This is a genomic window from Streptomyces sp. NPDC020192 (genome assembly GCF_044388685.1).
In the GTDB taxonomy this organism is placed as follows: Bacteria; Actinomycetota; Actinomycetes; order Streptomycetales; family Streptomycetaceae; genus Streptomyces.
In genome coordinates, this window is sequence record NZ_JBIRXG010000015.1 from 56,480 (window position 1) to 113,212 (window position 56,733).

Annotated in this window: 52 protein-coding genes (2 of these 52 only partly in view); 28 read left to right on the plus strand and 24 right to left on the minus strand. The window is 71.0% G+C overall.

Translation table 11 applies throughout. The features are described 5' to 3' along the window. Positions 1–44 carry the 5' portion of a MerR family transcriptional regulator gene (locus ACH47Z_RS27195; RefSeq protein ID WP_399078368.1) on the minus strand. It extends 577 nt beyond the left edge of the window, so the window shows 44 of its 621 coding nt (coding positions 1–44); its start codon is at positions 42–44; its stop codon lies off the left edge, out of view. Positions 45–220: 176 nt separating this feature from the next. On the opposite strand from ACH47Z_RS27195, the gene ACH47Z_RS27200 reads away from it, so the two are divergent. From ACH47Z_RS27200 to ACH47Z_RS27215, 4 genes are all read left to right on the plus strand, one after another. Further along, positions 221–1,762 carry a flavin-containing monooxygenase gene (locus ACH47Z_RS27200; protein WP_399078051.1) on the plus strand — a complete coding sequence of 514 codons (1,542 nt, stop codon included), beginning with the start codon at positions 221–223 and terminating at the stop codon, positions 1,760–1,762. Next, positions 1,759–2,688: an alpha/beta fold hydrolase gene (locus ACH47Z_RS27205; protein ID WP_399078053.1), complete on the plus strand. Its 930-nt coding sequence runs from the start codon at positions 1,759–1,761 to the stop codon at positions 2,686–2,688. The genes ACH47Z_RS27200 and ACH47Z_RS27205 overlap by 4 nt, the downstream gene beginning before the upstream one ends. Further along, positions 2,685–3,569: an SDR family oxidoreductase gene (locus tag ACH47Z_RS27210; RefSeq protein WP_399078055.1), complete on the plus strand. Its 885-nt coding sequence runs from the start codon at positions 2,685–2,687 to the stop codon at positions 3,567–3,569. The genes ACH47Z_RS27205 and ACH47Z_RS27210 overlap by 4 nt, the downstream gene beginning before the upstream one ends. Positions 3,570–3,664: 95 nt before the next feature. Then, a complete protein-coding gene (locus ACH47Z_RS27215; protein ID WP_399078057.1) occupies positions 3,665–3,886 on the plus strand; it encodes a hypothetical protein in 222 nt (73 codons plus the stop codon). A gap of 104 nt (positions 3,887–3,990) precedes the next feature. On the opposite strand, the gene ACH47Z_RS27220 is transcribed toward ACH47Z_RS27215, so the two are convergent. Continuing rightward, positions 3,991–7,281, minus strand: a complete 3,291-nt coding sequence (locus ACH47Z_RS27220) for a S41 family peptidase (RefSeq protein WP_399078059.1) — start codon at positions 7,279–7,281, stop codon at positions 3,991–3,993. A gap of 179 nt (positions 7,282–7,460) precedes the next feature. Here ACH47Z_RS27220 and ACH47Z_RS27225 point away from each other — a divergent pair, with 179 nt between their 5' ends. The 3 genes from ACH47Z_RS27225 to ACH47Z_RS27235 all read left to right on the plus strand — a co-directional run bounded on the left by ACH47Z_RS27225 (position 7,461) and on the right by ACH47Z_RS27235 (position 11,091). Further along, a complete protein-coding gene (locus ACH47Z_RS27225; protein WP_399078061.1) occupies positions 7,461–8,111 on the plus strand; it encodes a TetR/AcrR family transcriptional regulator in 651 nt (216 codons plus the stop codon). A gap of 103 nt (positions 8,112–8,214) precedes the next feature. Beyond that, entirely contained in the window at positions 8,215–10,440 is a 2,226-nt protein-coding gene (locus tag ACH47Z_RS27230) for an MMPL family transporter (protein WP_399078063.1), read from the plus strand. A 138-nt stretch (positions 10,441–10,578) separates the two neighbouring features. Further along, entirely contained in the window at positions 10,579–11,091 is a 513-nt protein-coding gene (locus ACH47Z_RS27235) for a YbaK/EbsC family protein (protein WP_399078065.1), read from the plus strand. Between the two features lie 113 nt (positions 11,092–11,204). On the opposite strand, the gene ACH47Z_RS27240 is transcribed toward ACH47Z_RS27235, so the two are convergent. Next, positions 11,205–12,686, minus strand: a complete 1,482-nt coding sequence (locus ACH47Z_RS27240) for a hypothetical protein (RefSeq protein WP_399078067.1) — start codon at positions 12,684–12,686, stop codon at positions 11,205–11,207. 420 nt (positions 12,687–13,106) lie between these two features. Here ACH47Z_RS27240 and ACH47Z_RS27245 point away from each other — a divergent pair, with 420 nt between their 5' ends. Both ACH47Z_RS27245 and ACH47Z_RS27250 read left to right on the plus strand, forming a co-directional pair. Further along, a complete protein-coding gene (locus ACH47Z_RS27245; RefSeq protein WP_399078069.1) occupies positions 13,107–13,994 on the plus strand; it encodes an NAD(P)-dependent oxidoreductase in 888 nt (295 codons plus the stop codon). Between the two features lie 84 nt (positions 13,995–14,078). Then, positions 14,079–14,354, plus strand: coding sequence for a DUF1876 domain-containing protein (locus ACH47Z_RS27250; protein WP_399078071.1), 276 nt, complete (start codon positions 14,079–14,081; stop codon positions 14,352–14,354). Between the two features lie 48 nt (positions 14,355–14,402). Here ACH47Z_RS27250 and ACH47Z_RS27255 read toward each other — a convergent pair whose 3' ends face one another. The 6 genes from ACH47Z_RS27255 to ACH47Z_RS27280 form a co-directional block, all read right to left on the minus strand. Beyond that, a complete protein-coding gene (locus ACH47Z_RS27255; protein WP_399078370.1) occupies positions 14,403–15,581 on the minus strand; it encodes a serine hydrolase domain-containing protein in 1,179 nt (392 codons plus the stop codon). Between the two features lie 88 nt (positions 15,582–15,669). After that, positions 15,670–16,116, minus strand: coding sequence for an organic hydroperoxide resistance protein (locus ACH47Z_RS27260; protein WP_399078073.1), 447 nt, complete (start codon positions 16,114–16,116; stop codon positions 15,670–15,672). 106 nt (positions 16,117–16,222) lie between these two features. Next, positions 16,223–16,717, minus strand: a complete 495-nt coding sequence (locus ACH47Z_RS27265) for a MarR family winged helix-turn-helix transcriptional regulator (protein WP_399078372.1) — start codon at positions 16,715–16,717, stop codon at positions 16,223–16,225. 103 nt (positions 16,718–16,820) lie between these two features. Then, positions 16,821–17,600 (minus strand): energy-coupling factor ABC transporter ATP-binding protein, encoded by a 780-nt coding sequence (locus tag ACH47Z_RS27270; protein WP_399078076.1) that lies wholly within the window; start codon positions 17,598–17,600, stop codon positions 16,821–16,823. Beyond that, entirely contained in the window at positions 17,588–18,349 is a 762-nt protein-coding gene (gene cbiQ, locus ACH47Z_RS27275; protein WP_399078078.1) for a cobalt ECF transporter T component CbiQ, read from the minus strand. The genes ACH47Z_RS27270 and cbiQ overlap by 13 nt, the downstream gene beginning before the upstream one ends. Position 18,350: 1 nt before the next feature. Beyond that, a complete protein-coding gene (locus ACH47Z_RS27280) occupies positions 18,351–19,406 on the minus strand; it encodes an energy-coupling factor ABC transporter permease (RefSeq protein WP_399078080.1) in 1,056 nt (351 codons plus the stop codon). A 159-nt stretch (positions 19,407–19,565) separates the two neighbouring features. Between ACH47Z_RS27280 and ACH47Z_RS27285 the strand changes: the two genes are divergently transcribed. Then, positions 19,566–19,904, plus strand: a complete 339-nt coding sequence (locus ACH47Z_RS27285; protein ID WP_399078082.1) for an SsgA family sporulation/cell division regulator — start codon at positions 19,566–19,568, stop codon at positions 19,902–19,904. Here ACH47Z_RS27285 and ACH47Z_RS27290 read toward each other — a convergent pair whose 3' ends face one another. Then, positions 19,905–21,575: a penicillin-binding transpeptidase domain-containing protein gene (locus ACH47Z_RS27290; protein ID WP_399078084.1), complete on the minus strand. Its 1,671-nt coding sequence runs from the start codon at positions 21,573–21,575 to the stop codon at positions 19,905–19,907. It abuts the gene before it with no gap. A gap of 255 nt (positions 21,576–21,830) precedes the next feature. On the opposite strand from ACH47Z_RS27290, the gene ACH47Z_RS27295 reads away from it, so the two are divergent. Then, positions 21,831–22,385 (plus strand): hypothetical protein, encoded by a 555-nt coding sequence (locus ACH47Z_RS27295; protein WP_399078086.1) that lies wholly within the window; start codon positions 21,831–21,833, stop codon positions 22,383–22,385. 31 nt (positions 22,386–22,416) lie between these two features. On the opposite strand, the gene ACH47Z_RS27300 is transcribed toward ACH47Z_RS27295, so the two are convergent. Further along, positions 22,417–24,165 (minus strand): dolichyl-phosphate-mannose--protein mannosyltransferase, encoded by a 1,749-nt coding sequence (locus ACH47Z_RS27300; RefSeq protein WP_399078088.1) that lies wholly within the window; start codon positions 24,163–24,165, stop codon positions 22,417–22,419. Positions 24,166–24,291: 126 nt separating this feature from the next. Here ACH47Z_RS27300 and rsmI point away from each other — a divergent pair, with 126 nt between their 5' ends. From rsmI to ACH47Z_RS27330, 6 genes are all read left to right on the plus strand, one after another. Further along, positions 24,292–25,140 carry a 16S rRNA (cytidine(1402)-2'-O)-methyltransferase gene (gene rsmI / locus ACH47Z_RS27305; protein WP_399078090.1) on the plus strand — a complete coding sequence of 283 codons (849 nt, stop codon included), beginning with the start codon at positions 24,292–24,294 and terminating at the stop codon, positions 25,138–25,140. A 248-nt stretch (positions 25,141–25,388) separates the two neighbouring features. Beyond that, positions 25,389–25,808: a hypothetical protein gene (locus ACH47Z_RS27310; protein WP_399078093.1), complete on the plus strand. Its 420-nt coding sequence runs from the start codon at positions 25,389–25,391 to the stop codon at positions 25,806–25,808. Between the two features lie 47 nt (positions 25,809–25,855). Continuing rightward, entirely contained in the window at positions 25,856–26,752 is an 897-nt protein-coding gene (locus ACH47Z_RS27315) for a TatD family hydrolase (protein WP_399078095.1), read from the plus strand. Positions 26,753–26,871: 119 nt separating this feature from the next. Further along, positions 26,872–28,287 carry a ubiquitin-like domain-containing protein gene (locus ACH47Z_RS27320; RefSeq protein WP_399078097.1) on the plus strand — a complete coding sequence of 472 codons (1,416 nt, stop codon included), beginning with the start codon at positions 26,872–26,874 and terminating at the stop codon, positions 28,285–28,287. A 44-nt stretch (positions 28,288–28,331) separates the two neighbouring features. Then, entirely contained in the window at positions 28,332–29,201 is an 870-nt protein-coding gene (rsmA, locus tag ACH47Z_RS27325; RefSeq protein WP_399078098.1) for a 16S rRNA (adenine(1518)-N(6)/adenine(1519)-N(6))-dimethyltransferase RsmA, read from the plus strand. After that, the gene (locus tag ACH47Z_RS27330; RefSeq protein WP_399078100.1) at positions 29,198–30,091 is read left to right on the plus strand and encodes a 4-(cytidine 5'-diphospho)-2-C-methyl-D-erythritol kinase; all 894 of its coding nucleotides are present in this window, start codon (positions 29,198–29,200) and stop codon (positions 30,089–30,091) included. The genes rsmA and ACH47Z_RS27330 overlap by 4 nt, the downstream gene beginning before the upstream one ends. 11 nt (positions 30,092–30,102) lie before the next feature. Here the strand turns inward: ACH47Z_RS27330 and ACH47Z_RS27335 are convergent, their stop codons facing one another. Next, positions 30,103–30,699: a Uma2 family endonuclease gene (locus ACH47Z_RS27335; RefSeq protein WP_399078102.1), complete on the minus strand. Its 597-nt coding sequence runs from the start codon at positions 30,697–30,699 to the stop codon at positions 30,103–30,105. A gap of 156 nt (positions 30,700–30,855) precedes the next feature. On the opposite strand from ACH47Z_RS27335, the gene ACH47Z_RS27340 reads away from it, so the two are divergent. The 4 genes from ACH47Z_RS27340 to ACH47Z_RS27355 all read left to right on the plus strand — a co-directional run bounded on the left by ACH47Z_RS27340 (position 30,856) and on the right by ACH47Z_RS27355 (position 37,547). Further along, positions 30,856–32,664, plus strand: coding sequence for an ABC-F family ATP-binding cassette domain-containing protein (locus tag ACH47Z_RS27340; RefSeq protein ID WP_399078104.1), 1,809 nt, complete (start codon positions 30,856–30,858; stop codon positions 32,662–32,664). A gap of 266 nt (positions 32,665–32,930) precedes the next feature. Next, positions 32,931–34,730, plus strand: a complete 1,800-nt coding sequence (locus ACH47Z_RS27345; protein WP_399078106.1) for a PQQ-binding-like beta-propeller repeat protein — start codon at positions 32,931–32,933, stop codon at positions 34,728–34,730. Positions 34,731–34,830: 100 nt separating this feature from the next. Beyond that, positions 34,831–36,651 (plus strand): PQQ-binding-like beta-propeller repeat protein, encoded by a 1,821-nt coding sequence (locus ACH47Z_RS27350; RefSeq protein WP_399078108.1) that lies wholly within the window; start codon positions 34,831–34,833, stop codon positions 36,649–36,651. 212 nt (positions 36,652–36,863) lie between these two features. After that, the gene (locus tag ACH47Z_RS27355) at positions 36,864–37,547 is read left to right on the plus strand and encodes a LuxR C-terminal-related transcriptional regulator (protein ID WP_399078110.1); all 684 of its coding nucleotides are present in this window, start codon (positions 36,864–36,866) and stop codon (positions 37,545–37,547) included. A 502-nt stretch (positions 37,548–38,049) separates the two neighbouring features. Here ACH47Z_RS27355 and galK read toward each other — a convergent pair. From galK to galT, 3 genes are read right to left on the minus strand one after another with little or no spacing between them, the layout of a single operon-like run. After that, positions 38,050–39,204 carry a galactokinase gene (galK, locus tag ACH47Z_RS27360; protein WP_399078112.1) on the minus strand — a complete coding sequence of 385 codons (1,155 nt, stop codon included), beginning with the start codon at positions 39,202–39,204 and terminating at the stop codon, positions 38,050–38,052. Beyond that, positions 39,204–40,166 (minus strand): UDP-glucose 4-epimerase GalE, encoded by a 963-nt coding sequence (galE, locus tag ACH47Z_RS27365; protein WP_399078114.1) that lies wholly within the window; start codon positions 40,164–40,166, stop codon positions 39,204–39,206. Before galE ends, galK begins: the two co-directional genes overlap by 1 nt. Beyond that, entirely contained in the window at positions 40,163–41,224 is a 1,062-nt protein-coding gene (gene galT, locus ACH47Z_RS27370) for a galactose-1-phosphate uridylyltransferase (RefSeq protein WP_399078116.1), read from the minus strand. Before galT ends, galE begins: the two co-directional genes overlap by 4 nt. Positions 41,225–41,414: 190 nt before the next feature. Here galT and ACH47Z_RS27375 point away from each other — a divergent pair, with 190 nt between their 5' ends. The 3 genes from ACH47Z_RS27375 to ACH47Z_RS27385 all read left to right on the plus strand — a co-directional run bounded on the left by ACH47Z_RS27375 (position 41,415) and on the right by ACH47Z_RS27385 (position 44,331). Beyond that, entirely contained in the window at positions 41,415–43,106 is a 1,692-nt protein-coding gene (locus tag ACH47Z_RS27375) for a sodium:solute symporter family protein (RefSeq protein WP_399078118.1), read from the plus strand. A gap of 20 nt (positions 43,107–43,126) precedes the next feature. After that, positions 43,127–43,462 (plus strand): hypothetical protein, encoded by a 336-nt coding sequence (locus ACH47Z_RS27380; protein ID WP_399078120.1) that lies wholly within the window; start codon positions 43,127–43,129, stop codon positions 43,460–43,462. A 716-nt stretch (positions 43,463–44,178) separates the two neighbouring features. Next, complete coding sequence (locus ACH47Z_RS27385; RefSeq protein ID WP_399078122.1) at positions 44,179–44,331, plus strand: hypothetical protein; 153 nt, start codon at positions 44,179–44,181, stop codon at positions 44,329–44,331. Here ACH47Z_RS27385 and ACH47Z_RS27390 read toward each other — a convergent pair. Next, positions 44,328–44,786 (minus strand): GNAT family N-acetyltransferase, encoded by a 459-nt coding sequence (locus ACH47Z_RS27390; RefSeq protein WP_399078124.1) that lies wholly within the window; start codon positions 44,784–44,786, stop codon positions 44,328–44,330. The two genes, ACH47Z_RS27385 and ACH47Z_RS27390, sit on opposite strands and share 4 nt — an antisense overlap. A gap of 305 nt (positions 44,787–45,091) precedes the next feature. Between ACH47Z_RS27390 and ACH47Z_RS27395 the strand changes: the two genes are divergently transcribed. Beyond that, positions 45,092–45,859, plus strand: coding sequence for a LuxR C-terminal-related transcriptional regulator (locus tag ACH47Z_RS27395; RefSeq protein ID WP_399078126.1), 768 nt, complete (start codon positions 45,092–45,094; stop codon positions 45,857–45,859). Here the strand turns inward: ACH47Z_RS27395 and tamR are convergent. Next, positions 45,818–46,315 carry a MarR family transcriptional regulator TamR gene (tamR, locus tag ACH47Z_RS27400; RefSeq protein ID WP_399078128.1) on the minus strand — a complete coding sequence of 166 codons (498 nt, stop codon included), beginning with the start codon at positions 46,313–46,315 and terminating at the stop codon, positions 45,818–45,820. The genes ACH47Z_RS27395 and tamR overlap by 42 nt on opposite strands. An 89-nt stretch (positions 46,316–46,404) precedes the next feature. Here tamR and ACH47Z_RS27405 point away from each other — a divergent pair, with 89 nt between their 5' ends. Beyond that, positions 46,405–47,229 (plus strand): trans-aconitate 2-methyltransferase, encoded by an 825-nt coding sequence (locus ACH47Z_RS27405; RefSeq protein ID WP_399078130.1) that lies wholly within the window; start codon positions 46,405–46,407, stop codon positions 47,227–47,229. A 2-nt stretch (positions 47,230–47,231) separates the two neighbouring features. Next, positions 47,232–47,591, plus strand: a complete 360-nt coding sequence (locus ACH47Z_RS27410) for a VOC family protein (protein ID WP_399078133.1) — start codon at positions 47,232–47,234, stop codon at positions 47,589–47,591. A gap of 15 nt (positions 47,592–47,606) precedes the next feature. Here ACH47Z_RS27410 and ACH47Z_RS27415 read toward each other — a convergent pair whose 3' ends face one another. Next, positions 47,607–48,284 (minus strand): TetR family transcriptional regulator, encoded by a 678-nt coding sequence (locus ACH47Z_RS27415; RefSeq protein ID WP_399078135.1) that lies wholly within the window; start codon positions 48,282–48,284, stop codon positions 47,607–47,609. Next, positions 48,281–49,291, minus strand: coding sequence for an acyl-CoA desaturase (locus ACH47Z_RS27420; RefSeq protein ID WP_399078137.1), 1,011 nt, complete (start codon positions 49,289–49,291; stop codon positions 48,281–48,283). Before ACH47Z_RS27420 ends, ACH47Z_RS27415 begins: the two co-directional genes overlap by 4 nt. A gap of 318 nt (positions 49,292–49,609) precedes the next feature. On the opposite strand from ACH47Z_RS27420, the gene ppc reads away from it, so the two are divergent. Beyond that, positions 49,610–52,342 carry a phosphoenolpyruvate carboxylase gene (ppc, locus tag ACH47Z_RS27425; protein WP_399078139.1) on the plus strand — a complete coding sequence of 911 codons (2,733 nt, stop codon included), beginning with the start codon at positions 49,610–49,612 and terminating at the stop codon, positions 52,340–52,342. 64 nt (positions 52,343–52,406) lie between these two features. Here the strand turns inward: ppc and ACH47Z_RS27430 are convergent, their stop codons facing one another. The 5 genes from ACH47Z_RS27430 to glmU all read right to left on the minus strand — a co-directional run. Further along, positions 52,407–52,913, minus strand: a complete 507-nt coding sequence (locus ACH47Z_RS27430; protein ID WP_399078141.1) for a hypothetical protein — start codon at positions 52,911–52,913, stop codon at positions 52,407–52,409. 52 nt (positions 52,914–52,965) lie between these two features. Then, positions 52,966–53,568, minus strand: a complete 603-nt coding sequence (gene pth, locus ACH47Z_RS27435) for an aminoacyl-tRNA hydrolase (RefSeq protein ID WP_399078143.1) — start codon at positions 53,566–53,568, stop codon at positions 52,966–52,968. A gap of 75 nt (positions 53,569–53,643) precedes the next feature. Next, positions 53,644–54,240 (minus strand): 50S ribosomal protein L25/general stress protein Ctc, encoded by a 597-nt coding sequence (locus tag ACH47Z_RS27440; RefSeq protein WP_399078145.1) that lies wholly within the window; start codon positions 54,238–54,240, stop codon positions 53,644–53,646. A gap of 205 nt (positions 54,241–54,445) precedes the next feature. Next, positions 54,446–55,426: a ribose-phosphate diphosphokinase gene (locus ACH47Z_RS27445; protein ID WP_399078147.1), complete on the minus strand. Its 981-nt coding sequence runs from the start codon at positions 55,424–55,426 to the stop codon at positions 54,446–54,448. Positions 55,427–55,521: 95 nt separating this feature from the next. Continuing rightward, positions 55,522–56,733, minus strand: partial view of a bifunctional UDP-N-acetylglucosamine diphosphorylase/glucosamine-1-phosphate N-acetyltransferase GlmU gene (glmU, locus tag ACH47Z_RS27450; RefSeq protein ID WP_399078150.1) — the 3' portion only. Its footprint extends 237 nt past the window's final position; 1,212 of the gene's 1,449 nt are visible here — the last part of the coding sequence; the start codon falls outside the window, past its right edge; the stop codon is at positions 55,522–55,524.

Here is a 56,733-nt window from a genome sequence, read left to right on the forward strand (position 1 = left end):
AGGGTGCGCACGGTGATGCCGGCCAGTCGCGCCAGCTCCTCCATGCGGTACTCGCGCCCGCCGTCCTTGCGTTCTGTGTCCTCTGCCACGCCCGCAGCCTATGTTGTACCGCCGGTAACTTTCCTTCCCTCACCCCCTACCGCTCGGTACGGAGCTGCTCTACAGTCCCATTGCGCCAGTGTTCACTGGCAGAGTCGAAGGCGACGCGTGGAGGCTTCGGGTGGCCGAGCACGAGCATGTACGAGTGGCGGTGATCGGGTCCGGGTTCGGCGGGCTGGGGGCCGCCGTGCGGCTGCGCCGCGAGGGGATCACCGACTTCGTCGTCCTGGAGCGGGCCGACAGCGTCGGCGGCACCTGGCGGGACAACAGCTACCCCGGGTGCGCCTGTGACGTGCCCTCCCACCTCTACTCCTTCTCCTTCGCGCCCAACCCCGACTGGCCACGCACCTTCTCCGGGCAGCGGCACATCCGCGCCTACCTGGAGCACGTCACCGACGTCTTCGGCCTGCGCCCGCACATCCGCTTCGACTCCGAGGTCAAGCTGATGAGCTGGGACGCCGAGAACCTGCGGTGGACCATCGAGACCACGCGAGGGTCGCTGACCGCCGACGTGGTCGTCTCCGCGACCGGGCCGCTGTCCGACCCGAAGATCCCCGAGATCCCGGGCCTGGCGTCCTTCCCGGGCAAGGTGTTCCACTCCGCGCGCTGGGACCACGACCACGACCTGCGCGGCAAGCGCGTCGCCGTCGTCGGTACCGGTGCCTCCGCCATCCAGATCGTGCCCGCGATCCAGCGCGAGGTCGGCCGGCTCACCCTCTTCCAGCGCACCCCGCCGTGGGTGATGCCCCGCGTGGACCGCGCCATCAGCGGGGCCGAGCGCCGACTGCACCGGCTGCTCCCCTTCACGACCCAGGTGCGGCGCGGACTGCTGTGGGGCATCCGGGAGCTGCAGGTCCAGGCGTTCACCAAGCATCCCGACGAACTCGGCCTGGTCGAGCAGCTCGCCAAACGCAACATGGCCCGCGCCGTCAAGGACCCGGCCCTGCGCGCCAAGCTCACCCCCGACTACCGCATCGGCTGCAAGCGGATCCTGCTGTCCAGCACGTACTACCCGGCGCTGGCCAGGCCGAACGTGGACGTCGTCGCCAGCGGGCTGAGCGAGATCCGCGGCTCGACGCTCGTCGCGGCCGACGGCACCGAGGCCGAGGCCGACGTGATCGTCTTCGGTACGGGCTTCCACGTCACGGACATGCCGATCGCCGAGCGGGTGGTCGGCGCGGAGGGCGTCACGCTCGCCGAGTCCTGGAAGAACGGCATGCGGGCGCTGCGCGGCGCCGCCGCGGCCGGGTTCCCGAACTTCATGACGGTCATCGGGCCCAACACCGGCCTCGGGAACTCCTCCATGATCCTCATGATCGAGTCCCAGCTGAACTACATGGCCGACTATCTGCGGCAACTGGACGTCCTCGGCGGCCGTACGGCCCTCGATGCCCGGCCTGCGGCCGTCGAGGACTGGAATCACAAGGTCCAGGAGCGCATGAAACGGACCGTGTGGAACACCGGCGGCTGCACCAGCTGGTACCTCGACGCCGGCGGCCGCAACACCACCGTGTGGCCCGGTACGACGACCGAGTTCCGCAGCGCGACCCGGCGGGTGGACCTGGCGGAGTACGAGGTCCTCCGGAAGACCGACGGCAAGCCGGCCGGTGCGGCCGTGCGGAAGACGGTGGCCGCCGCGCCGCAGAGCGAGGGCGCCGCATGAGCCGGCCCGCCCCCGCCCCCGTCGCCGGCGGACGCTACGCCCCGCCCGCTCCCTCCCGGGAACTCACCGTCGTCTCCGCCGACGGCGCACGGCTGCACGTCGAGGTGCACGGGCCCGAGAACGCGCCCCCCGTCGTCCTCTCCCACGGCTGGACCTGCTCGACCGCCTTCTGGGCGGCGCAGATACGGGACCTGGCGGCCGACCACCGAGTGATCGCGTACGACCAGAGGGGGCACGGGCGCAGTCCCGCGAGCTCCGCGTGCACCACCCACGCGCTGGCGGACGATCTCGAAGCGGTGCTCGCGGAGACGCTCGCGCCCGGTGAGAAGGCGCTGATCGTCGGCCACTCCATGGGTGGCATGACCGTCATGGCCGCGGCCACGCGCCCCCGCTTCCGGGAACACGCCGCCGCCGTCCTGCTGTGCAGCACGGGCAGTTCGCGGCTGGTCGCTCAGGCGCGGGTGGTGCCGATGCGCGCCGGGCGGGTGCGTACGTGGCTCACCGGGCGCATTCTCGGTTCGCGCGCCCCGCTCGGGCCAGTCACGCCGGTCGCGAGGAGCATCCTCAAGTACGCCACCATGGGCGCCGGTTCCGCCCCGCACATGGTGGAGGCGGCCGCGCGGATCGTGCACGCCTGTCCGCGCGCCGTACGCCACGCGTGGGCCGGTGTGCTCGCGGCGCTCGATCTCGACCACGGCGTACGGGAGTTGCACGCGCCCACCGAGGTGGTGCACGGCGCCTCCGACCGGCTCACGCCCCCTGTGCACGCCCGCGCACTGGTCGCCGCGCTGCCGCGGTGCGTCGGTCTCACCGAGCTGACCGGCGTCGGGCACATGTCCCCCATCGAGGCCCCCGACCTGGTGATCGCCAGGATCCGGGAGCTCGTCACCACGTACGTCACGGCGCAGATCAAGGAGGGCGCATGAGCAGGGTCAGCCTCGAAGGGCAGGTCGCGGTCGTCACCGGAGCGGCGCGCGGCGTCGGTGAGCTGCTGGCGCGCAAGCTCTCGGCGCGCGGCGCGAAGGTCGCGCTGGTCGGGCTGGAGGAGGAGGCGCTCAAGGAGGTCTCCGGGCGGCTGCACAGCGACAGCGCGTACTGGTACGCCGACGTCACCGACCACGAGGCGATGAGCCGGGTCGCGCGGGAGGTGAAGGAGCGGTTCGGGAAGGTGGACATCGTGGTCGCCAACGCCGGTGTGGCGGCGGGCGGTCCGTTCATCGACTCCGATCCGCAGGCGTGGCGGCGGGTGATCGAGGTGAACCTGATCGGTTCGGCGGTGACCGCGCGGGCGTTCCTGCCGGTGCTGGTCGAGAGCCGGGGCTATCTGCTGCAGATCGCCTCGCTCGCCGCGATCACCCCCGCGCCGATGATGACGGCGTACTGCGCCTCCAAGTCGGGCGTGGAGGCGTACGCGCACAGTCTGCGCGCCGAGGTCGGCTACCAGGGCGTGCGTGTCGGCGTGGGCTACCTGTCGTGGACCGACACCGACATGGTGCGCGGCGCCGACCAGGACGACGTGATGCGGGAGTTGCGGCAGCGGCTGCCGTGGCCGTCGAACAAGACGTACCCGCTGGGCCCCGCCGTGGACCGGATCGTGGCCGGGATCGAGCGCCGCTCGGCGCACGTGTACGGGCAGTGGTGGCTGCGCGGGATGCAGGGCGTGCGCGGATATCTGCCGGCGCTCATCGGGACTGTCGGGCAGCGCGAGATGCGGCGGTTCGCGCCCCGCTTGCAGGGGATGGGCTCGGGGCTCGTGGGCGCGGGCGGGGCGGCCGACGAGGCGGCGCAGGCTACGCACCGTAACTGATCCACATGCGCTCCGTGGTCCCCCGTGTGAATCTGGTCGAGGCCCCACCGTGGGGCCTCCGATTCACCTCTCACTCACCACAGGAGTGAACCCACATGGGTATGAAGGACCAGACGCAGGGCAAGTCCCAGCAGGCCAAGGGCAAGCTCGACCAGGCTCGTGAGCAGGCCGGACAGCGCGGCAAGCAGCAGCAGCGTGGCCGCCAGGGCCAGCAGCCGCAGGGCGAGCGGGGTCGCCAGCCGCACGAGAACCTGCGCGACGCGGAGGACACGGAGCGCGAGATGGAGGACCGGTTCGACCGGGACTACGACGCGTAACCGCTGCACTCGGCTTTGACCGATCGGCGTGGGGCGCCCTTCCTTGTGGAGGGCGCCCTGCGCCTGTTGTCGGGGTGGATGCGGTGTGTTTTCGATACGTGCCCCTAACTGCCGGCCCTCGGCGGCAGCTTCGGGCGGGTCCGGTTCGGGGCGTCGCTGTAGTCCGGGGGAATGGCGGCCGGAGTGGACTCCAGGAGTTCCAGGGCCAGTTGGATGGCGTCGTCCATCTGGGCGTGGCGGCCCTCGGCCCAGTCCAGGGGGGTGCGCATGATCTCCAGGTCGGGGGCGACGCCGTGGTTCTCCACGGACCAGCCGTAGGCGTCGAACCAGGCCGCGTTCATCGGGACCGTGATGACCGTGCCGTCGCCGAGGCGATGGCGGCCGGTCATGCCGACCACGCCGCCCCAGGTGCGGGTGCCGATCACCGGGCCGAGCTGCAGCAGCTTGAAGGCGGCCGTGATCATGTCGCCGTCCGAGGAGGTCGCCTCGTCCGCCAGCGCCACCACCGGGCCTCTCGGCGCGTTCGAGGTGTACGACACCGGTTGCGCGTCCCTCGTCAGGTCCCAGCCCAGGATCGTCCGGGTCAGCTTCTCGATGACGAGTTCGCTGATGTGCCCGCCCGCGTTGCCGCGCACGTCCACGATCAGCGCGGGCCGGGACACCTCCATGCGCAGGTCGCGGTTGAACTGGGCCCAGCCGGAGCCGCCCATGTCGGGGATGTGCAGATAGCCGCACTTGCCGCCGCTCAGCTCCCGTACCACCTCGCGGCGTTTGGCGACCCAGTGCTGGTAGCGCAGCGGCCGGTCGTCGACGAGCGGGACGACTGCGATCCGCCGGGGCCGGTCCGTCGCGCCCTCCGCCGGGGTGAACGTCAGCTCCACGGTCGTACCCCCGGAGCCGGCGAGGAGCGGATACGGCCCGGCCACCGGGTCCACCGGGCGGCCGTCGACGTGGGTCAGCACGGCGCCCTCGCGGATGCCCGTGCCGGCCAGCGGTGAGCGGGCCCGGGAGTCGGAGGAGTCGCCGGGCAGGATGCGCCGGACGGCCCAGCCGCCGTCGCGGCGGACGAAGTCGGCGCCGAGGAGGCCCTGTGCGCGCTGGTAGTGCGGCGGACCCTCGTTGCGGCGCGCGGCGGTGACGTACGCGTGCGAGGTGCCCAGTTCGCCGAGGACCTCCCGCAGGAGATCCGCGAACTCGTCGGGGGAGGCGACCCGTTCCACCAGCGGGCGGTACTGGTCGAGCACCGCGTTCCAGTCGATGCCGCACATGCCCGGGTCCCAGAAGTAGCCGCGGATGAGGCGCCCCGCCTCCTCGTAGGCCTGGCGCCACTCGGCGGGCGGGTCGACCTCGTGCAGGATGCGACGCAGATCGATCCACACGGTCGTGTCGCCGTCGCCCATCTCCGTGGAGGGCACCGCCCGCAGCTCGCCCTCGTCCACGACGACCAGCCGGGTGCCGTCACCGCTCACCGCGAACCAGTCCAGATGGTCGACCAGTTCGGACTTCTTCGCCTTGGTGATGTTGAAGTACTCCAGAGTGGGACGACCGCTGATGTCGGCCGGGTTGACGAAGGTCTCGCCGAGCGCGCCGGAGATCGGCCAGCGCAGCCAGACCAGCCCGCCGCCCGCGACGGGGGACAGCGCGGAGTACTTGGAGGCGATCACCGGGAACGGCGTGACCCGGCTCGCCAGGCCCTCCACCTCCACGGTGACCGTGCCCGCCTCGCCCGTCTCCTCCTCCTCGACGGGGTCGAGCCCGCCGGCGGCCGGGCGGCCCTCGGGGTTCAGGGCGAAGGGGGAGGGGGTCGCCGAGTTCAGCGGGACGAGGTACGGGCGGCAGCCGAGCGGGAAGGAGAGGTCGCCGGTGTGGACGTCGTACACCGGGTCGAAGCCGCGCCAGGAGAGGAAGGCGAGGTAGCGGCCGTCGCGGGTGAAGACGGGGTTCTCGTCCTCGAAGCGGCCGTTGGTGACGTCCACGATCAGCCGGTCCTTGATGCGGGCCAGCTTGATCTGGCGCAAGGAGCGGCCGATGCCCGGGTGGGACCAGGTGAGCCAGGAGCCGTCGGGGGAGAAGGCGAGGTCGCGGACGGGGCCGTTGATGGAGCGGATCAGCTCGGTGACCCGGCCGGCAGCCGTACCTTCCTCGACTCCCTGAGCGGCAGCCTCCGTGACCTCCCCGCCTTCCCCCTCGCCCGTGTCGATCAGCAACAGCCGCCCGTCATGTGAGGCGACCGCCAGCCGCTCGCCCTCCGGGTCGGAGACCATCTCCAGGACCCGCCCCAGGACGCCGGACGCCGGCCGGCGCGGTGCGCGGTCGCCGGTCGCGCGGGGCAGCTGGGCGATCTCGACGGCGTCCTCGCCCTCCGCGTCGGTGACGTACGCGACCTGCCCGGTCGTGCCCAGCATCTCCGGCAGCCGTACCCGGACGCCGGGCGTGTCGGCGATCGTACGGGCCGGGCCGTCGCGGTGGGTGAGCCAGTACAGGCTGCCGCGTACGACGACGGCGCTGGCCCGGCCCGTCTCGTCCACGGAGATGCCGTCGACGTTCTGCGCGGCCGGCACCTGGTAGCGGCGGCGCCCGGTGGCCGGTCCGGCGAGCCGGATGTCGAGCTTGTGCGGCACGGCGTCCGGGGAGAGGTCGTCCACGAGCCACAGGTCGCCCGCGCACTGGTAGACGACCCGGGTGCCGTCGCTGGAGGCGTGCCGGGCGTAGAAGGCGTCGTGGTCGGTGTGCCGGCGCAGGTCGGCGCCGTCGTACGCGCAGGAGTAGAGGTTGCCGACGCCCTCGTGGTCGGAGAGGAAGGCGACGCGCCCGGCGACGAACATGGGGGAGGCCAGATGACCGCCGATGTCCGGCACGAGCTGCTGTCCGTGCAGCCAGAGGCGGCCCATGGCGCCGCCGCGGTAGCGCTTCCAGGAGGCCGGTTCGTGCGGCGGGGTGCCGGTGAGCAGGAGGGTCTTGTGCCCGCCGTCGACGTCGGCGACCTGGATGTCGGTGACCGGGCCCCAGGGCAGGCGGGCGCCGGGGTCGCCGTCGGTGGGGACCTTGTAGGCCCAGGTGAAGTAGGAGAAGGGCTGCCCGTGCGAGGCCACGGCCAGGATGTGCCCGTCCGGGTCCCAGCCGCAGACCTGCGTGTCGGAGCTGCCCCAGTACGTCAGCTGCCGTGTGGGACCGCCGTCCACGCCGACGAGGTGGATCTCGGGGTCGAGGCTGCGCCAGCTCGTGTACGCGATGTGGCGGCCGTCGGGCGAGAAGCGTGGGTGGCCGGTCTTGGTGCGGTCCGCCGTGAGGCGCCAGGCGCGGCCCGGGGCGTCGAGGGGGGCCAGCCAGAGGTCGTCCTCGGCGACGAAGCACAGCAGGTCGCCGCTGAGATGGGGAAGGCGCAGATAGCTCACCTCCCTATGCTTTTCCGGGCAAACGGCACCAGCAACTTGGGTACACGTGAGCGACGCCCGCTTATGGGAAACCGACAACCGTGACCCAACCCACGTACGAAACGGTTTCGTTTCGCATGCACTCAGGGTATCTTCATGGTGTACGAAGCAGGAGGCTGTCGGAGCGGGAAGGTGATGGCATGACCGAGACCGCGTCAAGGGGCGCGGCGTCAGCCGCTCCAGTGGAGCCGGTGCTCGCACCGGGGCGTCGCAGTCGGATCACGCCTGAGCGCGAGGCCGAGTTGTACGAGGCCGTGCTCGATCTGCTCCGGGAAGTCGGCTACGACGCCCTCACCATGGACGCCGTGGCCGCGCGCACCAAGTCCAGCAAGGCGACGCTCTACCGCCAGTGGGGCGGCAAGGCCGAGCTGGTCGCGAAGGCGGTGCGGCACAACAAGCCGGGCGGCCTCGGCCTCGGCGAGATCGACACCGGGTCGCTCAAGGGCGACCTGCACGCACTCACCCTGCGCTCGGACGACTGCGAGATGGAGCAGAACTCCGCCCTGATGCGGGGTCTGGCCATGGCGGTGCACAGCAACCCGGACCTCCTGCGGGCGTTCCGGGACCATCTGATCGAGCCGGAGATGGCGTTGTTCCGCCGCGTGGTGCAGCGGGCCGTCGACCGGGGTGAGGTCCAGGCGGACAACCCGGCGATCGAGTTCATGATGCACATGATGCTCGGAGGGTTCGCCGCCCGCACCATGATCGACGAACTGCCGCCGACGCAGGCCTTCCTCATGTCGTACATCGACGCCGTGGTCCTCCCCGCCCTCGGCGTTCCCACCGACTGACCTCTCTCCCCAGCAAGCCCACCATCTGACGTCACCGCTCACGTCGTCGGGCTGACCACCCCTGCCCTGATCAACCCCACGACCTGACCGGGAGTACGCCTCCGTGGCCACATTCCTGTACAAACTGGGCCGTCTCGCCTTCCGGCGACGGCACTTCATCGCCCTCATATGGGTGGCGCTGCTGACCCTCGCCGGGGTCGGCGCCGCCTCCGCGCCCGCCGCCGGCAGCACCTCCTTCTCGATCCCCGGCACCGAGGCGCAGAAGGCCTTCGACCTGCTGGAACAGCGCTTCCCCGGGATGAGCGCCGACGGCGCCACCGCGCGCGTGGTCTTCAAGGCGCCGGCCGGCGAGAAGATGACCGACAAGGACAACAAGTCGGCCGTCGAGAAGACCGTCAAGGAGCTGAAGAGCGGCTCCGAGGTCGTCTCCGTCGCCGACCCCTACGCCGGGCACGCCGTCAGCAAGAACGGCTCGATCGCCTACGCCTCGGTGAAGTACAAGGTCTCCGGCATGGCGCTGAAGGACTCCTCCAAGGACGCCCTGAAGGAGGCCGCACAGCACGCACGTGACACCGGGCTGACCGTCGAGATCGGCGGTGACGCGCTGACCACGACCCCGGAGACCGGGTCCAGCGAGATCATCGGCATCGTGATCGCCGCCGTCGTCCTCGTCATCACCTTCGGCTCGCTGCTCGCGGCCGGATTCCCGCTGCTCACCGCGCTCATCGGCGTCGGCATCGGCGTCTCCACGATCAGCGCGCTCGCCAGCACCCTGGACCTGGGCTCCACGACCTCGACCCTGGCGTCGATGATCGGCCTGGCCGTCGGCATCGACTACGCCCTCTTCATCGTCTCCCGCTACCGCGCCGAACTGGCCGAGGGCCGCGAGCGCGAGGAGGCGGCCGGACGCGCCGTCGGCACGGCGGGCTCGGCGGTGGTCTTCGCGGGCCTGACCGTCGTCATCGCCCTGGTCGGTCTGTCGGTCGTCAACATCCCGATGCTGACCAAGATGGGCGTCGCGGCGGCGGGCACGGTCGCCATCGCCGTCCTGATCGCGCTGACGTTGATCCCGGCGCTGCTCGGCTACGCGGGCCGCAGGGTCAAGCCGGCCGGTGAGAAGAGCAAGCTGCTCGGCGGCGGCCGCAAGCCCAAGAACCCCGGAAAGCCCAACATGGGCACCCGCTGGGCGAGCTTCGTCGTACGGCGCCCGGTGGCGGTCCTGCTGCTCGGCGTGATCGGCCTCGGCGCGGCGGCGGTCCCGGCCGCCTCCCTCCAGCTCGGCCTCCCGGACGACGGCGCCCAGCCGACCTCCACCACCCAGCGCCGCGCCTACGACCTGCTCTCCGAGGGCTTCGGACCGGGCTTCAACGGCCCGCTGATGATCGTCGTCGACGCCAAGGGCAGCCACGACCCGAAGGCGGCCTTCACCAAGGTCGGCGACGAGATCAAGGGCCTGAAGGACGTCGTCACGGTCACCCCGGCCGTGGCCAACAAGGCCGGTGACACCGCGACCATCACGGTCGTACCGGACTCCAAGCCCTCCGCCAAGACCACCGAGGACCTGGTCCACGCCATCCGCGACAAGGGCGCGGACATCGGGCAGCGGACCGACTCCAAGGTCCTGGTCACCGGCTCCACCGCGATGAACATCGACTTCTCGCAGAAGCTGAACGACGCGCTGCTGCCGTACCTGGCCCTGGTCGTGGGCCTGGCCTTCCTCCTCCTGATCGTGGTCTTCCGCTCGATCCTCGTCCCGCTGAAGGCGGCCCTCGGCTTCCTGCTCAGCGTGACGGCGGCCCTGGGCGCCGTGGTCGCGGTCTTCCAGTGGGGCTGGCTGTCCGGCCTGTTCAACGTCGAGGAGACCGGCCCCATCATGTCGATGATGCCGATCTTCATGGTGGGCGTCGTCTTCGGCCTCGCGATGGACTACGAGGTCTTCCTCGTGACCCGGATGCGGGAGGCGTACGTCCACGGCGAGAAGCCGACCCAGGCCGTGGTGACCGGCTTCCGCTACGGGGCGCGGGTCGTGACCGCCGCGGCCGTCATCATGATGGCCGTCTTCTCCGGCTTCATCGGCTCCAGCGAGTCCATGATCAAGATGATCGGCTTCGGCCTCGCGATCGCCGTCTTCTTCGACGCGTTCATCGTCCGCATGGCGATCGTCCCGGCGGTGCTCGCCCTGCTCGGCAAGCGGGCCTGGTGGCTGCCCAGGTGGCTCGACCGCGCGCTGCCGAACGTCGACGTCGAGGGCGAGGGCCTGCGCACCCACTCCTCGGCGGACGGCAAGGACGCCGACCCGGACGAGGAGAAGGAGCTGGTACGCGCGTGACGTACCGCTTCTAGTCCAGAAGGACGACGAAGGCCGGCCGGTGAGGGATCCGTGGGGACGGGGCACCCTCACCGGCTTCTTTCCGTGCCCGTGAAAACCCCGTGAGCGTGGCCGGAGCGATGCCGTAGCGTGCCCGGCATGACGACGACCGCCACTGACACCGGAGAGTCCGGGGCCCAGCCCAGGTTCGCCGAAGCGATGCGTGTGCTCGGGCTGGACGACGTCCTCACGCGGACCCGGCGGTTCCCGGAGGCCACCCGGACCGCGGCCGAGGCCGCCGCCGCGATCGGGTGCGAGCTGAGCCAGATCTGCAAGTCGCTGGTCTTCGCCGCCGACGGGGTGCCGGTGCTCGTCCTGATGGACGGCGCCTCGCGCGTGGACGTGGAGCGGGTGCGCGAGGAACTGGGCGCGGGCAAGGTCACCCGGGCCGACGCCGGGGTCGTACGCGAGACCACCGGGTACGCCATCGGCGGGGTCCCGCCCTTCGGGCACCGCACGCGTACGCGTGTCCTCGCCGACCGCTCGCTGCTCGCCCACGACGTGGTGTGGGCGGCGGCCGGAACGCCGTACACCGTCTTCCCGATCGAGCCGAAGGCGCTCGTGGCCCATGCCGGTGCCGCCGTGGTGGACGTGCGCGAACAGCCCGCGTGACCCCGCTCGGGTACATCGCCTGGCTCATGGCCGTCCAGGGCGTTGTCATCCCGGGCTACATGTACGCACGCGCGCGTGCCAACACGGTACGCGCATCTACCGTCTGGCTGACGTCAGTTGGCGGCGAGGGTCTCAGTGATCCGAGTCAGGGTGGCCGGGGTGGTGGTGGACAGGTTGGTGAACAGGTTGGCCGTGACCGAACCTCCTGCGGAAACGGTCCACAGGTCGGGTACGCCGTCGCTGTTGGCGTCGGCTGCCTGCAGGGTCAGTGCGGCGCCGGTGTTCCACCCGGTGGCGACCGGATAGGCGGTGTAGGTGAGGTTGCCGGTGTTGGGGTCGGCGGCCAGGTTCTTCCACAGGTCGAGTTCGCCGGTGGACTTCTTCCACAGGAACATCGCGGTGCTGCTTCCGCCGCCCGTGGTGGGCAGCTGCATGGTGGCGACAGTCCAGTTGTTCCAGTCCGCGGTGCCGTCGGGTGTGCTGACGTTGAGCGCGACGGGGAACTGGTAGGAGCCGGCGATGGAGCTGCTCGGGTAGAGGTTCAGGGCGTAGCCGTTGGCGCTGTCACCGGAGATGCCGATGAGGTCGGGGAACCCGGTGTTGCCGCCAGAGGTGTTTCCGGCGTTGGAGAGCTGGACGGGGTTGTCACCGTTGATGTCCTGGAACGCACCTGCCGGGACGTTGACGGTGGTCCCACTGACCGGGTTGAGCGGCGAGCCGTCTCCGGTGCCCTTGGTGATCACGCCGCCGCCCGCGTCGTTGCCGCCGGGGTAGTAGACCAGCACGTCCTGTTCGGTGCCGCCGGTGAAGCGTCCCGTGAGGACCGCCGCGCCGTCGAAGTCCGAAGGCGAGCCGTTGAGGCCGCTGCCGTTGACGCCGATGTCCGTCGGCGAGGTGCTGACGTGCCCGTCACCTGTGCCGGATGCCAGCCACAGCCCCGACGGGAGCCCGTTCTGGGCGCCGACGGTGACCAGGTCGGGCACGTTGTCGCCGGTCAGGTCGCCGTCTGCCTGATTGGTCGACGGCGCTGCCGAGTTGAAGGTGATGGTCGCCGTACCGCCGAAGTTGCCTCCCACGGACAGGCTGGTGACCGACAGGGTGTTGGTGCGGCTGGTCGGGGTGACCGTGACGGTGGCGTTGCCGGACGCGTCAGCAGTCACATGGGCGGGGGCACCCCCGTTGAGCTGGTATTGGTAGCCGCTCGGTACGGTCCCGCCACCGGGCGCGGTGACGGCGATGCTCAACGGCTGTCCGACGGTGGACGCCCCCGGTTGGGCGATCACGGGCGTACCGGGGCGCGTCGGGTCGAACGAGAAGTGGCAGATGGTCGACCAGTCGCCGGTGCGGTGGAAGTCGGTGGCCCGGACTTTCCAGTCGAACTCGGTGATGGAACCTCCTGCCGCCGACGCCAGGGTGGCCTTCGGGATGACGTAGACGGCGGTGTCGCCGGATTGCATGGTCAGCTTCGCCGGGTCCGATTCGGCGATCGCGTCGCCGGATTCGCTGCCGTGCGGCGACAGACGGAAATCGGCGCCCAGGGTGCCGCCGTCGGGGTCCGAGACCTTCGCGTACAGGGTGACGCCGCCGTCGCCCACGAGGGTGTCGCCTTGGCATGAGGTGGCCGGGGAGGTGCTCAAGTCGGTCGGAGCCGCTGGCGGATTGTCCTGCGTCGCGGCGAACGCCGCGGTCGGCTGGACGATCCCCGCCGCCGCTATCAGCAAGCCGAGCGCTGCCGTTGCTGTGACGGCACGTCCGGGGCGGGGTCTGTTCGAGGAGGACGAGTCCACGAGGTCGTCGCCTTTCCGAGGGGGCCGGATGGCCCCGAGTGGAGTCAAGTTACGGTATGGATCAAGGAGGTTCGCAGGGGCCCCGGCGGACTCCGCCCTGGTCATGTCGGCAGCCCGCGGCCGGTCTGCCGGTGGTGGGGGACCGGGTTGATGATGCACGCCGGGTAGACGGGTGGTAGCCCGGTAGGGGGGACCACTGGGCAGCCACCGGACGACAGGGAGCCGTCAATGACCGACAAGCCGACCGTCAGTGTTCTGGGCACCGGCATCATGGGGGCCGCGATGGCCCGGAACCTGTGCCGCGCCGGGCTGGACGTCCGCGCGTGGAACCGTACGCGCGAGAAGGCCGAGCCGCTCGCCGCCGACGGCGCACGGATCGCCGGCACACCCGCCGAGGCCGTCGAGGGCGCCGACGTCGTCCTGACGATGCTGTACGACGGCAACACCGTCCTGGACGTCATGCGCGAGGCCGCGCCGGCACTGCGGCCCGGCACGGTGTGGGCGCAGTGCACCACCGCCGGGATCGAGCTGGTCACCGGCCTGGCCGCCTTCGCCGGCGAGCACGGACTGGTCTTCTACGACGCACCCGTCCTGGGTACCAAGGAGCCCGCCGAGGCGGGGCAGCTGACCGTGCTGGCCGCCGGTCCGGAGGAGGGGCGGCGGACGGTCGCGCCCGTCTTCGACGCGGTCGGCGCGAAGACCGTGTGGACCGGGTCCGACGGCGGCGCGGGCAGCGCCAGCCGGCTGAAGCTGGTCGCCAACAGCTGGGTGCTCGCGGCCACCGCGGCGGCCGGTGAGGTCCTCGCCCTCTCCCGGGCCCTCGACGTGGATCCGCAGGGCTTCTTCGACCTCATCGAGGGCGGTCCGCTCGACATGGGATACCTGCGGGCCAAGTCCGCGCTGGTGCTCGACGGCAGGCTGACCCCGCCGTCGTTCGCGGTGGCCACCGCGGAGAAGGACGCCCGGCTCATCGTCCAGGCCGGTGAGCGGGGCGGGGTACGGCTCGACGTCGCCGCCGCGGCCGCGGAACGGTTCGCCCGCGCCGCCGCCCAGGGCCACGCGGACGAGGACATGGCCGCCGCGTACTTCGCCAGCTTCGAGGAGAAGGGCGAGTAGGGCGGGCGGTCGCCTCAGGTGTCGACATGACGGCCGCCGTGCCGGGGCGCACCCTGGAAGCAGCGGTTTTCGGAGGTGGTCGTCATGATGCACGCCGCTGTCGGATGGCATGTCGAGTTGGAGTTCCTGGAGGACGATGAGCACACGCGCGCGGTGGCTCTGCTGCGCTTGGCCGACGGCTCGGAAGTACGGGCGCACGGGCACGCCACCCGGCACCACGTCGACGCCAACCAGCCCCGGGTCGGCGAGGAGATAGCCGGCGCACGCGCCCTCAACGAACTGGCCATGGAACTGCTGTCCAAGGCCCACACGGAGATCGACGCGGAGTCCGGGCGGACCTCGCATCCGATCAACGTGTGACACCGGGCGCGCGGCGCGAGCTTCGGGCGTGAAGGCGTGGGTGTGCGCCTATGCGAGCGCCGTGCGCAGCGCCCGTACCAGTGCCTGTGCCCTCGGGTCCGCCGTCACGCTCTTCCTGAAGCCGTTGGTGACGTAGCCGAAGGAGACGCCGGTCTCCGGGTCGGCGAAGGCGAGGGCGCCGCCGCGGCCCGGGTGGCCGAAGGAACCGGGGGAGAGGAGCGGGGACGCGCTGCCGTGGAGCATGTAGCCGAGGCCGAACCGGGTGCCGACCACCAGGACCCGGTCCGGTCCGGCCGACTGCTCGGCGCGGGCCAGCTCCGTCGTCTGCGGGGTGAACAGACGCGTCCCGCCGTCCACGTCGCCGATGAGCGACGCGTAGAAGCGGGCCAGCCCGTCGGCGGTGGCGATGCCGTTGGAGGCGGGCAGGGCGGCCGCGCGGTAGGCGGGGTCGTTCTCGTCGGGCAGCGGGGTGATCGCGGCGAACGCGCGCCGGGTCAGGGAGTCCGGATCGGCGTATGCCTCGGCCACCGCGCGCTTGGGGCGTGTCCTGAGCGCGCCGACGGCCTCGGGCGGCTCGACCGGTCCGACGCGGCCCACGCGCGCGTGCTCCGACTCCGGCAGGCCGAGCCAGAGATCCGCGCCGACGGGTGCGGCGATCTCGTCCGCGATCCACGCGCCGACCGGGCGGCCGGTGATCCGCCGGATCAGTTCGCCGGTGAGCCAGCTGTAGGTCTGGGCGTGGTAGCCGTGGTCCGTGCCCGGCTCCCACACCGGCGCCTGCGCGGCGACCGCCGCGGCGCCCAGGTCGGGGTCGGCGGCCTCGGCGGGGGTCAGCGGGCGGTCCAGCACGGGTGTGCCCGCACGGTGGGCGAGCAGGTGCCGGACGAGGGTGTGCTCCTTGCCCGCCGCCTTGTACTCGGGCCAGTACGTGCCGACCGGGGCGTCCAGGTCCAGCTCGCCGCGCTGGTGCAGGAGCAGCAGCGCGGCGGCGGCGACGCCCTTGGTGGCGGAGCGCACGATCTGCGCGGTCCCGCGTTCCCAGGGGGTCTCGTCGGCCGTGCCGAGCGCGTCATCGACGTTCTTCGCGCCGGCCCACAGGTCGACGACCCTGTGCCCGTCGCGGTACACGGCGACCGCCGCTCCGCGTTCCCCGAGCAGTGCGAAGTTCGCGGCGAACGCCTCCCTGACCGGCTCGAAGCCCTCGGCCACAGTGCCGTTCACGTCCACGCCCACGTCCGCCGTCCTTTCCCGCACTGTCCATCGCCTGCGACAGTGCGTGCAACGCCGACTGTGCGCCTGCGATTCCTCGGTGGGATCAGCCCAGCAGAATCGTTACGTCGATGTTGCCGCGCGTGGCGTTGGAGTACGGGCAGACCTCGTGGGCCGCGTCCACCAGCTTGGTCGCCAGGTCGGCGTCCAGGACCGGCAGGGAGACGCTGAGGGCGACCGCGAGGCCGTAGCCGCGCTGCTTGTTCGGGCCGATGCCGACCTTCGCGGCCACCGTGGAGCCGGTCAGGTCGTAGCCCGCGCGGTTGCCGACCAGGATCAGCGCGTTGTGGAAGCAGGAGCTGTAACCGGCCGCGAACAACTGCTCCGGGTTGGTGCCGTTGCCGTCGCCGCCCAGCTGCGGGGGCATCGCGACCTTCAGCGCGAGCTGGCCGTCCTGGCTGGTGACATAGCCGTCCCGGCCGCCGTGGGCGGTGGCCTCGGCGACGTACATGATCTTCGTCGGACGGGTGTCGACGGCGGAGTCCTCGGTCATGGCCGGCCTTCCACAGAACAAGTGGCGCACAAATACATCGTGCACAAGGTACCGGCCGGTAGGTCAGCGAATGCGGTCAGGGTGTGCAACCGCGGGTAACGCGAGTTCAGGACGCCCGGTGCCGGTCGGCCGCCGTGTCCGCGCGCTCGGTGAGCTTCCACAACTCGGTGCGCAACCGCGCCACCTCGTCGGCGCTGAGCCCCGTCGTGGTGAGCAGCGCGCCGGGTACGCGTGTCGCGCGCTCCCTGAGTTCCTCCGCGCGCCCGGTGCATGCGACGAGCACCGAGCGCTCGTCGCCCGCCGCGCGCTCCCTGCGCACCAGACCCGCCGCCTCCAGCCGCTTCAGCAACGGCGAGACGGTCCCGTAGTCCAGGCGCAGGGCGCGCGCCAGTTCCTTCACGCTGGTCTCGCCGTGCTCCCAGAGGACCAGCAGCACGAGGTACTGGGGGTAGGTGAGCCCGAGGTCATCCAGAAGTGGACGATACGCGGCCGTCACGGCGCGCTGTGCGGCGTACAGCGCGAAGCACAGCTGGTCGTCCAGCAGCGGTGACCCGGCGGACCCTTCGTCGTCACGGTCGTCTTGAGGCGTCACACGCCCCATTCTCACGGACGCCCTCACCACCGGGAGCGCACACCCCAAGCACGCACGTCCACCGCGAGCGCCCCGGCACGCCCCGCGCCCCGCGCAAACGCCCCCCCAACCCTCAGGCCCGCCCCGGCGCGCTCGTCCCCGACCCCGCCTCCGCCCGCGGATCGAACCCGAACGGCAGCTCCAGTCGGTGTGCCCGCATCAGTTTCTCGTCGGAGAGGAGGCCTGCGGTCGGGCCGTCGGCCGCGATGACGCCGTCGCTGAGGATCAGGGAGCGGGGGCACAGCTCCAGGGCGTAGGGGAGGTCGTGGGTGACCATGAGGACCGTGACGTCCAGGGAGCGCAGGATGTCGGCGAGTTCGCGGCGGGAGGCCGGGTCGAGGTTGGAGGAGGGCTCGTCCAGGACGAGGATCTCCGGTTCCATCGCGAGCACGGTGGCCACCGCGACCCGGCGGCGCTGGCCGAAGGACAGATGGTGCGGCGGCCGGTCGGCGAAGTCCCGCATGCCGACGCGCTCCAGGGCGTGCCGTACCCGTTCCTCCAGGGCCGCGCCCTTGAGGCCGGCGGCGGCCGGGCCGAAGGCCACGTCCTCGCGCACGGTCGGCATGAAGAGCTGGTCGTCCGGGTCCTGGAAGACGATGCCGACCTTCTGCCGTACGGCGGCCATGTGCTGCTTGCCGATCGGCAGTCCGGCCACGGTGACCGTGCCCGTGCCGCCGCTCAGGATGCCGTTGAGGTGCAGTACCAGGGTGGTCTTGCCGGCGCCGTTCGGGCCGAGCAGCGCGACCTGTTCACCGTGCGCGATGCTGAAGTCGACGCCGAACAGGGCCTGGTGGCCGTCGGGGTAGGCGAAGGCCAGTCCGGCCACTTCCAACGAGGGTGTCACAGGATCCATCCCAACAGGCAGACGACGAGGGCGGAGCAGGGGAGCGTGAGGGCGTACCGCCACTGCGCGCCGGACGCGGTGACCTCGTCGATGACGGGCATCGCCCCCGCGTACCCGCGGCTCACCATGGCCAGGTGCACGCGCTCCCCGCGCTCGTAGGAGCGGATGAACAGCGCGCCGGCGGACTTGGCGAGCACGCCCCAGTGGCGCACGCCCCTCGCCTCGAAGCCGCGCGACTCACGCGCGATCCGCATCCGGCGCATCTCGTCCGTGATGACGTCCCCGTAGCGGATCATGAAGGACGCGATCTGGACCAGCAGCGGCGGGAGCTTCAACCGCTGCAGGCCCAGCAGCAGTTCGCGCAGCTCGGTGCCGGCGGCCAGCAGCACGGAGGCGGCGACGCCGAGCGTGCCCTTGGCGAGCACGTTCCAGGCGCCCCAGAGCCCGCTCACGCTGAGCGAGAGGCCCAGCACATGCACGCGTTCGCCCTCCGCCACGAACGGCATGAGCACAGCGAACGCCACGAACGGCACCTCGAGCAGGAGCCGTTCGAGCAGGAAACCGGCGGGCACGCGCGCGAGGTGCGCGACGTACGCGAGCAGGACGGCGTACAGCGCGAACGCCCACATCGCCGTGCACGGGGTGGACACCACGACCAGCACGAACAGGAAGGCGGCAGTGAGCTTGGTGTGCGGCGGCAGGGCGTGCACGGGGGAGTGCGCGTGCCGGTAGAGCCGGTGGGTGTGTCCCGCGCCCACGTCACAGACCCGTGTTCACAGGCGAGACCTCGGTGTCGCGGCGCCGGCGCACCACCCGGAACACCGCGCTGCCCGCCACGACCGTGACCCCGACGCCGATCACGCCCGCGAGGCCACCGGAGAGCCGGGCGTCGGAGACGTCCTTGACGCCGTACTCGGCGAGCGGGGAGCCGGCCGTCGCGTGCTTCTCGGTCTTCCTGTCGATCCCCTGGTCGTGCGCGACCTTCTCCAGGCCGTCAGGGTTCGCGGAGGCGTAGAAGCTGACGAAGCCCGCGAGGACGAGGGAGGTGACCAGGCCCGTCACCCACAGCGCGCGGCGGGAGGTGCGCGCCGTCACGGGCGCCGTGAGGGCCGTGGGAGCGGGGGGAGCGTCCACGAGCGCGCCGTTCACACGCAGCTTGAGCCGCTGCCGCAGGCCGCGCGCGCCGTGCACCAGGTCGGGGCGTACGGCGATGACGGCGCTCACCGTGAGCGCGGTGATGACCGCCTCGCCGATGCCGATCAGGACGTGGACGCCGATCATCGCGGTCGCCACCTTGCCGAGGGAGACGTCCGTGGTGCCGCCCACGGCGTAGATCAGTGTGAAGGCGACGGAGGCGGCCGGCACGGAGACCAGCGCGGCGACGAAGGACGCGATGGTCACCGAGCGCCGTTTGCGGGGCAGGACGGTGAGCAGGGCGCGGAAGACGGCGTACGACACGACCGTGGTGACCAGCGCCATGTCGGTGATGTTCACGCCGAGCGCGGTGAGCCCGCCGTCCGCGAACAGCACGCCCTGCATGAGCAGGACGACCGACACGCACAGCACGCCCGTGTACGGGCCGACGAGGATCGCGGCGAGCGCTCCGCCCAGCAGATGACCGCTGGTTCCGGCCGCCACGGGGAAGTTGAGCATCTGGACGGCGAAGATGAACGCCGCCACCAGACCGGCCAGCGGAGCCGCCTTCTCCTCGAGTTCGCTGCGGGCACCGCGCAGGCTCACCGCGAGGGCGCCGGCGGCGACCACTCCGGTGACCGCGGAGGTCGGGGCGTCGATGAATCCGTCAGGTACATGCACGGTTCGATTTTAACGGCTTGTTGCGAAAGCTTTGCAAGAACGAAGCTATCGCGGGCTGTCTGTAGCCCCAGGAAGCGCAAACCGGAAAATATGGCACATTGGAGAGGAGGCGGACGAACGGCTTCCGCTCATGGTGACTCAGCGTGAGAGGGCGGTCCGATGTCTGTGGTCGAACAGTACGCCCGCGCCCACATCGTCACGGACGAGGAGGACCCTGGGGCCGTACCCGTGGTGCTGCGGTACGACCCCGACAGTGATCCACGATCGGTGCGGGTCGATCTGCCCGGCACCCACGAGTGGACCTTCTCGCGCGCGTTGCTGGAACGAGGACTGCGGGCACCGGCCGAGAGCGGCGACGTACGGGTGTGGCCGTGCGGGCGCGTGCAGGCCGTCGTGGAGTTCCACTCCGACAACGGTGTCGAGGTGGTGCAGTTCGAGTCGAAGGCACTGCTCAGGTTCCTGCGCCGCACCTACACCGCGGAACCCGTACGGAGCTGATCAGCCGCCCATCTTCAGCAGGGCCGCCACGATCGGTCCGGCCGTGTCGCCGCCGTGGCCGCCCGCCTGGACCACGCCCGCGGCGGCGAGGTCGCCCCGGTAGGCGGTGAACCAGCCGTTGGGCTTCTTCTGCCCGTCGACCTCGGCGGAGCCGGTCTTGGCGCCGTAGTCCCCGCTCATGCCCGCCATCGCCTTGGCGGCGGTGCCGTAGTCCGCCGTGAAGCGCATGACGTCCTTCAGCTGGCCCTGGGTGTTCGACGACATCGCGCGCGTGGCCTTCGCCAGCGTGCGGTTGTCCACCGAGGGCGAGACCAGGTAGGGCTGGTGGAAGGCGCCCGCCTCGACCGTCGCCGCCACCGACGCCATGTTCAGCGGGTTCATCCGCACCCCGCCCTGTCCGATCAGCGAGGCGCCCATCTGCGCGCCGCTCTGCACCGGCACGGAGCCGTCGAACGACGGGACGCCGATGGCCCAGTTGTCCATGCCGAGGCCGTAGACCTGCTGGGCCTCCTTGGTCAGGTCGTCGTCGGACAGCTTCGGCGCGAAGTCGATGAAGGCGTTGTTGCAGGAGGCGCCGAAGCTCTGCTTGAACGTGCCCTTCTTGATCTCGGAGTCGGCGTCGTTGTGGAACGTCCAGCCCGCGAGCTTGTACGTCTTGGGGCAGGGGTGGGAGGCGTCCGGGGTGACGAGCTTCTTCTCGAACAGCATCGTCGACGTCACGATCTTCATCGTGGAGCCGGGTGCGAGGGAGCCCTGGAAAGCGACGTTGAAGCCGTGCCCGTTGTTGGCGACCGCGAGGATCTCGCCCGTGGACGGCCGCAGCACCACCACCGACGCCTGCGACTTCCTGGCCACCTGCTGCTCGGCGGCCGCCTCGAGGGTCGGGTCGAGCGTCGTCTTCACCGTGCCCGGCGTGCCCTCGCTCAGCGTCACGAGCGTCTTGTCGGACAACTGGGCCTTCTGTGAGGCCTTGCCGCGCACCACGCGCAGCTCGATGCCCGCCTTGCCGCCCGCCGTCTTGCCGTACTTCTCGCGCAGCCCGTCCAGCACCGGGCCCAGCGACGGGTACTTGGCGGTCGTCACCTCGCCGCCGTCGCGGTCCAGGGCCTTGACGGGCGGAGTGCCGGACTCGCCGGTGACGAGCGTGTCGCCGTCCTGCACGTCGGGGTGGAGGACCGAGGAGTGCCAGTCGACCAGCGGCTTGCCGTCGCTCGCCCGGCGCACCACGGTGAGCGAACTGCCGTACGCCAGCGGCTTGCTGAGCTTGTCGTACGACACCGTCGCCTTGACGGAGAACGGCACCTTCGGGCCCGTGGCCGCGCCCGGGGTGAGCGTGACGCCCTTCAGGCGGGCGTCCTTGGTGAGGCCGGTGAGTGACGTGGTCGCGTCCGGGGCGTCGGTCGTGGCGGCGGCCGCCTCGGAGACCCGGCCCTGCTGCCAGGCCGTCAGGAACCGCGTGGAGGCCGCGCGGACCTCGGCGGCGCTGAGCGGGCCGGTCTTGACGGCCTTGTGGCCGGCCGCGGCGGAGGTGCGCTGGTCTGCCGCCGCCCCGCCGCCGGTCAGCGCGTAAACAGTGAACCCGGTGCCGGCGACGACCACGGCGATCACCCCGCCCAGCACGGCGGGTCGGGTCGTCTTCCGTCGCTCGGCGACGCGCCTTCTGTTGCCCACAGCCTCAGTTCCTCCGTGCCTTCCCCAGGGTCCCCGCCGCCCCTTCACACTCCCCAACGACGGCAAACACCTTAAAGTCCCCGCCTTTGAGGGTGACGTCAGCCGGAATTCCGTAGCACGGTTGCGACAATCGGGCCGCCCGCGCCGATTCTCGCCGTCGCGGTCAGCACGGCCAAGTCGTCATCCGAGCCGGACGAGAACGCGCTGACGTTCACATACCACCGGCAAAACGGCGACAACTACATCAGCCAGACATTGTCCATCAGGAACACCAACAGCGACACGGTCGTCCCCGTACTGGCGCTCACCGCGCTCGACCGGCACGGTCACCAGCTGCCAGGGGTGCGGGTCCGAACCGTCTACGGCAGCGACAGCGGCCGTCTGGCGGTTCCTTACGGGTGGGGTTACGACATTTTGCGCTTCTCGGGGCCCGGCGAGCACCAGGTCTACGACGTTCGCGTCACCGTTGCCCACCTGGCCCCGGCCAAGGCCCGGGCCGGCATCCACCCGGTGACCACCCAGCCGCTGGACGCCGCCGGGCGCGCCGTGAGCAGGTTCTCCCGCTTCACCGCCGTGCGCGTGACGAACACCGACGCCTTCGCGGTTGCGGTGCGGGTCGCCTACCTCGTGTACGACCAGCCGGCCGAGGGCGAGACGCAGCAAGCGATCTCCGTCACCCCCATCGGAGGGCTCGTCCGCGTCCCGGCCGACGGTACGGCGGTCGTCGAGGTCACCGGTGCCGCCGCCCGCGCGGTCGCCAGGTACTCCGACGGCCCGGCAGTGAGCGTCAAGGCCTACGACTCCCAGTGACCGGGCGACGGGTCGAGGCACATCCGTCCGGCTACACCCAGGTGTCCAGCCACATCCGCGACCGCCAGGAGTCGATCGGGATGGACGTGCCGGTGTAGAGCGGCCAGAAGTAGATGAAGTTCCAGGAGATCAGCAGGACCAGCACGCCCGCCGCCGAGGCGCCCACCAGTCGGCGGGTGTCGCTCGAGTCCGGCGGGCCGATGATCGCGCCGATCAGCATCGCCACCGCCAGGCAGAGGAACGGCAGGAAGACGACCGCGTAGAAGAGGAAGATCGTCCGCTCCTGGTACAGGAACCAGGGGAGGTACCCGGCCACGATGCCGCAGGCGACGGCGCCGGCCCGCCAGTCGCGGCGGAACGCCCAGCGCCACAGCACGTACAGGATCGCGAAGCAGGCCGCCCACCACAGCAGCGGTGTGCCGATCGCCAGCACCTCCCGGGCGCACTTCTGGCCCGCGTCCGCCGGGCAGCCGTCGGCGCCGGGGTTCGGGGACTCGTAGAAGTACGACACCGGGCGGCCCAGCACGATCCAGCTCCACGGGTTGGACTGGTAGGTGTGCGGGGAGGTCAGCCCGACGTGGAACTTGTACACCTCGTGCTCGTAGTGCCACAGGCTGCGCAGCCAGTCCGGCAGGAAGGTCCAGCTGCCGCCCTTGCCGTCGGTGGCCGCCCAGTTGCGGAAGTAGCCGCCGGTGCCGTCGGTCGGGGAGAGGATCCAGCCGAGCCAGGAGAGCAGGTAGACGGCGATGGCCACCGGAACGGTCGCGACGAAGGCGAGGCCGGTGTCGTACTTGAGAGCTGCGGCATACGGGTGATAAGCGCCGGCCGTCCTGCGGGCGCCGACGTCCCACAGGACCGCCATCACACAGAACGCCGCCAGGATGTACAGGCCGTTCCACTTGGTGCCGATCGCCAGGCCCAGCATCAGCCCGGTGGCCCAGCGCCAGGGGCGCCAGCCGAAGCGGAACGTGTCGGCCACGCGCGCGTCCGGGCGGACCCGGCCGTCGGCGCCCACCGGCAGGGCCGCGGCCAGCCTCGTCCGTGACCGGTCCCGGTCGACGACCAGGCAGCCGAACGCGGCCACCACGAAGAACATCAGCACGCCGTCCAGCAGCGACGTCCGGCTCATCACGAAGTGCAGGCCGTCCACCGCCATCAGCGCGCCCGCGAGGCAGCCGAGGAACGTCGAGCGGAAGATCCGCCGCCCGATCCGGCACAGCAGCAGCACGCTCAGCGTCCCCAGCAGGGCGGTCATGAACCGCCAGCCGAACGGGTCGAACCCGAAGACCAGCTCGCCGAGCCCGATGACGTACTTGCCGACCGGCGGATGCACGACGTACGACGCGTCCGTCGGGATCGCGAGATGGCCGTGCGTCCGCAGGACCAGATCGTTGGCGTTCTTGTCCCAGTTGACCTCGAAACCGCGGTGGACGAGCGCCCACGCGTCCTTGGCGTAGTACGTCTCGTCGAATATCACCGCGCGCGGGCTGCCCAGGTTCCAGAACCGCATCAGGCCCGCCATCAGCGTGACCAGCAGCGGACCGCCCCAGGCCGACCAGCGGACGATCCGCCCGGCGAGGACCGGCGGCACACCGAGCGCCTGCCACAGCCGCGGGCTGGGCTCGGCGTACGGGGGCACCAGCCGGTCGCGTACGTCGCCCGACGGCGCGTCCTTGCCCGGTACGTACCCGAATCGGCGCAGCCGCTGCTGCCACGCCGGACGCTGATCGTGCGGCGCCTGGCCCTGCCGGAGGTCCATGGAGGACGCGGTACTGGTCACCCGCGCCATGGTAGGGAACCGATCTGTGCGAGTCCCGTGCATGTGCGGTACCGGTCGGGAAGCGGTCACTCTCCGACCGCTGCGGGGGCGGGCCGCACGGTGGCCGGGGGCTGGGAGGATGGGGGTGTGACTGGAACCCTTGTCCTGGCAGGTACCCCCATCGGCGACATCGCGGACGCGCCGCCCCGGCTCGCCGAGGAGCTGGCCGGCGCCGACGTGGTCGCCGCCGAGGACACCCGGCGGCTGCGCCGGCTCACCCAGGCGCTCGGCGTCACGCCCAAGGGGCGCGTGGTGTCGTACTTCGAGGGCAACGAGTCCGCCCGCACGCCGGAGCTGGTCGAGGAGCTGCTCGGCGGCGCGCGCGTGCTGCTCGTGACCGACGCCGGCATGCCGTCCGTCTCCGACCCCGGCTACCGGCTGGTCGCCGCCGCCGTCGAGAAGGACATCCGGGTCACCGCGGTGCCCGGCCCGTCCGCCGTGCTCACCGCGCTCGCCCTGTCCGGGCTGCCCGTCGACCGCTTCTGCTTCGAGGGCTTCCTGCCGCGCAAGGCGGGCGAACGGCTGTCCCGGCTGCGCGAGGTCGCGGACGAGCGGCGAACCCTCGTGTACTTCGAGGCCCCGCACCGGCTCGACGACACCCTCGCCGCCATGGCCGAGGTCTTCGGCACGGAGCGGCGGGCCGCCGTCTGCCGCGAGCTGACCAAGACGTACGAGGAGGTACGGCGCGGTCCGCTGGGCGAGCTGGCGCGGTGGGCCGCGGAGGGGGTGCGCGGGGAGATCACCGTCGTGGTCGAGGGAGCGCCCGAGGCCGGGCCCGAGGAACTCGACGCGGAGGAGCTGGTGCGGCGGGTACGCGCGCGTGAGGAGGCCGGGGAGCGGCGCAAGGAGGCGATCGCGGCCGTGGCCGTGGAGGCGGGGGTGCCCAAGAGAGTCGTGTTCGATGCCGTGGTCGCCGCAAAGCGTTCCACCGGCTGAGGCTGCCTCCGGCCTGCCGGAAAACCCCCTCTGAGCAGGGGCGTTCTCGGGTGAGCGGACGGGCCATGGGACGGCAAAAGACTGTCGCCGATGGCAAAGGGAAACGGGACCGAACGGGGCATGTTCGGCAAGGAAGCGCCAAATCGCCTCCAACACTGGACAGCCCTGCTGCGTCCGCGCCGGTGAAGGCGTCCACTGGTCGAAGGGACGCACAACCGTCCCTCGTCCAGCGGACCAGAGGAGCTGGCATGAGCGAGATCGCAGGGCAGACCGGCCTCCGTGGTACGGCCACAGCCGTCGTTCACGAGTCGTATTCGTTCGCCTGCATGCGCTGCGGGCACGGCTGGGAGCAGTCGTACGCGATAGAGCACCACACGGACGCCGACGGGCAGGACTTCGTGCTGTACGTGGCGGACGGCCGGATCGTGCCGTCGCCGCTGAGCCGGCCCAGCTGCCACAACTGCGACGGTCACGTCGTGCGGATCATGCGCGCGGGGCAGGTGTCGTCCGTGCGCGGTGCCTCGCAGCACCACAGCGTGCCGCTGGCGGGCCCGGTCGAGGCGCCCCAGGTGCCCGGTGCGCCCACCGCGGTGCCCGCCGTGCCCCGGGAGCCGCACCACTGGCATCTGTCGGATCTCCTGCACCCGTTCCAGCGCAAGGCCGGCTGAGCCGGGCTCCGGCCGCTGAAGGCATGCCCCTTTCGTAGGATCGGGGCATGCCTTCGAACGCCGGCCAGAGCACCAAGGACGACAAGCACAGCGCCCCGCCGCTGCCGGCACCCCTCAAGGTGCCCGTCGCCGACTCCCACACCCACCTCGACATGCAGTCGGGCACGGTCGAGGAGGGCCTCGCGAAGGCCGCGTCGGTGGGCGTGACGACCGTCGTCCAGGTCGGCTGCGACCTCAAGGGCTCGCGGTGGGCCGCCGAGACCGCGGCCGCGTACGACAGCGTCCACGCCACCGTGGCTCTGCACCCCAACGAGGCCCCGCGGATCGTCCACGGCGACCCCGACGGCTGGTCCAGGCAGGGCGCCCGTGAGGCGGGCGGTGACGCCGCGCTGGACGAGGCCCTCGCCGAGATCGACCGGCTGGCCGGGCTGCCCCAGGTCAAGGGCGTCGGCGAGACGGGCCTGGACTACTTCCGCACCGGGCCCGAGGGCAAGGCGGCCCAGGAGCGGTCCTTCCGCGCCCACATCGAGATCGCCAAGCGGCACGGCAAGGCGCTCGTCATCCACGACCGCGACGCCCACGCCGACGTCCTGCGCGTGCTGAAGGAGGAGGGCGCCCCCGAGCGCACCGTCTTCCACTGCTACTCCGGCGACGCCGGGATGGCGGAGATCTGCGCCCGCGAGGGCTACTTCATGTCCTTCGCCGGCAACGTCACCTTCAAGAACGCCCAGCACCTGCGCGACGCCCTCGCCGTCGCCCCGCTGGAACTGGTCCTCGTGGAGACCGACGCGCCCTTCCTGACCCCGGCGCCCTACCGGGGCCGGCCCAACGCGCCCTACCTCATCCCGGTCACGGTGCGCGCCATGGCCGCCGTGCGCGGCATCGACGAGGACACGCTGGCGAACGCCCTGGGCGCCAACACCGCGCGCGCCTTCGGCTACTGAGCACACGCGCGCGTACGGGCAACAGTACGTAGTCGCGTCGCTTTGGAGAGTGACGGCCGCTCCGCTAGGTTCTGGGGGCCCGATCCGGACCCCTCTGGCACCCCCTGGAGCGTGTCGGCGTGAGCAAGTCGCAGTACGAGACGGTCGAGACCCATGAGCCGTACGGCGGTGACGTGTCCGTGCACAGCGCGGAGACCCTGCCGTACGGCGTGTACGACGGCCACAAGGACACCTACCGGCCCGCCTACGAGGCGCAGGCGTACTTCGTCACCGAGCCGGTGCTGCCCCGGCGGGGCGCGGGGGGAGGCGGGGGCGTCGGCGTCGCGCGGGCCGGGAGTGTGCCGGAAGAAGTGCCAGAGGAAGAGGGGTACGGCGCGGAGGTGCCCGCCGGAGTGAGCGGGCGGGCCGCGCGCCGGCGCAGGGCGCGCTGCGCCGAGCGCCCGGAGTCCGCCGTGCGCCGCCTGCTGCCGCAGGCGCTGGTCGTGGCCTTCCTCGCCGGCGGCACCACCGCGTTCATCGCCCAGGACAAGGCGATCGAGCTGACCGTCGACGGCAGGCAGCGCACCCTGCACACCTTCGCGGGCGACGTGCGCGAGCTGCTCGCCGACGAGGGCGTACGCGTGGCGGCGCACGACATGGTCGTGCCCGCCCCCGGCACGGCGCTCGCCAGCGGCGACGCCGTCGCCGTGCGCTACGGGCGCCCCGTCCGGCTCACCCTGGACGGCGAACGGCGCGAGGTGTGGACGACGGCGCACACAGTGGAGGGGGCGCTGAACGAACTGGGAGTGCGCGCCGAGGGCGCGTATCTGTCCACCTCGCGCTCCCAGGCCATCGGACGCGCCGGGCTCGCGCTCGACGTACGCACCGAGCGCGCCGTCACGATCATGGCGGACGGCCGGACCCGCACCATCCGCACCAACGCGGCCACCGTCCGCGAGGCCGTCGAGGAGGCCGGGATCACCCTGCGCGGCCAGGACGCCACCTCCGTCCCGCCGGACAGCTTCCCGCGCGACGGGCAGACGGTCACCGTTCTGCGGGTCAGCGGCACCCGGGAGGTCCGCGAGGAGCAGATCCCGTTCGAGGTCCGGCGCACCGAGGACCCCTCCCTCTTCAAGGGCACCGAGGTCGTCGCCCAGCCCGGGCAGCCGGGCCTGCGGCGCGACACCTACCTGCTGCGCACCGTCAACGGGGTCCGCGAGAAACCGCGCCGGGAGACCTCCGAGGTGGTGCGCAAGCCGCGCCCGCAGATCGTGCGGGTCGGCACCAAGAAGCCGCCGGTCTCCGTGGGCGGCGCCGACCACCTGAACTGGCGGGGCCTCGCCGCCTGCGAGTCCGGCGGCCGCCCGGCCGCGGTCGACGCCTCGGGGACGTACGGCGGCCTCTACCAGTTCGACACGCACACCTGGCACAGCCTCGGCGGCAGCGGCCGCCCCCAGGACGCATCGGCCGAGGAACAGACGTTCCGCGCGAAGAAGCTGTACGTACGGCGGGGTGCGACACCATGGCCGCACTGCGGGGCACGGCTGCACGGCTGACCGCCCGCGGCCGGGCAGGTCGTACCGCCCCGTACCCTTGTCCCGTGAGCAGCCCCACCCCCGACGCCCTCCTCGGTCCCGCCGACATCCGTGAGCTGGCGGCCGCGCTCGGTGTCCGTCCCACCAAGCAGCGCGGCCAGAACTTCGTGATCGACGCCAACACGGTCCGTCGTATCGTCCGTACCGCCGAGGTCCGCCCCGACGACGTGGTCGTGGAGGTCGGGCCGGGGCTCGGGTCCCTCACGCTCGCGCTGCTGGAGGTCGCCGACCGGGTCACCGCGGTCGAGATCGACGACGTACTCGCCGCGGCCCTCCCCGCCACCGTCGCCGCGCGCATGCCGGAGCGCGCCGACCGGTTCGCGCTGGTCCACTCCGACGCGATGCACGTCGCCGAACTGCCCGGCCCGGCCCCGACGGCCCTGGTGGCGAACCTGCCGTACAACGTCGCCGTCCCCGTGCTGCTGCACATGCTCGACACCTTCCCGAGCATCGAGCGCACCCTCGTCATGGTGCAGTCCGAGGTCGCCGACCGGCTCGCCGCCGGACCCGGCAACAAGGTGTACGGCGTGCCGTCCGTGAAGGCCAACTGGTACGCCGAGGTGAAGCGGGCCGGGGCGATCGGCCGCAACGTCTTCTGGCCCGCGCCCAACGTCGACAGCGGGCTGGTCTCGCTGGTCCGGCGGGCCGAGCCGATCAGGACCACGGCCTCCAGGCAGGAGGTCTTCGCGGTCGTCGACGCGGCCTTCGCGCAGCGCCGCAAGACCCTGCGGGCCGCGCTCGCCGGCTGGGCCGGGTCCGCCGTCGCCGCCGAGGCCGCCCTGGTCGCGGCCGGGGTCTCGCCGCAGGCGCGCGGGGAGTCGCTGACGGTGGAGGAGTTCGCGCGGATCGCGGAACACAAGGAGAGCGGCACGTGAGCGTCACGGTACGGGTCCCGGCCAAGGTCAACGTCCAGCTCGCGGTCGGCGCCGCGCGCCCCGACGGATTCCACGACCTCGCCAACGTCTTCCTCGCCGTCGGCCTGTACGACGAGGTCACCGTCACCCCGGCCGACGAGCTGCGCGTCACCTGCGCGGGCCCGGACGCCGGCCAGGTCCCCCTGGACCGCACCAACCTCGCCGCGCGCGCCGCGATCGCCCTCGCCGCGCGCCGGGGCATCGAACCGGCCGTGCACATCCACATCGACAAGGACATCCCGGTCGCCGGCGGCATGGCGGGCGGCAGCGCGGACGGCGCGGGCGCGCTGCTCGCCTGCAACACCCTGTGGAACGCCGGCGCCTCCCGCGCGGAACTGCTGGCCGTGTGCGCCGAGTTGGGCAGCGATGTGCCGTTCAGCCTAGTGGGGGGCGCCGCGCTCGGCATCGGGCGGGGCGAGCGGCTGACCGTCCTCGAGGTCGGCGGCACCTTCCACTGGGTGTTCGCGATGGCCGAGCGGGGGCTGTCGACCCCGGCGGTCTTCCGCGAGTTCGACCGGCTGGCCGAGGGGCGGGAGATTCCGGAGCCGGTGGCTTCGGCGGAGCTGCTGGAGGCGCTGGCGAAGGGGGACGTGGAGGCGCTGGCGGCGGCTGTGTCCAATGACCTTCAGCCTGCGGCGCTGTCGCTGTTCCCGGAGCTTGCGGACACGCTGGCGGCTGGGCGCGGGGCGGGTGCGCTGGCTGCGCTGGTCTCCGGTTCCGGGCCTACGACGGCGTTCCTCGCGCGGGATGCCGAGACGGCGGAGAAGGTGGCGGCGGCGCTGCGGGCGTCCGGCACCTGCCGCAGCGTGCGGACGGCGGCAGGGCCGGTGGCGGGGGCGACGGTGGTCTGAGGGCCAGGCCCTCAGAGTTCGTCGATCGCCGTCAGGTCGATGTCGATGGGGTACGGCTTGTCGACCTTGATGCGGTCGCGATGCATGCCCATGTGGACGTACGCCTGTGTGAGCGGGTCAATTTCGTAGACGTGGACGATGGGCCTGCCGTTCGTCCCGCTCGCCTCGACGCGCCAGAAGTTCGGGATTCCGGCGGCGGCGTATTTCTGCGGCTTGGTCGTGCGGTCGCGGGACTCGGACTCGGGGGACACCACTTCGACGGCCAAAAGTACGTCGCTGGCCTGGTAGCTCGTCTGGTCCGGCCCGGTGATTGCGTCGGTCCGGATCACGCTCACATCGGGTTCGGGGCCGTTGCGCCTGTCGAGGATCACGGTCATCTCCCGGCTGACCCTGAATTCGGCAGGCAGGCCACTGCTGCGCAGGCCGAAGACGAGCAGGTCAACCACGTTCCCGTGGAATCGGCGCTGCGGACTCACGAAAACCAGGCTCCCGTCGATCAGCTCGGTGTGCGGCGGGAGATCCGGCAGCGTGAACAGGTCGTCCACGGTGTATCCGTCCAGCGGCGGCACCGGCCATTGAACGCGGTGCTCTACGGACTCGGCGGTCATGGTTCCTCCCATGGACGGGATCCTGCTGCCTGCCCTCCACGGTAGCCGCCGCATCCCGATCAAGTCACCACAAAGAGTGACCGCCCCCTCGCGCCCCGCCCCCACCCTCCGAGGCCCTACGCTAGAAGGCTGACCGTCCCCGCGCACAGGAGTGAAATGGCCGTCAACCTGGTCAATGTCGAGAACGTCAGCAAGGTGTACGGCACCCGTGCCCTGCTGGACGGCGTCTCGCTCGGTGTGTCGGAAGGGGACCGGATCGGGGTCGTCGGGCGCAACGGCGACGGCAAGACCACCCTCATCCGGATGCTCGCCAAGCTGGAGGAGGCCGACACCGGACGCGTGACGCACTCCGGCGGGCTGCGGCTCGGCGTGCTCACCCAGCACGACTCCCTCGACCCCGCCGCCACCGTCCGCCACGAGGTCATCGGCGACATGGCCGACCACGAGTGGGCCGGAAACGCCAAGGTCAGGGACGTACTGACCGGGCTGTTCGGGGGGCTGGACCTGCCCGGGTTCCCGAAGGGGCTGGACACCGTCATCGGGCCGCTGTCGGGTGGTGAGCGGCGCCGGATCGCGCTGGCCAAGCTGCTCATCGAGGAGCAGGACCTGCTCGTCCTCGACGAGCCCACCAACCACCTCGACGTCGAGGGCATCGCCTGGCTCGCGGACCACCTGCGGAACCGCCGCTCGGCGCTGGTCTGCGTCACCCACGACCGGTGGTTCCTCGACCAGGTCTGCACCCGCATGTGGGACGTGCAGCGCGGTGACGTGTACGAGTACGAGGGCGGCTACTCCGACTACGTCTTCGCGCGCGCGGAGCGTGAGCGGATCGCCGCCACCGAGGAGGCCAAGCGGCAGAACCTGATCCGCAAGGAGCTGGCCTGGCTGCGGCGCGGCGCCCCCGCGCGTACGTCCAAGCCGCGCTTCCGGATCGAGGCCGCGAACGAGCTGATCGCGGACGTGCCGCCGCCCCGGGACAGCAGCGAGCTGATGAAGTTCGCCTCCTCGCGGCTCGGCAGGACCGTCTTCGACCTCGAGGACATCACCGTGCAGGCCGGGCCGAAGGTGCTGCTCAAGCACGTCACCTGGCAGCTCGGCCCGGGTGACCGGATCGGCCTCGTCGGTGTCAACGGCGCCGGCAAGACCTCGCTGCTGCGCGCCATGGCCGCGGCCGCCCGTACGGAGGGCGAGGAGCAGCCGGCCGCCGGGCGCATCGCCGTCGGCAAGACGGTCAAGCTCGCCTATCTCTCCCAGGAGGTCGCCGAACTCGACCCCGCCTTGCGGGTCCTGGAGGCCGTGCAGCGGGTACGCGAGCGCGTGGACCTCGGCAAGGGGCGCGAGATGACCGCCGGGCAGCTGTGCGAGACGTTCGGCTTCAACAAGGAGAAGCAGTGGACGCCGGTCGGCGACCTGTCGGGTGGTGAGCGGCGCCGGCTCCAGCTCCTGCGTCTGCTCATGGACGAGCCCAACGTCCTCTTCCTGGACGAGCCGACCAACGACCTCGACATCGAGACCCTCACCCAGCTCGAGGACGTCCTCGACGGCTGGCCCGGCTCGATGATCGTCATCTCCCACGACCGCTTCTTCGTCGAGCGCACCACCGACCGCGTCTTCGCCCTCCTCGGCGACGGCACCCTGCGGATGCTGCCGCGCGGCATCGACGAGTACCTGGAGCGACGGCAGCGCATGGAGGAGGCGGTCGCCGCGCAGGCCGCCGCCGCGGCGCCCAAGCCGGCCACGTCCGAGAAGAGCGCCGCCGACCAGCGCGCCGCCAAGAAGGAACTCCAGAAGATCGAGCGTCAGTTGGACAAGATCTCCGAGAAGGAGTCCAGGCTGCACGCCCGGATCGCCGAGAACGCCACCGACTTCGCGAAGGTCGCGGAACTGGACGCCGAGTTGCGCGATCTGGCCGGGGAGCGCGAGGAACTGGAGATGCGTTGGCTGGAGTTGGCGGAGGACGCGTAGGGTCCGCCTCTTGAAACAGCCCTGCGCGCGGATCGATTCAGGCCGCGCGCAGGGCTGTTGCGTGCGCCGCGTGAAGGGGGCGTGAAGGCGCATAACGGCGGCATCACGGGCCGGTCCTCCCTTGGGAACAGCGCCGGATCCGGGCCCGTGTGCTGTCAGTACCGGGTGATAGAAAGGGCCGTCTGAGAACTGTCTGAGAAGCGACCTTGGGTCGGTCACGACCCGCAGGGCGTGGCTAAAAATCAGTGAACGGGGGAAGAGCGCTGATGACTCAGCCGCCCAACCAGCCGCCGTACGGCGGTTTCGGAGCGCCGCAGGACCAGCCGCCACAGGGCGGCGGATTCGGCGCCCCGCAAACACCGCCGGTCCAGGGCGGTTTCGGCGCCCCGAGCGCGCCGAATGCCCCTGGTACCCCGCAGGGCACCCCTCCGCCGCCGGCCCAGCCGCCCGCGGTCCCGCCGCAGCCGCCGGCCGCTCCGCAGCCCGGGTACGGATACCCGCAGCAGCCGGGCCCGTACGGCGCCCCCACCGCGCCGGGCACCCCGGGCCCCTACGGCTACCCGCAGCAGCCGGGCCCCTACGGAGCCGCGCCGCAGCCCGGTTACGGGTACCCGCAGCAGCCGCCGTACCCGGGCGCGCCCGGTGCCGCGCCCGGCGGCGGCAAGAAGAAGACGGCGCTGATCATCGGTGCCGCGGTGGCCGCGCTGGCCGTCATCGGCGGCACCGTGTACGCGGTGACCAGCGGCGACGGCGGCAAGAAGAAGCCCGTCGCGCAGCACAGCGACGACCCCAAGAACGCCTCCGGCTCGCCGAGCCCGTCCACCGGCGGCGGCGACGACCCGGAGAACCTGAACGCGGCCCGCAAGGCGGGCGAGGCGAAGGTGCTCTGGTACCACTCGGCGCCGGACGCCCCGGGCTCCGGCGCGGACGCGCCCGGCATGTGGGTCACCGACAAGGTGGTGGCGAAAGCGGCGTACAAGCAGGTCTTCGCCTACGGCACCGGCGACGGCAAGCCCGCCTGGGGCCCGATCAGCTTCCCGCAGAAGATCTGCGCGGTCACCCCGCAGAAGTCGGCCGACGACAAGGTCGTCGTGGCGTACATGAACGGCGTCAGCGACAGCGCCAAGTGCAACCAGCTCCAGCAGATCGACCTCGCCACCGGCCAGAAGGGCTGGAGCGGCCAGGTCGCCGACGGCGGGCTGTTCGACAGCGCGCTCAACGTCGAGCTGACCGTGAGCGGCAGGACGCTGTTGGTCTCCCGTTCGGAGTCGGGCACGGCGTACGACATCGACAGCGGCAAGAAGCTGTACGACAAGCAGAAGTACGGCTCGGCCTGCTTCCCGGCCGCGTACGCGGGCAGTGCGAGCCGGCTGATCCAGGTGTCGTCCTGCGGCGCCGGTTCGGACAACGAGCACGACGAGATCCAGGAGCTCGACCCGGCCACCGGCAAGGTCAGGTGGAGCCAGGCGGTCAAGAAGGGCTGGCAGGTCAGCCGGACGTTCTCGGTCGACCCGCTGGTGGTCTACCTGACCAACCAGGACAAGAAGGCCTGGAACATCTCCACCTTCACCAAGGACGGCACGTTCCGCTCGGAGGTCAAGGTCAACGAGAAGTTCGGCCCCCGCTGCGGCTGGCAGATCCTCGAACGCGACCTCCAGGGCTGCCAGGGCGTCGTCGCGGACGCCGACACGCTGTACCTGCCGACGGACACCACCAGCAGCGCCAACGAGATCGTCGCGATCGGCCTCGCCGACGGCAAGGCGAAGTGGCGGGTCAAGTCCCCGGCGGCCGAGCCGATGTACCCGATGAAGGAGGACGGCGGCAAGCTCGTCGCGTACGTGCAGCCGACGTACGACACGGGCGGCCAGGTGGTGTCGATCCCGGTCGGCGGCGCCTCGCACGCTCCCGCGAAGCTGCTGCAGAACCCGTCGGGCACGGCCGAGATAGAGGACACCTTCTACGACGGCGTCATCGACTGGGCCGACGGGCGGTTCTTCATCTCTTCCGGCCGGCTGTCCGGCAGCGACCAGTCGAAGGAGAAGCTGATCATGGCCTTCGGCAACTGAGCCGCGGCCCGCGCCTTCCTTCTTCCCTGTCCGTCGTCCGTCCCCGTCCCTGTGCCGGACGGCCATCCGGCCGTCCGAGCCTCACCGAGGTGCCCGCGTCATGACCCAGCCGCCCCCTCCGCCGCCGAACCAGCCCCCGCAGCAGCCCGGCTTCGGCCCCCCGAGCCCACCCGCCGGCCCGCCCCCGGGCGCGCCGCCGAACCAGCCGCCGGCCGCCCCGCCGACACCCCCGGCCCAGCAGCCCCCGCCGCAGCCTCAGCCCGGGTACGGCTATCCGCAGCCGGCCCCGCAGCCGGGTTACGGCTACCCGGGCGGGCCGCAGCCGGCCGCGCCCTACGGCGCCCCCGCGCCGCAGAACCCGTACGCCCAGCCCACGCAGCCCATGCAGGGCGCGCAGCCGGGTTACGGCTATCCCGGCCAGCCGCCGACCGTGCCGATGCAGCCGCAGACCGGGCAGAGCGGCGGCGGGCGGAACAACGCCACGCTGCTCATCGTCGTCGCGGCGGTCGTCGCCATCGCGCTGATCGTCGGCGGGGGCATCTGGTACGCCAGTTCCTCCGGTGGCGACGGCAAGAAGCACACCACCGCCTCCTCCAGCGGAGGTTCGGGCGGCGGGAACGACAAGGGCGGCAGCGGTGGCACGTCCACCGGCGGCAAGGAGAAGGTGCCGGGCAACCCCGCGGCCAACGTGCTGTTCGAGGTCCCGTTGCCCACCACGGACGACACGACCAGCACCGCGGGTTCGTGGCTGACCGACAAGGTGTACGCCAAGAGCGGCGTCGCCGAGATCGTCGGCTACGACCCGGCCAAGGGCACCAAGCTGTGGACGATCAAGCTGCCCGGCCCGGTCTGCGCGGCCAGCCAGCACGCCACGTCCGACGACAAGACCGCGATCGTCTACCAGCCGAAGTGGAACACCAAGAAGAGCTTCGCCGGGTGCACCCAGATCGCCGCGATCGATCTCGACGCGGGCAAGAAGCTGTGGACAAAGTCGGTCAACTCCGGTGACTATCCGGTCAATTACCAGAATGTGACGGTCGCTCAGCGCACGGTCGCGGTCGGTGACAGCGACGGCGGTGCCGCCTTCGACCTCGACTCGGGCAAGGCGCTGTGGCTGCCGAAGGCGGGCGACTGCTACGACGCGGGCTACGGCGGCGGCACCAGGCTGGTCGCGGTGCGCCACTGCGGAGACTCCGAGAACGGTCAGGTCAGCATCCAGAACCTCGACCCGAAGACGGGGAAGGTGATCTCCGAGTACCGGATGGACCAGGGGATCCAGGACGCCGCCATCGTCTCCACCGACCCGCTGGTGGTGGCGGCCGACGTCGGCAACAACGCGACCACCGGCAGCGGCGTCTCGGACTACTTCTCCATCGACGCCAACAGCGGCAAGCTGCTCGCTCACATCTCCGCGCCCACCGATACGTACGGGGGCCGCTGCGACGCCCTCACCCGCATCGAGTACTGCAAGGAGATCGTCGCGGGCAACGGCAAGCTGTACCTGCCGACGGCGGAGCACGACGGCAACGGCGGCCCGCTCAGCAAGACCAACGAGATCGTGGCCTTCGACCTGAACACCGGCAAGCCGACCGGCCAGCGCGCCGAGGCCGGCGACGGCTATCTGATGTTCCCGCTGCGCATGGACGGCGGCAACCTGATCGCCTACAAGCAGCCGCCGTACGACAAGGGCGGCCAGATCGTCAGCATCGACGGCGGGTCCTTCACGATGACCAAGCTGCTGGAGAACCCGGCCACGCGGAGCGTGCGGCAGGTCGAGGGCACCATGCTCCCGGACTACGCGGAGATCCTCTTCGGCGACGGCCGGCTCTACATGGCGCAGGTCTTCGCCCAGCGGAAGGGCACCTCGTCCTCGGCGGACGGCAAGCAGGACCTGGTGATCGCGTACGGCACGAACGGCTGACCGTCGCGACTCTCGCCCGAATGGGTGACATACCAAGAAGTGCCCCGGATTTCATCGATCCGGGGCACTTCTCATCAAGAGGGGCAGCAATACGTCGAACAAGCGTGTAGCTTCCGGGGGCATGAAGGGCGAGGTGCCGGGGGGCCCTCTGTCCTTGCGGACCGGTGGACGTCCATAGTGGGGCATCCATGGGGGGACTGGGGGGTGGCTCTATGGGAGTACGGCTCATGGTCGTCGACGACCATCGCCTGCTCGCGGAGGCGCTGGCGTCGGCGCTCAAGCTGCGCGGGCACCGCGTGCTCGCCGCCGCGGCGCCGGCCGCGGGCGCGGCGGATCTGGTGATCGCGCGGGCGCCGGAGGTGTGCCTGCTGGGCACGGCGGCACCGGCCGAACCGGGCGTCTTCGACCCGGTGGTGAAGATCAAGCGGGAGCGGCCGCAGGTCGCCGTGCTGGTGCTCGGCCCGGTGCCGTCGCCGCGCGGCATCGCGGCGGCGTTCGCCGCGGGGGCGTCCGGGTACGTCCGGCACGACGAGCGGATCGAGGGCGTCGAGCGGGCCATCATGAAGGCGCGGGCCGGGGAGGCCGCGGTGGCTCCGCAACTGCTCCAGGGCGCGTTCGGTGAACTCCTCAACCCGGCCGCCCAGCCCGACGACGAGGCACAGCGGCTGCTGGAGATGCTCACGCCGCGGGAGGTGGAAGTCCTTGTCCGGGTGGCCGACGGCGAGGACACCCGGCTGATCGCGGCCGGCATGGGCATCGCGCCCAGCACCGCGCGGACGCATGTGCAGCGGGTACTGATGAAGCTGGGCGTCGGGTCGAGGCTGGAGGCGGCGGCACTGGCCGCGCGGACGGGACTGCTGGACCGGGCGGGCCCGTTGAGTTCCGGTCCTGAGTAAGTGTCTGGTGCTGGGCGGGGGCGGGTTTCGCTTGCCCGCGCCGGCGGGGTGCCGCTTTGCTTGGGGAGGCGGACGGATCAACGAGGCCGACGTTGCGGTTCACCTTCTCGTCAGCGAGATGTCCGGGCTTCAGCGGGCGCTGCTTGAGAGTGTGGCGCCGCCCTGGGCGCTGTGGCCCTCGCCGCGGGGCCCGCGGCCGCCGGCAATGTCGGCGCGTACGTCACCGGGGCGCAAGGCTCCGGAACCTTCAGGTACGACGGCCACTGCATCGCCCCCCAGATCTATCTGACGGTGGCCGACACGCGCCCGGACGGGTACCACGTCGCGATCCGGGTGCAGTCCGAGGCGCCGGACCGCCAGGTGACCAGCTACAGCTGGCATTCGCTCTACAGCGGCGCCAACACCGAGAAGATGTGGCCGACCTACGGCCGACGAAGACGCCACCGGCCTCGTGCACGTCGAGCATGTACGAGGCCGGTGCGGGTCGTGGCGGGGGCGGGCGTCAGATCAGCCGGACGGCCCCCGCCGACGGCACCGCCTCGAAGACGCGCGGCGCGGTGAAGCCCGCGGCCGCGAAGGCCTCTTCGACGGCCTTGGTCAGGGTGTCCACCTCGGTGGCCTCCGTCAGGACGATCGCCGAGCCGCCGAAGCCGCCGCCGGTCATGCGGGCGCCCAGGGCACCGGAGGCGAGGGCCGTGTCGACGACCAGGTCCAGCTCGGGGCAGGAGATGCGGAAGTCGTCGCGCAGGGAGGCGTGGCCCTCGGTGAGGACCGGGCCGATGGCGCGGGTCTCGCCCGCCCTCAACAGGCCCACGACCCGCTCGACCCGCTCGTCCTCCGTCACCACGTGCCGGACCAGGCGCCGTACCTCCTCCTCGTCCCCCAGCCGGGCCAGCGCCGCGTCCAGGTCGGCGTACGGGATGTCCCGCAGGGCGTCGACGCCGAGCAGGGCCGCGCCCTTCTCGCAGCCGGCCCGGCGCTTGCCGTACTCGCCGCCGCTGTGCGCGTGCTTGACCTGGGTGTCGACGACCAGCAGGCGCAGTCCCTCGGCCGCGAGGTCGAAGGGGATCTGCTGCTGGGACAGGTCGCGGGTGTCGAGGAAGAGGGCGTGGCCGGCCTCGCAGCAGGCCGACGCCGTCTGGTCCATGATCCCGGTCGGCGCGCCGACGTAGACGTTCTCGGCGCGCTGGCACAGCCGGGCCAGCTGCCAGCGCTGAAGACCCAGGTCGTAGAGGTCGTTGAGCGCCAGCGCGATCACGACCTCCAGGGCGGCCGAGGAGGAGAGGCCGGCGCCCGTCGGGACCGTCGAAGACAGGTGGACGTCCGCGCCGGTCACGGCGTGGCCCGCCTCGCGCAGGGCCCAGACCACGCCCGCCGGGTACGCCGTCCAGTCCGGGTCGCCCCCGGGGGCGAGGGTGTCGACGCGCAGTTCGGCCACGCCGCCCTCGATGTCCGCCGAGTGCAGGCGCAGTACGCCGTCGGTGCGGCGCGAGACCGCCGCGGTCGCCTGGTGCGGCAGCGCGAACGGCATCACGAAGCCGTCGTTGTAGTCGGTGTGCTCGCCGATCAGGTTGACCCGGCCCGGCGCCGCCCACACGCCCTCCGGCTCGGCGCCGTACAGCTCGGTGAAGCGGTGCGCGACCTGCTGTGCCCCCACTAGTGCTCCTTTGCGATGTGCTGCGCGAACTCCCAGGCGTCCGCGACGATCCCCGCGAGGTCCGCGCGGGACGGGTTCCAGCCCAGTTTCTCGCGGGCCGTGTCCGCCGAGGCGACCAGGACGGCCGGGTCGCCGCCCCGCCGCGGCGCGACCACTTCCGGGATCGGGTGGCCGGTGACCCGGCGGACCGTCTCGATGACCTCGCGGACGGAGAAGCCGTTGCCGTTGCCGAGGTTGCAGATCAGGTGCTCGCCGGGGGCGGCGGCCTGCAGGGCCAGCAGGTGGGCCTCGGCCAGGTCGGCCACGTGGATGTAGTCGCGGACGCAGGTGCCGTCGGGAGTGGCGTAGTCGTCGCCGTAGATCGAGATCGCGTCGCGGCGGCCCTGGGCGACCTGGAGGACCAGCGGGATGAGGTGCGACTCGGGGTCGTGCCGCTCGCCGTAGGCGCCGTACGCGCCGGCCACGTTGAAGTAGCGCAGGGAGACCGCCGCCAGGCCGTGGGCGTGCGCCTCGCTGGTGATCATGTGGTCGACGGCGAGCTTGGTGGCGCCGTAGGGGCTGGTCGGCTTCGTGGGGGCGCTCTCCAGGATCGGGACCTGCTCCGGCTCGCCGTACGTCGCCGCCGTGGAGGAGAACACGAGCCGGCGCACGCCCGCCTCGCGCATCGCGCCGAGCAGGGCGAGGGAGCCGGCGACGTTGTTGTCCCAGTACTTCTCCGGCTTCACCACCGACTCGCCGACCTGCGAGGACGCGGCGAAGTGGAGCACGCCGTCGTAGGAGGGGTCGAGCCACTTGGCGGCGTCGCGGATGTCGCCCTCGACGAAGGCGGCACCGGCGGGCACGCCCGCGCGGAAGCCGGTGGAGAGGTTGTCGAGGACGGTGACCTCGTGGCCGGCCTCCAGCAGGTGCTGGGCGACCACGCTGCCGACGTACCCCGCCCCGCCCGTCACCAGGTACTTCATGAACTCGCTACCTCTCGCAGTCGCTCGGCCGCGCGCTCCGGCGGCACGTCGTTGATGAACACGCTCATGCCGGACTCGGAACCCGCGAGAAACTTCAGCTTGCCGGAAGTGCGGCGGATGGTGAAAAGCTCGAGGTGGAGCGCGAAGTCGTCCCGCGTCACCCCGTCGAACTCCTCCAGCGCGCCGAACGGGGCCTGGTGCCAGGCCGCGATGTACGGCGTCGGAGACTCACCGGTGCCGAAGATCCGGTCGAAGCGCCTCAAGAGTTCCAGATACACCTGGGGAAACTCTGTGCGCGCCGCCTCGTCGAGCGCGAGCAGGTCGGGCACGCGACGCTTGGGGTACAGGTGCACCTCGTACGGCCAGTGCGCCGCGTACGGCACGAAGGCGGCCCAGTGTTCACTCTCGAGAACGACCCGTTCACCGGCCAGTTCCCGCTCCAGGACCGCGTCGAACAGGTTCTCCCCGCCGGTCGCCTCCTTGTGCGCGGCGAGCGAGCGGAGCATCAGCGCGGTGCGCGGGGTGGTGAAGGGGTAGGCGTAGATCTGCCCGTGCGGGTGGCCCAGGGTCACGCCGATCTCCTCGCCCCGGTTCTCGAAGCAGAAGACCTGCTCGACGGAGGGCAGGTGCGACAGCTCCGAGGTGCGGTCGGTCCAGGCGTCCAGCACCAGCCGGGCCTGCTCCTCGGTGAGGTCGGCGAAGGAGGCGTCGTGGTCGGAGGTGAAGCAGACGACCTCGCAGCGGCCGGAGTCGCCGGCGAGGGAGGGGAAACGGTTCTCGAAGACGACCACGTCGTACGACGAGTCCGGGATCTCGCTGAGCCGCTCGCCCTGCGTCGGGCACAGCGGGCACTCGTCGGCCGGCGGGTGGTACGTCCGGCCCTGGCGGTGCGAGGCGACCGCGATCGCGTCGCCGAGCAGCTCGTCCCGGCGGATCTCGGACGTGGTGACCGTGCGGTCGAGCGGACGGCGGTCCACGGCGTCCCGCACGGTGTCGTCCCGAAGGTCGTAGTAGATCAGCTCACGACCGTCGGCCAGCCGTGTCGAGGTCTTCTTCAACGCCGGACTCCTCTACGTCCCTCTGCGTCCCGAACCCAATCACTCAACACAATCAAACATAACAGACCACAACCGATCACCACCAGGTCTCATCACGATCAAACAAAGAACCCCAACAGAAGTGTTCAATATCTGAAGGCGGAGGCGTAGGTTCCGCTCTGGATCAGTTCGCGCAACGAAGCGAGTTCTTATGCAAACCCCCACATATGCGCACACGTATCTGGCGGCGGGGCTACGGCTCCCCACCAACTGGCTGGACTACACGATCCTGGCGATCTACTTCGTCGTCGTGCTCGGCATCGGCTTCGCGGCCCGCCGCTCGGTGAAGACCAGCCTCGACTTCTTCCTCTCCGGACGCTCGCTGCCCGCCTGGATCACCGGCCTCGCCTTCATCTCGGCGAACCTGGCGGCCACCGAGATCCTGGGCATGGCCGCGAACAGCGCCCAGTACGGCGCGTACACCGTGCACTGGTACTGGATCGGCGCCATCCCCGCCATGGTCTTCCTGGGCCTGGTGATGATGCCCTTCTACTACGGCAGCAAGGTCCGCTCGGTCCCCGAGTTCCTGCTGCTGCGCTTCGACCGGGCCGCCCACCTGCTCAGTTCGATCCTGTTCGCGTTCGCCGCGATCCTGATCGCGGGCGTCAACCTCTACGCCCTCGCGATCGTCGTCGAGGCCCTGCTGGGCTGGCCGCAGTGGGTCGCCATCGTCGTCGCCGGCGCCTTCGTGCTCGCGTACATCACCCTCGGCGGCCTCTCCTCGGCGATCTACAACGAGGTGCTCCAGTTCTTCGTGATCCTGGCCGCCCTCATCCCGATCACCATCCTCGGCCTGAAGAAGGTCGGCGGCTGGGGCGGACTGACCGACAAGCTCACCGCGACCCACGGGCACAACTTCACCAGTGCGTGGGGCGGCACCGGGATCGGCAGCGCCAACCCGCTCGGCGCGAACTGGCTGACCATCGTCCTCGGCCTCGGCTTCGTCCTCTCCTTCGGCTACTGGACGACCAACTTCGCCGAGGTGCAGCGCGCCCTGTCCGCGAAGAACCTCTCCGCCGGCCGGCGCACCCCGCTGATCGCGGCCTATCCGAAGATCTTCATCGTCTTCCTGGTGATGATCCCGGGCCTGGTCGCCGCCGCGGTCGTCCCGCACTTCGGCTCGGCCGGCTCCGGCTACCAGTACAACGACGCCATCCCGTACCTGATGCAGGAGCTGCTGCCCAACGGCGTGCTCGGCATCGCCGTCACCGGACTGCTGGCGGCCTTCATGGCGGGCATGGCGGCGAACGTGTCGTCCTTCAACACGGTGTTCACCAACGACATCTGGGCCAAGTACGTGATGCCCGGCCGCGAGGACGCGTACTACGTCCGCTTCGGCCGCCTGATCACCGCGATCGGCGTGGCCGCCTCGGTCGGTACGGCGTTCCTGGCGTCCTCGTTCTCGAACATCATGAGCTACCTGCAGACGCTGTTCTCCTTCTTCAACGTGCCGATGTTCGTCGTCTTCATCGTCGGCATGTTCTGGAAGCGCGCGTCCGCCAAGGCCGGCTTCTGGGGCCTGCTCGCCGGCACCGTCACCGCGATGGTGAACTACTTCGTGCTCTACAAGAAGGGCATCATCTCGATCCCCTCCGACCAGGGCGCCAACTTCGTCTCCGCGATCGCGGGCTTCGTCGCCGGCGCGGTCGTGATGGTCGCGGTGTCCCTGTTCACCAGGCCGAAGCCGGCGACGGAACTCCAGGGCCTGGTCTACGGCACCCGCTCCCCCGGCATGGCGGAAGCGCCGGCGCCCGGTGACGAGGCGTGGTACCGCAAGCCGGCCCTGCTGGGCTGGGGCGCGGTCGTCCTGGCCGCCGCCTGCTACATCCCGTTCTCGTTCTGACGCGGAGGACCGAGGAAACCATGAGCGAACACTCCGAGCACCACCCCGACCGTCACGAGCACTGGACCGAGGCGGGGGTCGCGCGCGAGGTCACCGAGCTGGAGACCAAGTCCGCGACCGCGGCCCGCATCTTCGACCTGCGCCGCATCATCGGCGGCCTGTTCGTGCTGTACGGCGTCATCGTCACGATCACCGGCATCACCGACTCCCGCTCCGCCATCGACAAGGCCCAGGGCGTCAACATCAACCTCTGGACCGGCCTCGGCATGCTCCTGCTGGGCATCTTCTTCCTGGCCTGGCTGAAGCTGCGTCCTACTCCGCCGCCGGTTCCTGCGGAGAATTCGCCGGAGGAGTGACCGTCGGTCGGGACGGTTCCGCCGTAGAGGCGCGGGCCGTCCCCGGCCGACCGGTTCGAGAACGTGCAACTCGGCCTGGCCGATCGCCTCCTGGACCGTGCCAGAGAGGCACTCTCGAAGCGGGGCCCCGCCACCGGTGCCGCTGAACGGGACACCCTGGCCGCTCAGTCGGTCGACGCCCTCGCTGACGCGCTGCTCATCGCGAGGTCCCGAGGCGCCCGTGTCGGCCGCGCTGGGGGAGCGTCCGCCATGCAGGCCCCCACAGAGGTTGCTCACGGCCTGCCGGGGGTCTGCCGGCCGGCTCGACGGACGATCTGGAGGCGATCGCCGCAGGACTGATCGCCCAGGCCGGACGGCCGGGACCGGAGGAGGACCGGGGACGCGGACTGCTGATCACCGAAGCTCTGGCCGCGCGGTGGGGCACCCGGCGGACTGGCGCAGGGCTGACGGTCCGGGCCGAGATCCCGGTCCCCGTCGGGGCTGCCACCCCGGCCGGTCTCCAGCGGCTGGAGGGACCGAAGGGAGCAGGAAGCCGGCGTTGTCGACGACGGGTGCTCGCACCGGCCTCGGCCCGCCACGCGACGCCCGCACCGGAAGGTTGTCGTCGTCATGCTGAGGGGCGGAAGGACCCATGACTCAGCAAACCCTGTACCGGCGCCTGCGGGACCGCCGTGATCGCATCTCTCCGCTGCCGGGCTTCGCCCGGCCCGAGATCAGTGACGCACAGCTTCGAGAACCGGCTGCACCTCCTCTACGGCGAGCCGGTCACCGTCTCCACCGACCTCGGTACCTGGACGATCGACACCACCGACCTGCCCCGCTACAGCGCGAAGGACATGGGGCTCGCCCAGGACGCGCAGGACTCCTAGGGGACCAGCCGCTTCGTCAGCGTGTACTCCGTGATTCCCGGCGGATAGTCCGGGATCACGCACACCACCTCGTAGCCCTGTTTCTCGTAGAAGCGCGGGGCCTGGAAGTCCCAGGTCTCCAGGCGGGCGGCGGTGCAGGCGCGGGTGGTGGTGGCGAGGTGTTCGGCCTCGGACAGCAGGCGGGTGCCGAGGCCTGTGCCGCGGTGGGCGGGGGCGACCCAGAGGTAGGTGACGTGCAGCCAGGTCGCCCAGGTGTGGCCGACCAGGCCGCCCGCCAGGTCGCCGGTCTCGTCCAGCGCCCAGACGTGGAGGGGGACTTCGCGTGCGCCGGGCGTGCCGCGCAGGGCCGCCAGCACCGGGGACGCCGCCGTGTTGGCGTCCCGCAGCCGCGAGCGGAGCAGATCACGTCGGCCCTTGTCGACTTCCGCCTCAATACGAAACATGCGGCACACCATAAACGCGGCGGACAGCCAGTTCTGTAAATCTCCTTCCGCTGCGTGCCCGCATCCGTACTCTGAGGAGCAGCACCGGTGGGGGCCGGTGCCGATCAGGGGGCAAGACATGCGGGTACGACGCCCGCGGTGGGGGTAGCAGTCTCCGCGACGGCGGCGGCCGTGCGGCGCGCGTCCCTTCCGCGGGTGTCGTACTCCGTGGGTGTCGTGCCCGCGAGGGTCACCGCTCGCATGGCCTTTCAGGTCGTCCAGGCTTTCCTCACCTTGGGTATCCCCTGCTCCGCGCGGAGCCTGGGGAAGGGGGTTTCGTGGTTCGTATCCGAGTCCTGGTCGTGGACGACCACCGGATCTTCGCCGAGTCGCTCGCCGCCGCTCTGGCCGCCGAGCCCGACGTCGACGTCTCCGCCGCCGGCAGCGGCCCCGCGGCGCTGCGCTGCCTGGAGCGGGCCGCGGGCGAGGGGCGGCGCTACGACGTCCTGCTGGTCGACGCCGATCTCGGCGGCACCGTGCCCGGCAGCCGCCCGGCGGTGCCCGTGCAGGAGGGCAACGCGGAGGGGCTCGTCGACGGGATCTCGCTGGTCACGGGCGTGCGCGCCGCGCAGCCCGGCGTGCGGACCGTCGTACTCGCCGAGAAGGACGACCCCCGGCGGGCGGCGCTCGCGCTGCAGGCCGGGGCCTCGGGGTGGGTCGCCAAGGACTGCTCGCTGTCCCGGCTGCTGACGGTGATCCGGGGCGTGCTGCGCGACGAGACCCATCTGCCGCCCGCCCTGCTCACCGGCGTGCTGCGCGAACTCACCGCCGCCCGCCGGCACCGTACCGAGAGCGAGCGACTGGTGGAGTCCCTCACCCCGCGCGAGCGGGAGGTGCTGCGCTGCATGGTCGCCGGGCTGGGCAGAAAGGCCGTCGCGGAGCGGCTGTTCCTCTCCCCGCACACCGTGCGCACCCATATGCAGAACGTCCTCGGCAAGCTGGGCGTCCACTCCACGCTGGCCGCCGTGGCGCTCGCCCGGCGCGCGGGCGTCGGACCGGCCGAGCTAGCCGGGGATGTTGTCGAACGGGGCGGTCAGCTGGCGTAGCAGCCCGGCCAGCTCCGCCCGCTGGGCGCGCGACAGCTCGCCGAGGATCGCCCGCTCCTGCTCCAGCAGCCCGGCGAGCGCCTGGTCGGCGCGGTCCTGGCCGGTCTCGGTCAGCCGGACCAGCACGCCCCGCCGGTCGCTCGGATCGGGCAGCCGCTCCACCAGACCCTTCTTGGCCAGCCGGTCGATGCGGTTGGTCATCGTGCCCGACGTGACCAGGGTCTGGGTCAGCAGCTGGCCGGGGGAGAGCTGATACGGCGTGCCCGCGCGCCTCAGCGCGGTCAGCACGTCGAACTCCCAGGGCTCCAGCTGGTGCTCGGAAAAGGCGAGCCGGCGTGCGCGGTCCAGATGCCGGGCCAGTCTGCTCACCCGGCTGAGCACTTCCAGCGGCTCCACGTCGAGGTCCGGGCGCTCCCGGCGCCACGCTGCGACCAGCCGATCGACCTCGTCCTCCATGGAGATCAGTGTAGTGGTTGTGTCGACGTGAAGTCTCTTGACCTCAAGTCTCTTGACGTCAAGATAATCTTGGGGGGAGAGTGGGAGACATGACGAACTCCGTGTCCAACCCCGTCTGGGACCCCGGCCAGTACCTGCGGCACGCCGGTCACCGGGCCCGCCCCTTCGCCGACCTCCTCGCCCGCGTCCCCGCCCTGCCCACGGCGGCACCCCGCATCGCCGACCTCGGCTGCGGGCCGGGCAACGTCACCGTCCTGCTCACCGAACGCTGGCCTCACGCGCACGTCACCGGCTACGACAACTCACCCGAGATGCTCGACAAGGCCCACACCGACCACGAGGGCCCCACGGCCGGCGGCGGCCGCCTGGACTTCGCCCCCGCCGACGTGCGCACCTGGACGCCCGAGGAGCCGTACGACCTGATCGTCTCCAACGCCACCCTCCAGTGGGTGCCGGGCCACACCGACCGGTTCGCCGACTGGATCACCGCCCTCAGGCCGGGCGGCACCGTCGCCTTCCAGGTGCCCGACAACATCGACGCCCCGCTGCACGCCCTGATGCGCGACCTCGCCGGGACGCCCCGCTGGAAGGACCGCCTCGCCGACGTCCTGCGCCGCACCGACTCCGTGCACACCCCCGGCGCCTATCTGGACCGCCTCGCCCGCCTCGGATGCGCGGCCGACGTGTGGCAGACGACGTACTACCACGTCCTCGAGGGCGAGGACCCGGTCCTGGACTGGGTGAAGGGCACCGGCCTCAGGCCCGCCCTGACCGCGCTCGCCGACGACCCCGAGGCACGCGAGGCGTTCCTCACCGAGTACCGGGACCTGCTGCGGCAGGCCTACCCGAGCGCGCCGTACGGCACGGTCATGCCGTTCCGCCGCCTGTTCGCCGTCGCCACGAAGGAGGCCTGAGGATGCTCGCCGCCGTCGACCACGTCCAGCTCGCCGCCCCGCCCGGCTCGGAGGACGCCCTGCGGTCGTACTACGCCGGCATCCTCGGCATGACCGAGATCCCCAAGCCCCCGGTACTGGCCGCGCGCGGCGGCTGCTGGTTCCAGGCCGGTGCCGTCCAGCTCCACCTCGGCATCGAGAACGACTTCCGGCCGGCGAAGAAGGCCCACCCGGGGCTACGGGTGACGGAGATCGAGGCGTACGCCGCCCGGCTCGAAACCCTCGGCGCCCCAGTGACCTGGGACGACAACCTCCCCGGCCATCTGCGCTTCTACTCGCAGGACCCGGTGGGCAACCGGCTGGAGTTCCTCCAGCCCCGGTAACCGTGGCCCCCCGGGCTACGCCCTGCGGTGTCCGATCAGCCGCGGCTTCTGCTCCAGCCCGTCCAGCCCGTGCCACGCCAGGTTCACCAGGTGCGCCGCGACCTCCGCCTTCTTCGGGCGGCGGACGTCCAGCCACCACTGGCCCGTCAGGGCGACCATGCCGACCAGGGCCTGGGCGTACAGCGGGGCGAGCTTCGGGTCGAAGCCCCGGCTCTTGAACTCGCGGCCCAGGATGTCCTCCACCTGCGTGGCGATGTCGGAGATCAGCGAGGCGAAGGAGCCCGTCGACTGCGGGATGGGGGAGTCACGGACCAGGATGCGGAAGCCGTCCGTGTTCTCCTCGATGTAGTCCAGCAACGCGAACGCCGCCTGCTCGCACAGCTCACGCGGGTGCCCGGCGGTCAGCGAACTGGTCACCATGTCCAGCAGGCGCCGCATCTCGCGGTCCACCACCACCGCGTACAGCCCCTCCTTGCCGCCGAAGTGCTCGTACACCACCGGCTTGGACACCCCGGCCTTCGCCGCGATCTCCTCCACCGACGTGCCCTCGAAGCCCTTCGCCGCGAAGAGGGTGCGACCGATCTCCAGCAGCTGCTGGCGGCGCTCGGCGCCGGTCATCCGGGTCCGGCGGGTCCGCCGCTGCTTATCGTTGCTGGAGGTGCTGCTGGAGTCGGTCGCCACGGCCTCCATCATGCCGTCTCAGCGGCAGCCTTCCGGCTCCGGGAGTCGTCATCACCGGTGTTCCGGCGCGAATCGATACGCGAGCGTGACGGCCAGCGCACGTCGTACGCCCAGCCGAGCCGCTCGAAGATCCGGATGAAGCGGGCCGAGGAGTCGATCTGGCCGCGCATCACCCCGTGCCGCGCCGAGGTCGGGTCGGCGTGGTGCAGGTTGTGCCACGACTCACCGCACGACAGCACCGCCAGCCACCACACGTTGCCCGAACGGTCCCGCGACTTGAACGGCCGCTTGCCCACCGCGTGACAGATCGAGTTGATCGACCACGTCACATGGTGCAGCAACGCCACCCGGACGAGCGAACCCCAGAAGAACCCGGTGAACGCGCCCCACCAGGACATCGTCGCCAGACCGCCGACCAGCGGCGGCAGCGCGAGCGACACGGCCGTCCACATCACGAACTGGCGGGAGATCGCCCGGATCGCCGGGTCCTTGATCAGATCCGGCGCGTACTTCTCCTGCGGGGTCTGCTCCTCGTCGAACATCCAGGCGATATGGGCCCACCACAGGCCCTTCATCAGCGCCGGAACCGTCTCCCCGAACCGCCACGGAGAGTGCGGGTCGCCCTCGGCGTCGGAGAACTTGTGATGCCTGCGGTGATCGGCCACCCAGCGCACCAGGGGGCCCTCGACGGCCAGCGACCCCATGATCGCCAACGCGATCCTGAGCGGCCGCCTGGCCTTGAACGAACCATGGGTGAAGTACCGGTGGAAACCGATCGTGATGCCGTGGCACCCCAGGAAGTAGAAGAAGACCAGCAGGCCCAGATCGAGCCAGCTCACCCCCCAGCCCCAGGCCAGCGGCACGGCCGCCACCAGTGCCAGGAACGGCACGATGATGAACAGGAGCAGCGTGATCTGTTCGATCGAACGCTTCTGCTCGCCGCCCAGCGTGGCGGAGGGAGTGTGAGTGTCGGTGGCCTTCCGGGCTTCTTCGATCACATCGGAACTCGTCGAGGTCATGCGCGTCCCCTGTGGGGTCGAGGGTCGGGGCAGATAGCCGGGCCGCCGGGACCGGGCGGGAGTGAACGTACTTCCCTGAAGGTCACTTCCCTACGGTTCCGTAACCTACGGCGTCGTAAGTATGGCAGCGTGTCGCGCCCCGGCAAGAGCCCGACAGCCTGCGCGTCCGCGCGGACACCTATCCTTGGACTCGGTCGGACAGCGCGGTCCGCTGAAGTTTCCTTCCCGGACACTCCGGCCCGTATGCCGCGCCCGCCGCGCGGCAGCCGGACGGGTCCCCCTCCCAGCTGAGCTTCACCACTGCAAGGAGCCGCACCTGTGAGCAGTGCCGACGACCAGACCACCACGACCGGCAGCGAGCTGCGCGCCGACATCCGCCGACTGGGTGATCTCCTGGGCGAGACCCTCGTACGGCAGGAGGGCCCCGAGCTCCTCGAGCTGGTCGAGAAGGTCCGCCGCCTCACCCGCGAGGACGGCGAGGCCGCTGCCGAGCTGCTGCGCGGCACCGAACTGCAGACCGCGGCCCAACTGGTCCGCGCCTTCTCCACCTACTTCCACCTCGCCAACGTCACCGAACAGGTGCACCGCGGCCGCGAGCTGCGCGCCCGCCGCGCCGCCGAGGGCGGCCTCCTCGCCCGTACGGCCGACCGGCTCAAGGACGCCGACCCCGAGCACCTGCGCCAGACGGTCGAGCACCTGAACGTTCGCCCGGTGTTCACGGCACACCCCACCGAGGCCGCACGCCGGTCCGTCCTCAACAAGCTCCGGCGCATCGCCGCACTCCTGGACACCCCCGTCCTCGACTCCGACCGCCGCCGCCACGACGTCCGCCTCGCCGAGAACATCGACCTGGTGTGGCAGACCGACGAGCTGCGCGTCGTACGGCCCGAGCCCGCCGACGAGGCCCGCAACGCCATCTACTACCTCGACGAACTGCACGCCGACGCGGTCGGTGACGTCCTGGAGGACCTGACGGCCGAGCTGGAGCGCGTCGGCGTCAAGCTCCCCGACGCCACCCGCCCCCTCACCTTCGGCACCTGGATCGGCGGCGACCGCGACGGCAACCCCAACGTCACCCCCCAGGTCACCTGGGACGTCCTCATCCTCCAGCACGAGCACGGCATCAACGACGCCCTGCAGATGATCGACGAACTGCGCGGCCTGCTCTCCAACTCCATCCGCTACGCCGGGGCCACCGAAGAGCTGCTGGAGTCCCTGCAGGCCGACCTGGAGAAGCTGCCCGAGATCAGCCCCCGCTACAAGCGCCTCAACGCCGAGGAGCCCTACCGGCTCAAGGCCACCTGCATCCGGCAGAAGCTGGAGAACACCAAGCAGCGCCTCGCCACGGGCACCCCGCACGAGACCGGCCGCGACTACCTCGGCACCGGCGAACTGCTCGCCGACCTCCGCCTCGTCCAGACCTCGCTGCGCGAGCACCGCGGCGGCCTCCTCGCCGACGGCCGCCTCGGCCGCGTCATCCGCACCCTGGCCGCCTTCGGCCTCCAGCTCGCCACCATGGACGTCCGCGAACACGCCGACGCCCACCACCACGCCCTCGGCCAGCTCTTCGACCGCCTCGGCGAGGAGTCCTGGTGCTACACCGACATGCCCCGCGAGTACCGCACCCGGCTCCTCGCCAAGGAACTGCGCTCCCGCCGCCCGCTGGCCCCCACCCCCGCACCCGTCGACGCGGCCGGCGCCAAGACCCTCGGCGTCTTCGAGACCGTCAAGCGCGCCCTGGAGGTCTTCGGCCCCGAGGTCATCGAGTCCTACATCATCTCCATGTGCCAGGGCGCCGACGACGTCTTCGCCGCCGCCGTCCTCGCCCGCGAGGCCGGCCTGGTCGACCTGCACGCCGGCTGGGCCAAGATCGGCATCGTGCCGCTGCTGGAGACCACCGACGAGCTGCGCGCCGCCGACACCATCCTCGAGGACATGCTCTCCGACCCGTCCTACCGGCGCCTGGTCGCGCTGCGCGGCGACGTCCAGGAGGTCATGCTCGGCTACTCCGACTCCTCCAAGTTCGGCGGCATCACCACCAGCCAGTGGGAGATCCACCGCGCCCAGCGCCGCCTGCGCGACGTGGCCCACCGCTACGGCGTACGCCTGCGCCTCTTCCACGGCCGCGGCGGCACCGTCGGCCGCGGCGGCGGCCCCTCCCACGACGCCATCCTCGCCCAGCCCTGGGGCACCCTGGAAGGCGAGATCAAGGTCACCGAGCAGGGCGAGGTCATCTCCGACAAGTACCTCATCCCGTCCCTGGCCCGGGAGAACCTGGAACTGACCGTCGCCGCCACCCTCCAGGCCTCCGCCCTGCACACCGCCCCCCGCCAGTCCGACGAGGCCCTGGCCCGCTGGGACGCGGCGATGGACGTGGTCAGCGATGCCGCACACGCCGCGTACCGCCGCCTGGTCGAGGACCCGGACCTCCCGGCCTACTTCTTCGCCTCCACCCCCGTGGACCAGCTCGCCGACCTGCACCTCGGCTCCCGCCCCTCCCGGCGCCCCGACTCCGGCGCCGGCCTCGACGGCCTGCGCGCCATCCCGTGGGTGTTCGGCTGGACCCAGTCCCGGCAGATCGTCCCCGGCTGGTTCGGCGTCGGCTCCGGCCTCAAGGCCCTGCGCGAAGCCGGCCTCGACACCGTGCTCGACGAGATGCACGAGCAGTGGCACTTCTTCCAGAACTTCATCTCCAACGTCGAGATGACCCTCGCGAAGACCGACCTGCGCATCGCCCAGCACTACGTCGACACCCTCGTCCCCGACGACCTCAAGCACGTCTTCGACACCATCAGGGCCGAGCACGAGCTGACCGTCCGCGAGGTCCTGCGCGTCACCGGCGAGCGCGAACTGCTCGACGCCCAGCCCGCGTTGCGGCAGACCTTCACCATCCGCGACGCCTACCTGGACCCGATCTCCTACCTCCAGGTCACCCTGCTCAAGCGCCAGCGCGACGCGGCCGAGGCAGGCGCGGAACCCGACCCGCTGCTCTCCCGCGCCCTGCTCCTCACCGTCAACGGCGTAGCGGCGGGCCTGCGCAACACCGGCTGAGCAGCTACGAAAAAAAGGGTGCCCCCGAGGTCGTACGACCCAGGGGGCACCCTTTTTCAGAGAGTCACTGCACCGCCGCGAACGCCGCCGTCAGCAACCCCACCCCGGACAGCCCCAGCACCCACGCCACCCGCGTCAGCCGCATCCCGCCCGCGACCACCACCGACGCCAGCAACAGTGCCCCGCCGAGCGGCACCCAGGCGTACAGGATCCCCGCCGGCCCCGACCGCACCGCGTCCGACGTACCCGGCTTCAGGACGACGTCGTACGTCTGCCCCTTCCGTACCGCGACGGACTCCGGCAGCTCCACGCGCGCCCGTGCCCCCGCCCCCGCCGACGTCGGCGTGAACGGACCGCTGCACGTACCCCCGGCGCACGCCGTCACCCGGACCGTACCGGCCTCACGCCCCTTCGCCAGCATCACGTGCTGCGCGGTCCCCCAGGAACCCCACACCCCGGCGAACAGAATCAGCGCGGCGACCGCGCCCATGGCCGCGACCCGCCCGAACCGCAGCGCGGACACGGACACCTGACGGGCTGAGCTGGCTGTGGCAGGCATGGCCGGGATCATTGGCCATACCCGCACAGCGGGTCAACTCCCGTGTCCGCCGTAGAAGTACATGTCAGGAGTTGTACGTGCTCTGCGCCCGCTCCAGCCCCTCCGCCAGCAGACACTCCACCGCGTCCGCCGCCCGGTCCACGAAGTAGTCCAGCTCCTTGCGCTCCGCCGACGAGAAGTCCTTCAGCACGAAGTCCGCCACCTGCATCCGCCCCGGCGGCCGCCCGATCCCGAACCGCACCCGGTGATAGTCCGCACCCATCGCCTTCGTCATCGACTTCAGCCCGTTGTGCCCGTTGTCCCCGCCGCCCAGCTTCAGCCGCAGCACGCCGTAGTCGATGTCCAGCTCGTCATGGACCGCGACGATGTTCGCCACGGGCACCTTGTAGAAGTCGCGCAGCGCGTTCACCGGCCCGCCCGACAGATTCATGTACGACGTCGGCTTGACGATGACGACCCGCCGGCTCGCCGGCCCCACCGGACCGATCCGCCCCTCCAGCACCTGCGCCTGCGCCTTGCCCGCCCGCTTGAACTTCCCCCCGATCCGCTCCGCGAGCAGGTCCACCACCATGAACCCGACGTTGTGCCGGTTCATGGCGTACTCCGGCCCGGGATTACCGAGCCCGACGATCAGCCAGGGATCACTGGCGGGGGTGGTCACGTCCATGTCTCCTTGATACGCGCCAGCCGCCGCTCCCCGGGAGGGAAGCAGCGGCTGAACAGATGATGACGCCTACGGCGATCAGGCCTCCGCGGCCTCTTCCGCACCCTCGGCGGCCTCGCCCTCGGTCTCCTCGGCCTGGGCCTGCAGGACCTGCAGCACGACCGCGTCCTCCTCGACGGCCAGGGTCACGCCGTTCGGCAGCGTGATGTCCTTGGCGTGGACGGAGGCACCGGCCGCCAGACCCTCGACGGAGACCGTCACGGCCTCGGGGATGTGCGTGGCCTCGGCCTCGACCGTCAGCGTGTTCAGGACGTGCTCGAGCAGGTTGCCACCCGGGGCCAGCTCGCCCTCGGCGTGCACCGGAACCTCGACCGTGACCTTCTCGCCACGCTTGACCAGCAGCAGGTCGACGTGCTCCAGGAAGCCCTTGATCGCGTCACGCTGGACGGCCTTCGGGATCGCCAGCTCGTTGGTCTTGCCGTCGATGTCCAGGGAGATCAGGACGTTCGGCGTACGCAGCGCCAGCAGCAGGTCGTGGCCCGGCAGGGTCAGGTGCAGCGGCTCGGAGCCGTGACCGTACAGAACACCCGGAACCTTGCTGTCGCGGCGGATGCGACGGGCGGCACCCTTGCCGAACTCGGTACGGGTCTCGGCGGAGATCTTCACCTCGGACATGCTGATCACTCCTCGTAGAGGTAGGAACGGACGGGGTCACCCGGCCACGAACGGCCTGCTACGAAGAGCGCGTCGATAACGGACCGCCGTAATCGCAGACACGACTACGGCCTCCCTCGCCGAGCAACTTCGTCAGTCTACTCGGACCGGGAGGCCGTACCCAAAACGATCACCAGCGAGCGCTAGCGCACGGTGCGCAGAAACCTCACTGCTCGTCGAAGAGGCTGGTCACCGAACCATCCTCGAAGACCTCACGCACCGCACTCGCGATCGTCGGAGCGATCGACAGCACCCTGATCTTGTCCAGATCCCGGCCCAGCTCCGCCGGCGTCGGCAGCGTGTTCGTGAACACGAACTCGCTCACCCGGGAGTTCTTCAGCCGGTCCGCGGCCGGACCCGACAGCACACCGTGCGTCGCGGTGACGATCACGTCCTCGGCACCGTGCGCGAACAGCGCGTCGGCAGCCGCACAGATCGTGCCACCGGTGTCGATCATGTCGTCGACCAGCACACACACCCGGCCCTTGACCTCACCCACGACCTCGTGGACGGTCACCTGGTTCGCCACGTCCTTGTCACGCCGCTTGTGCACGATCGCCAGCGGCGCACCCAGCCGGTCGCACCAGCGGTCCGCCACCCGCACCCGGCCCGCGTCCGGAGACACGACCGTCAGCTTGTCCCGGTCCACCTTCTCGCCCACATAGTCGGCGAGCAGCGGCAGCGCGAACAGATGGTCCACCGGACCGTCGAAGAACCCCTGAATCTGATCCGTGTGCAGATCCACCGTCAGAATCCGGTCGGCACCCGCCGTCTTCATCAGATCCGCGACCAGACGCGCCGAAATCGGTTCACGACCCCGGTGCTTCTTGTCCTGCCGCGCGTAACCGTAGAACGGCACGATCACCGTGATGGAGCGCGCCGACGCACGCTTCAGCGCGTCGATCATGATCAACTGCTCCATGATCCACTGGTTGATCGGAGCCGTGTGGCTCTGGATCACGAAGCAGTCCGCACCACGTGCCGACTCCTGGTACCGGACGTAGATCTCGCCATTGGCGAAGTCGAAGGCCTTCGTCGGGACGACCCCGACACCCAGCTGCTGGGCGACCTCCTCGGCAAGCTCGGGGTGGGCGCGGCCGGAGAAGAACATCAACTTCTTCTCGCCGGTCGTCTTGATCCCGGTCACAGCACAGTCTCCTCAGAGGTGTCTCAGCAGCGGGTATGCACTTGTGTGGATGTGCACTTATCACGGTACGCCGTGTTTGGCGCACACGATTCCGGTCAGTCCTCGTTCTCGCCCTGCCGGGACGCCACCTCGGCCGCCTTCGCCGCCGCGCTCCCCGGACGCTTCCGGGCCACCCAGCCCTCGATATTCCGCTGCTGACCACGGGCCACGGCCAGCGAACCGGGCGGCACATCCTTCGTGATCACGGACCCGGCAGCGGTGTAAGCACCGTCCCCGACCGTGACAGGAGCCACAAACATGTTGTCCGAACCCGTCCGGCAGTGCGACCCGACGGTGGTGTGGTGCTTCTCCTGACCGTCGTAGTTCACGAAGACACTCGCGGCACCGATGTTCGTGTACTCACCGATCGTCGCGTCACCCACATAGGAGAGATGCGGCACCTTCGTGCCCTCCCCGATGGACGCGTTCTTCGTCTCGACGTACGTACCGATCTTGCCCTTCGCACCCAGCCGGGTACCGGGCCGCAGATAGGCGTACGGCCCCACGGACGCGTTCGGACCGATGTGAGCGGAGTCGGACACCGTGTTGTCCACCCGCGCCCCCGCCTCGACCCGGGTGTCCTTCAGCCGGCTGTTCGGCCCGACCTCGGCGCCCTCGCCGATGTGCGTGGAACCGGTGAGCTGCGTACCCGGGTGCACGACGGCGTCCCGCTCGAAGGTGACGGTCACGTCGATCCATGTGGTGGCCGGGTCGACGACGGTGACCCCGTCGAGCATCGCTCGCGTGAGGAGCCGGTCGTTGAGAATCCGCCGCGCCTCGGCGAGCTGCACCCGGTTGTTGATCCCGGCGATCTCCCGGTGATCACCGGCCACGGAGGCGCCGACGCGGTGCCCGGCCTCGCGCAGGATCCCGAGCACGTCGGTGAGGTACTCCTCACCCTGGCTGTTGTCCGTCCGCACCTTCTTCAGCGCGTCCGCCAGCAACTGCCCGTCGAACGCGAACACCCCGCTGTTGATCTCCCGGATCGCCCGCTGGGCGTCGGTGGCGTCCTTGTGCTCGACGATGGCGGTGACAGCACCGGTGGCGTCGTCGCGCACGATCCGGCCGTACCCGGTCGCGTCCGGCACCTCGGCGGTCAGCACGGTCACGGCGTTGCCGTCGGCGGCGTGGGTCCCGGCGAGCTGCTTCAGCGTGTCGGCGGTGAGCAGGGGCGTGTCCCCACAGACGACCACGACGGTCCCGTCCACGGCCCCGCCCAGCTCCTCCAGCCCCATCCGTACGGCGTGCCCGGTGCCGTTCTGCTCGGC

Coding starts and splice junctions, on each gene's coding strand:
- ACH47Z_RS27205 (WP_399078053.1), top strand. CDS start 1,759: ATGAGCCGGCCCGCCCCCGCCCCCGTCGCCGGCGGACGCTACGCCCCG.
- ACH47Z_RS27210 (WP_399078055.1), top strand. CDS start 2,685: ATGAGCAGGGTCAGCCTCGAAGGGCAGGTCGCGGTCGTCACCGGAGCG.
- ACH47Z_RS27215 (WP_399078057.1), top strand. CDS start 3,665: ATGGGTATGAAGGACCAGACGCAGGGCAAGTCCCAGCAGGCCAAGGGC.
- ACH47Z_RS27225 (WP_399078061.1), top strand. CDS start 7,461: ATGACCGAGACCGCGTCAAGGGGCGCGGCGTCAGCCGCTCCAGTGGAG.
- ACH47Z_RS27235 (WP_399078065.1), top strand. CDS start 10,579: ATGACGACGACCGCCACTGACACCGGAGAGTCCGGGGCCCAGCCCAGG.
- ACH47Z_RS27245 (WP_399078069.1), top strand. CDS start 13,107: ATGACCGACAAGCCGACCGTCAGTGTTCTGGGCACCGGCATCATGGGG.
- ACH47Z_RS27250 (WP_399078071.1), top strand. CDS start 14,079: ATGATGCACGCCGCTGTCGGATGGCATGTCGAGTTGGAGTTCCTGGAG.
- ACH47Z_RS27260 (WP_399078073.1), bottom strand. CDS start 16,116: ATGACCGAGGACTCCGCCGTCGACACCCGTCCGACGAAGATCATGTAC.
- ACH47Z_RS27265 (WP_399078372.1), bottom strand. CDS start 16,717: ATGGGGCGTGTGACGCCTCAAGACGACCGTGACGACGAAGGGTCCGCC.
- ACH47Z_RS27270 (WP_399078076.1), bottom strand. CDS start 17,600: ATGGATCCTGTGACACCCTCGTTGGAAGTGGCCGGACTGGCCTTCGCC.
- ACH47Z_RS27285 (WP_399078082.1), top strand. CDS start 19,566: ATGTCTGTGGTCGAACAGTACGCCCGCGCCCACATCGTCACGGACGAG.
- ACH47Z_RS27310 (WP_399078093.1), top strand. CDS start 25,389: ATGAGCGAGATCGCAGGGCAGACCGGCCTCCGTGGTACGGCCACAGCC.
- ACH47Z_RS27315 (WP_399078095.1), top strand. CDS start 25,856: ATGCCTTCGAACGCCGGCCAGAGCACCAAGGACGACAAGCACAGCGCC.
- ACH47Z_RS27335 (WP_399078102.1), bottom strand. CDS start 30,699: ATGACCGCCGAGTCCGTAGAGCACCGCGTTCAATGGCCGGTGCCGCCG.
- ACH47Z_RS27340 (WP_399078104.1), top strand. CDS start 30,856: ATGGCCGTCAACCTGGTCAATGTCGAGAACGTCAGCAAGGTGTACGGC.
- ACH47Z_RS27345 (WP_399078106.1), top strand. CDS start 32,931: ATGACTCAGCCGCCCAACCAGCCGCCGTACGGCGGTTTCGGAGCGCCG.
- ACH47Z_RS27350 (WP_399078108.1), top strand. CDS start 34,831: ATGACCCAGCCGCCCCCTCCGCCGCCGAACCAGCCCCCGCAGCAGCCC.
- ACH47Z_RS27355 (WP_399078110.1), top strand. CDS start 36,864: ATGGGAGTACGGCTCATGGTCGTCGACGACCATCGCCTGCTCGCGGAG.
- galE (WP_399078114.1), bottom strand. CDS start 40,166: ATGAAGTACCTGGTGACGGGCGGGGCGGGGTACGTCGGCAGCGTGGTC.
- ACH47Z_RS27375 (WP_399078118.1), top strand. CDS start 41,415: ATGCAAACCCCCACATATGCGCACACGTATCTGGCGGCGGGGCTACGG.
- ACH47Z_RS27380 (WP_399078120.1), top strand. CDS start 43,127: ATGAGCGAACACTCCGAGCACCACCCCGACCGTCACGAGCACTGGACC.
- ACH47Z_RS27390 (WP_399078124.1), bottom strand. CDS start 44,786: ATGGTGTGCCGCATGTTTCGTATTGAGGCGGAAGTCGACAAGGGCCGA.
- tamR (WP_399078128.1), bottom strand. CDS start 46,315: ATGGAGGACGAGGTCGATCGGCTGGTCGCAGCGTGGCGCCGGGAGCGC.
- ACH47Z_RS27405 (WP_399078130.1), top strand. CDS start 46,405: ATGACGAACTCCGTGTCCAACCCCGTCTGGGACCCCGGCCAGTACCTG.
- ACH47Z_RS27410 (WP_399078133.1), top strand. CDS start 47,232: ATGCTCGCCGCCGTCGACCACGTCCAGCTCGCCGCCCCGCCCGGCTCG.
- ACH47Z_RS27415 (WP_399078135.1), bottom strand. CDS start 48,284: ATGATGGAGGCCGTGGCGACCGACTCCAGCAGCACCTCCAGCAACGAT.
- ACH47Z_RS27420 (WP_399078137.1), bottom strand. CDS start 49,291: ATGACCTCGACGAGTTCCGATGTGATCGAAGAAGCCCGGAAGGCCACC.
- ACH47Z_RS27430 (WP_399078141.1), bottom strand. CDS start 52,913: ATGATCCCGGCCATGCCTGCCACAGCCAGCTCAGCCCGTCAGGTGTCC.
- pth (WP_399078143.1), bottom strand. CDS start 53,568: ATGGACGTGACCACCCCCGCCAGTGATCCCTGGCTGATCGTCGGGCTC.
- ACH47Z_RS27440 (WP_399078145.1), bottom strand. CDS start 54,240: ATGTCCGAGGTGAAGATCTCCGCCGAGACCCGTACCGAGTTCGGCAAG.